This window comes from Streptomyces globisporus (assembly GCF_003501885.1).
Lineage (GTDB): Bacteria > Actinomycetota > Actinomycetes > Streptomycetales > Streptomycetaceae > Streptomyces > Streptomyces globisporus_D.
The window spans coordinates 1-56,687 of sequence record NZ_QWFA01000005.1 but is presented as its reverse complement, the minus strand read 5'-3'; the positions used below and the strand labels follow the sequence as shown (position 1 = coordinate 56,687).

Below are 56,687 nucleotides of genomic sequence, written 5' to 3'. Positions count from 1 at the left end.
CGCCGTGCGGCTACCGGCTGGACGCCGCCCAGTACACGGCGGTGAAGGACGAGCTGGCCCTGCACGGGGTCCGGGCCCGGCCGGAGCGAGATGGCGCATTCGTGCCGTTGCGACAGTCGGCTCGGAGCCTGATTCCCCTGCTCCTCGATCAGCGAGCGACATATCACCTCACAAACGGTCAAGCCGGAACCGCTTGTTGATCCTTCGAGATCCGGGGCAGGTGTGGTACTGCCTACGGAGAGCGTTTTTCAGACTCGGTGAAAGGTGCCATTTGTGTCCCAGGACGACCAGACAGCGGAGGGGCGGGAGGGGCTGGCGGTCACGGCGGACCTTCCCCCCGAACCGGTCAGTACCAGGACTCCCACCACCGACCGAGTGGTGTTCGGTGTCACGGCGGTCCTCACCCTCGCCTTCGTCGTGTGGGGGGCGACCGCGACCGATTCCCTGGAGAGCGTTTCCAGCACGCTGCTCGAAGGACTGATCCACAACGGCGGCTGGGCCTTCATGCTGGCCGCCTCCGGTTTCGTCGTCTTCGCGCTGTGGCTGGCCGTCAGCCGGTACGGAAAGATCTGCCTCGGCCAGGAGGGCGAGGAGCCGGAGTTCCGGACCGTCTCCTGGGTCGCCATGATGTTCAGTGCCGGTATGGGCATCGGGCTGATGTTCTACGGCGTGAGCGAACCGCTCGCCCACTTCCGTACCCCGCCGCCCGGCACCGACCCGGCGGACGCGGCCGACGCCATGGGGACGGCGATGGCCACGACCCTCTTCCACTGGACGCTGCACCCCTGGGCGATCTACGCGGTGGTCGGCCTCGCCATCGCCTACAGCGCGTACCGGATGCGCAGGCGGCAGACGATCAGCGCGGTCTTCGAGCCGCTGATCGGCAAGCGGCACGCCTACGGCGGCTTCGGCCGCTTCATCGACATCCTGGCCATCTTCGCCACCCTGTTCGGCTCGGCCGCCTCGCTGGGCCTCGGCGCGCTCCAGATCGGCAGCGGTTTCGAGGAACTGAACTGGATGGAGAAGACCGGCACCGGCCTGCTGGTCGCCATCATCGCCGTGCTGACCGTCTGCTTCGTCCTCTCGGCCGTCTCCGGTGTCGAGAAGGGCATCCAGTGGCTGTCCAACACCAACATGGTGCTGGCCCTGGTCCTGGTGGTCTTCGTCTTCATCGCCGGCCCCACGATCATCGTGCTCGACCTGCTGCCCACCTCCCTCGGCGCCTACCTCAGTGACCTCGGACAGCTCGTCGGGCGCACCGAGGCGTCCAGCGGCAAGGGCGTCGCGGACTGGCTCGGCAGCTGGACGGTCTTCTACTGGGCCTGGTGGATCTCCTGGACGCCCTTCGTCGGCATGTTCATCGCCCGCATCAGCCGCGGCCGTACGATCCGTCAGTTCGTCGGCGGCGTCATCCTGGTGCCCAGCACCGTCAGCCTGATCTGGTTCGCCGTCTTCGGCGGCTCGGCCATGAAGCTGGACGAGGCCGGCAAGCTCCAGGGCGCGGACACCCCCGAGGCGCAGCTGTTCGGCGTCCTCCAGGAGTTCCCGATCGCCACGGTCACCTGCATCCTCGTGATGATCCTGGTCGGCATCTTCTTCGTCTCCGGAGCCGACGCCGCCTCGATCGTCATGGGCACCCTCTCGCAGAAGGGCGTCCTCGAACCCGGCAAGTGGGTCGTCATCTTCTGGGGTGTCGTGACGGGCGCCGTGGCCGCGATCATGCTGCTCATCGGCGAGGGCAAGGAGAACGCCCTCCAAGGGCTCCAGAACCTCACCATCCTGGTGGCGGCGCCCTTCACCATCGTGATGATCGGCATGTGCGTGGCCCTGATGCGGGACCTGCGCAAGGACCCGCAGATCGTCCGCCAGGAGTTCGGCGTGGAAGCGGTCGAGTCCGCGGTGATCGAGGGCCACGCCAAGTACGACGGCGACTTCGAGATCCGGATCGGCCCCGGGACCACGCCGGTCACTGACGAGCGCCACATGCACGAGTCCGGCGGATCGGGTTCGACGACCACGTCGGTCTCGACGGAGAAGAGGCCCTCGGACCCGACGGAGTAGCGGCCCTCCGGCTGACCGCCGGCCGCGCGGCGCTGAGCAGCGTGACCGCGTGACGTACAGCCGCCCGGACCCCGCGACCGCACGCCGGTCGCGGGCTCCGGCGTGTGCGCGCCGAGCCCGGCCGGGCGGCCGGGGGCCGTGCACCGACCGGGGCGGTGCACCGGTGGGCGGGCCCGTGTCCGACCCTCCCCCGGGCAACGTCCGGCCGTGTCCGGGCTGGAGGGCCGGCCGTGTCCGCAACCCGACGGGTGGCCCCTGCGACGCGGGCCCCAGGGGCGTGCCTGTGCCCCCTTACCCCACCAGCGCCGCCGCCGCGCGTGCGCAGCCCCACGCCACCGTCACGCCCGCGCCGCCGTGTCCGTAGTTGTGCACCAGCAGGCCGCCGCCCGGCAGGGGCTCCGCCTCGATCCGGACCCCCGCGTCCCGCGCCGGGCGCAGCCCCACCCGGTGGCCGAGCACCCGGGCATCCGCGATCTCCGGGCGGACGCGCGCGCACCGCGCCACGATCTCCCGTGCCGTGTCCGGGTCGGGCTCCGTACGCGGGTCGTCCGCCTCCGCCGTACCGCCCAGCACCAGCCGTCCCGGCTGCGGGAAGAAGTACGTCGTCGCGGCCGACGCCGGGTCCGCCTCCGTGTACCACTCCTCGACGCCCGGGTTCTCCACCGCGACCAGCTGCCCCCGCACCGGCCGCACCCCGGCGTCGGGCACCAGCTCGCGCGCCCCGAGCCCCGTGCAGTTCACCACCACCGGACTCACCGCCGCCGCCTCGCCGAACCCCGTCACGGCCCGTCGCTCCACCGCACCGCCCGCCGCCACGAGCCGCCGCTCCAGCCAGCCCAGATGGACCGGCATGTCCAGCAGCGGCAGCGTCACCCGCAGTCCTTCGGGCACCTCCACGGCGTCCTTCAGCCCCGCCGCCCAGTCGCCCAGCGCCGCGAACCGCTCCCCGCCGTGCAGCCCCACCACCCGCCGTACGCCGGTCTCCTCCGGGTCGCCGGCCAGCTCCTCGTACACCGCCAGCGTCTCCAGCGACCAGTCGCCCACCCGCTCGGCCGGCTCGATCCGGTACGGCCACCACAGGGCTCCCGCCACCGCAGACGTGGTGGCCCCGGCCGGATCGCGCGACCAGACCCGCACCCGCAGCCCGCGCTTCGCCAGCGTCACGGCGGTGGTGAGCCCGACGACCCCGCCGCCCACCACGATCACATCCGCCACCACGGTCCTTCCCCTTCCCTCGGATTCCCTCGGCTCCGGCCCGCCGCTGCCCGGACGCTAACCGAAAGCGGAATCCCTGGGCCAGGGCAACCGGAATCCCCGGACCACGAGGGCGAGGGGCAGCCCGCGCGGCGCAGGCGCAGCGCCCCGCAGGTTCAACAAGTTGAGACAGGCGCGTTGACAGCGGTCGCCCCCGGCAGGATTCTGAGAGCGCTCTCACGCTCAGGTGATGTGCCCCCCGCGCTCCATCCACGCATCCGCCCGATGAGGAGAACGAGCATGCCCGCTTTACGGAGAAGTCTCGGCGCGCTGACCGCCGCCCTGGCCCTCGCCCTAGGGCTGACCACCGGCGTCGGCCAGGTGCCGGCCGAGGCGGCGGTGCCCGCCACCATCCCGCTGACCATCAAGAACGACTCGGGACGCGCCGACCAGATCTACGTCTACAACCTCGGAACGGAGCTCTCCACCGGCCGCCAGGGCTGGGCGGACGCGAACGGCACCTTCCGCCCCTGGCCGGCCGGAGGCAACCCGCCCACCCCGGCCCCCGACGCGTCGATCGCCGGACCGCGGAACGGGCAGTCGGTGACGATCCGGATGCCGAAGTTCTCCGGCCGCGTCTACTTCTCGTACGGTCAGAAGCTCGTCTTCAAGGTCACCACCGGCGGCCTCGTGCAGCCCGCCGTGCAGAACCCGAGCGACCCGAACAGGAACATCCTGTTCAACTGGACCGAGTACACGCTCAACGACGCGGGTCTGTGGATCAACAGCACCCAGGTCGACATGTTCTCCGCCCCCTACTCCGTCGGCGTCAAAGCGCCGGGCGGGGCCGTCAAGAGCACCGGCAAGCTCAAGCCGGGCGGCTACAACGCGGTGTTCAACAACCTCAGGAACCAGTCCGGCGGCTGGTCCGGCCTCATCCAGACCCGGTCCGACGGAACGGTGCTGCGCGCCCTGTCCCCGGGGCACGGCGTCGGGAACGGCAGTCTGCCGTCCGGGATCATGAACGACTACATCAACCGGGTCTGGAGCCGCTACAGCGGCTCCGTGCTGACGGTGACGCCGTTCGCGCACGAGCCGAACACCAAGTTCTACGGCCGGGTCTCCGGCAACGTCATGAACTTCACCAACGGCTCGGGCGCCGTCGTGACCTCGTTCCAGAAGCCGGACTCCGACAGCGTCTTCGGCTGCTACAAGCACCTGGACGCGCCCAACGACCTGGTGCGCGGACCGATCTCCCGCACCCTGTGCGCGGGCTTCAACCGCTCCACCCTGCTGAACGGTACGAACCACCCCGACAACAACGCGGCCAACTTCTACAAGGACGCCGTGACCAACCACTACTCCCGCCTCGTCCACGCGCAGATGGTCGACGGCAAGGCGTACGGCTTCGCCTTCGACGACGTGGGCGCCCACGAGTCGCTCGTCCACGACGGCAACCCCCAGGAGGCGCTGATCACGCTCGACGGCTTCAGCTGACCGGCTTGCTCTGAGGCCCGGCGGCACGCGCTCCCCAGCGCCCCGCCGGGCCTGTGCCATCGCCCGGCAAGGGCATCGCGCACCGGCGACTAGGATCGGCACCCTGATGACTGCCACCCTCGTCGCCAAGGACCTCGCCGCCGGACACGGCGACCGCACGCTCTTCGCCGGGCTCGACCTCGTCGTCGCCCCCGGTGACGTGATCGGTCTCGTCGGAGTCAACGGGGCGGGCAAGTCCTCCCTGCTCCGTCTGCTCGCCGGGCTCGACCGGCCGGAGGAGGGGGAGCTGCGGCTCTCCCCGCCCACCGCGACCGTCGGCCACCTCCCGCAGGAGCCCGAGCGTCGCGACGGCGAGACCGTGGCCGCCTTCCTGGCCCGCCGCACCGGCGTCGCCGACGCCCAGCGCACCATGGACGAGGCGACCGAGGCCCTGGTCGCGGGAGCCCCGGGCGCGGACGACGCGTACTCCGACGCCCTGGAGCGCTGGCTCGCCCTCGGCGGCGCGGACCTGGAGGAGCGGGCCGAGCAGGTCGCCGCCGAGCTGGGTCTGACCGTGGGCCTCGACCGGCCCATGACCGCGCTCTCCGGCGGACAGGCGGCCCGCGCCGGACTCGCGTCGCTCCTGCTCTCCCGCTACGACGTGTTCCTGCTCGACGAGCCCACCAACGACCTCGACCTGGACGGCCTGGAGCGTCTGGAGCGCTTCGTGTCCGGCCTGCGCGCGGGCACCGTCGTCATCAGCCACGACCGCGAGTTCCTGATGCGCACGGTCACCAAGGTGCTGGAGCTGGACCTCGCCCAGCAGCAGATCAACCTGTACGGCGGGGGCTACGCGGCCTACCTGGAGGAGCGCGAGACCGCCCGCCGGCACGCCCGCGAGGACTACGAGGAGTACGCCGACAAGAAGACCTCCCTCGAAGCCCGCGGCCACATGCAGCGCTCCTGGATGGACAAGGGTGTCAAGAACGCCCGCCGCAAGGCAACCGACGGCGACAAGCTCGGCCGCAACGCCCGCAGCGAGGCCAGCGAGAAGCAGGCCGCGAAGGCCCGCCAGACCCAGCGCATGATCGAACGCCTCGACGTGGTCGAGGAGCCCCGCAAGGAGTGGGAGCTGCGGATGGAGATCGCCTCCGCCCCGCGCTCCGGATCCGTCGTCGCCACCCTGCGAGAAGCCCGTGTCGTGCGCGGCGACTTCACCTTCGGCCCCGCCTCGCTCCAGATCGACTGGGCGGACCGGGTCGCCATCACCGGCGCGAACGGCGCGGGCAAGTCCACGCTGCTGGCCGCCCTGTTGGAGCGGCTGCCACTGGACTCCGGGAACGCCACGCTCGGTTCGGGGGTCGTGGTCGGCGAGGTGGACCAGGCTCGCAAGCTGTTCCTCGGGGCGCAGTCGCTGCTGGACGCGTTCTGCGCGGCCGTACCCGACACGGAACCGGCCGAAGTCCGCACCCTGCTCGCCAAGTTCGGCCTGCGTGCCGACCATGTGATGCGCCCGGCCACCAGCCTGTCCCCCGGAGAGCGCACCCGCGCCGCCCTCGCCCTGCTCCAGGGTCGGGGCGTGAACCTCCTGGTGCTCGACGAGCCGACGAACCACCTGGACCTGCCCGCCATCGAGCAGTTGGAGGCGGCCTTGGAGACGTACACGGGCACCCTGCTGCTGGTCACGCACGACCGCCGGATGCTGGAGGCGGTCCGCACCACGCGCCGCGTCGAAGTGGCGGACGGCCGGATCAAGGAAGTCTGAGCGGAATCAGGGAGCCGGTGTCAGGCTTGCCGGTTTGTCCCACCGCGCAGTGAGTTTCGGAGCAACGGCACAAGCGTACGAACGGTTTCGGCCCGACTGTCCTCCGGTACTCCACGACAGGCTGATGGCCCACGCGGGACACCCGGTTCACACCGCTCTGGAGAGGCAGTCGGTCGTCGAACGACGCTATGCGCTGAGCCCGAGCGACTACCTCGGCCACCTCTCCACGATCTCCGCCCATCTCGTGCCGGCCCCCGCGCAACGCGAAGAGCCGTTCGGGCGTATCGGACGGGTGCTGCCCGACGTGGTCGAGATGGAGGCCGACATCACGCTCCATCTCGCGCGCCGACGCCACGAGCCATAGGGCGCCGGCGCCCGGGCAGCCACGGCGGCCCTTGCCCAGGGCAAGGACCGCCGCGCGTACGGACACCGCGTCACCACACCCACGACCGGACCATGACCGGAGCGCGGCCCGTCCCAGCGCCGAGAGCCCTACCGATGGTCCCCGGGTGGGGAGAGCGACGGGCTCAGCGTCCCCGGCCGCCGCCCCGCTTCGGGTCGGCCAGGCCGGCCCGCCGCAGAGCGTCCGCCATCGCGCTGTTGGCCGGAGCCGGAGCGCTCTGGCCGCCCTGCCGCGACCCGCCGCCGCCACCGCGCCGGTCCCGGCCGCCGCCGCCCTGACGGCCCTGGCCGCCACCGGAGCCCTGCCCCTGGCGCTGCTTCGGCGGACGGCCGCCCCGCTCGCCGCGGCCCTGCTGCCCGCCGCCGGAGCCGCCGCCCGCGCCGGGCTCGTCGTCGAGGCGCAGCGTCAGCGAGATCCGCTTGCGCGGCACGTCGACGTCCATGACCTTGACCTTCACGATGTCCCCGGGCTTCACCACGTCGCGCGGGTCCTTCACGAACGTCTTCGACAGCGCCGACACATGGACCAGACCGTCCTGGTGGACGCCGACGTCGACGAACGCGCCGAACGCGGCCACGTTCGTCACGACGCCCTCCAGCACCATGCCCGGCTCCAGGTCGCCGAGCTTCTCGACGCCCTCCTTGAAGGTCGCCGTGCGGAACGCCGGACGCGGGTCGCGCCCCGGCTTCTCCAGCTCCTTGAGGATGTCCGTCACGGTCGGCAGCCCGAACATGTCGTCCACGAAGTCAGCCGCGCGCAGCGCCCGCAGGACGTCCGTGTTGCCGATCAGCGAGGCGACCTCGCCGCCCGCGCTCCTGCCCATCCGCCGCACCACCGGGTAGGCCTCGGGGTGCACACTGGAGCCGTCCAGCGGGTCGTCGCCGCCCCGGATCCGCAGGAAGCCCGCGCACTGTTCGTACGCCTTCGGGCCGAGGCGGGCCACGTCCTTGAGCGCCTTGCGGGACCGGAACGGGCCGTTGGCGTCCCGGTGCGCCACGATGTTCTCCGCCAGCCCCGAGCTGATCCCGGACACCCGTGAAAGCAGCGGCGCGGACGCGGTGTTGACGTCCACGCCGACGCCGTTCACACAGTCCTCGACGACCGCGTCCAGGGACCGCGAGAGCTTCACCTCGGACAGGTCGTGCTGGTACTGGCCGACGCCGATCGACTTCGGGTCGATCTTCACCAGCTCCGCCAGCGGGTCCTGGAGCCGCCGTGCGATGGAGACCGCGCCGCGCAACGACACGTCCATGTCGGGCAGTTCCTGCGAGGCGAACGCGGAGGCGGAGTACACCGAGGCGCCCGCCTCCGAGACCATCACCTTCGTGAGCTTCAACTCCGGGTGCTTGTCGATCAGTTCACCGGCGAGCTTGTCCGTCTCGCGGGACGCGGTGCCGTTGCCGATCGCGATCAGGTCGACCGCGTGCTCCTTCGCGAGATGCGCGAGCTTCGCCAGTGCCTGGTCCCACTTGTTGGCGGGCACGTGCGGGTGGATCACATCGGTGGCCACCACCTTGCCGGTGGCGTCGACGACCGCGACCTTCACCCCCGTACGGAAACCGGGGTCCAGGCCCAGCGTGGCCCGCGTCCCGGCCGGGGCGGCGAGCAGCAGATCACGCAGGTTCGAGGCGAAGACCCGGACCGCCTCGTCCTCCGCCGCCGTACGCAGCCGGAGCCGCAGATCGATGCCCAGGTGCACCTGGATCCGGGTCCGCCAGGCCCAACGCACGGTGTCGCCCAGCCACTTGTCGCCCGGGCGGCCCCGGTCGGCGATCCCGAAGCGGCGGGCGATCATGTTCTCGTACGCGGACGGGCCAGGCTTCTCGGCCGTCTCCGGCTCCTCCGGCTCCAGGACCAGGTCGAGCACGTTCTCCTTCTCGCCGCGCAGCATCGCGAGCACCCGGTGCGAGGGCAGCGCGGTGAACGGCTCCGCGAAGTCGAAGTAGTCGGCGAACTTCGCGCCCGCCTCCTCCTGGCCGTCGCGCACCTTCGCCGCCAGCCGGCCGCGCGTCCACATCCGCTCACGCAGCTCGCCGGTCAGGTCGGCGTCCTCGGAGAACCGCTCGGTGAGGATCGCGCGTGCACCCTCCAGAGCGGCAGCCGCGTCCGCCACACCCTTGTCGCCGTCCACGAACGCGGCGGCAGCGGCCGGCGGATCGACCGACGGGTCCCCGAGCAGGCCGTCCGCCAGCGGCTCCAGCCCCGCCTCCCGGGCGATCTGCGCCTTGGTGCGCCGCTTGGGCTTGAACGGCAGGTAGATGTCCTCCAGGCGCGCCTTGGTCTCGGCGGCCCGGATGCTCGCCTCCAACGCCGCGTCGAGCTTGCCCTGTTCGCGTACGGAGTCGAGGATCGCCGTACGCCGCTCCTCCAGCTCCCTCAGATAGCGCAGCCGTTCCTCCAGCGTGCGCAGCTGCGCATCGTCGAGGGATTCGGTCGCCTCCTTGCGGTAGCGCGCGATGAACGGCACGGTCGATCCGCCGTCGAGCAGCTCGACCGCCGCCCTGACCTGTCGCTCACGTACGCCGAGCTCCTCGGCGATCCTGCCTTCGATGGACGTCGTCACGGTTTTCCCGACTCGCCTTCTCGTACTGGCTGTGCTGGCCGTGCTCGGGTCGTGATGAGCACGTATCTGCTTGCCGGGGGGCATCCCCCGGGCATGCATTGTGCCGCGTGGCCGGGGGCCGTGTCGCGTGACCTCGGGCAACACGCCCGGGAGCCCCGGCGCGGTGCGCGGGGGCCCCGGGCGGTGCCGGGGTCCGTCCCGGGTCAGCCGCGGCCGGTCGCCGAGGCCGGGAACGCGCCCGCCGCGGCGGCGGTGAAGAGGAAGCCGCGGGCGAGTTCGGTGAGCCGCTCCACGCCTTCCGCGCCCAGGTGTTCGTACGGGGCGATGTCCATCCGGTCCGTCGCCTCCTCGACCTCGGCGCGCAGCGCGGTGCCGGCCTCGGTCAGCCCCAGTTCCTCGCCCGCCACCAGCAGCCCACGCTCCCGGAGCCGCTCGGACGCCGCCTCCCAGTCGGTGCGGCGCCAGCCCCGGGAGGACAGGATCCAGCGGATCGCCATGCCCTTGCCGGTGGCCGTGTGGCTGACGAGCGACTCCAGCGGGTCGAGGCCGGCCGCGAGCAGGGCGGCCAGATGGGCGTCGCCCCGGTGCTCGCGGAGCAGGGTTGCGGCGTGCCAGAACGCCAGGTGCGGCTCCTCGGGCACCGGCAGATCCGCGTGCGCGGCGTACAGCGGGCGGGCGTGCGGGGTGCAGGCCTCGGTGGCGCGCAGCGCGAGCCGGGCGGCCTCCGCCATCTTCTCGGAGGCGATGATCTCCTCGCCGAGCAGCCGCCGCAGCGTCGAGTCCGCCGCCCGCAGCCGGGCTTCGAGGACCACCTCGGGGGAGGCGGTCTCCCAGACGGCCGGCACATGGCGGGCCACCAGGACGGGGTTGAAGTTGTAGAAGGTGGCGCTGACGGTTCCCGCGCCCACGGCGCCGAACGCGGCGGCACGGGTGGCGAAGTAGGCGGCGGAGGGGTCCTCGATGCCGATCTTGGCCATCTCCGCACCCAGGTCGGGGGAGAAGAAGAGGCTGGAGTGCAGCGGGTTGACGGCGTTGTGGCAGCGGCGCTCCGCGCGGGCCGGGAGAGTACTCATGCCCGCACGTTACCGACTGGTCGGTACGGCGTGGAACCCCGGGGGAGGCCCATCGCCCTCCGAACTGAGCCGACAGCAGGCCCATGACCGGCCCATGGCAGTCCCACGGCGGACCGATGGCAGGAAAGGAGGGGTACTCGTCATTGCAGCCATCGCCGCCCGCCGCCCAGGATGGCAGACGTGAAGCAGCGAACCGTCCTCGTCGTTCTCTTCGACGGCGTCCAGGGCCTCGACGTGACCGGCCCGATGGAGGTCTTCGCGGGCGCCTCCCGGTCGCCCGGGGTCTCCTACGACCTGCGGACCGCCTCGCTCGACGGCGGCCCCGTCCGGTCGACCAGCGGGCTCGTCCTGATGCCCGACAGCAGCCTGGCCGACGCGCCCGCCCCGCACACCCTGCTGGTACCCGGCGGGCACGGCACCCGGGGCTCCCACCCCGAGCTGACCGGCTGGTTGCGCGAGCACGCGCCACGCGCGGAGCGGCTGGTCTCCGTGTGCACCGGGGCGCTGCTCCTGGCCGAGGCGGGCCTGCTGGACGGGCACCGGGTCACCACCCACTGGAACTACTGCGACCGGCTCGCCCGTGACCACCCGGCCGTCCGGGTCGACCCGGAGCCGATCTTCGTACGGGACGGGAGGCTGGCCACCTCGGCGGGCGTCACCGCGGGCATCGACCTGGCCCTCGCGCTCGTAGAGGAGGACCATGGGCGGGATCTCGCGCTGAGCATCGCCCGCCATCTCGTGGTCTTCCTTCGGCGGCCTGGCAACCAGGCCCAGTTCAGCGCCCAGCTCAGCGCCCAGACCGCCCGGCGCGAACCGCTGCGCGAGGTCCAGCACTGGATCACCCAGCACCCGGGCGCCGACCTCGGGGTCGACGCCCTCGCGGCCCGCGCCCGGCTCTCGCCCCGGCACTTCGCCCGCGCGTTCCGGGCGGAGACCGGGATGACCCCCGGGCGGTACGTCGAGCGGGTCCGCCTGGAGCACGCCCGCCGGCTGCTGGAGGACACCGCCGACGGTGTCGAGCAGGTCGCCCGCGCCAGCGGCTACGGCACCCCGGAGGCCATGCGCCGCGCCTTCGTGAAGACCCTCGCGACGGCACCGTCCGAATACCGCCGCCGCTTCCGTACACCCGCAGCCGGCACCTGAACGACCGCCGGCATCCAGTCCGTCCGACCGAACCGAGAGGCAGCTCCCGTGCAGATCGCCATCGTGCTCTTCGACCGCTTCACCGCCCTGGACGCGGTGGGCCCCTACGAGATCCTCAGCCGGGCGCCCGGCGCCGAGACCGTCTTCGTCGCCGAGCGGACCGGACCCGTCCGCAACGACACCGGGAGCCTCGGGCTCGTCGCGGAGAAGACGCTCGCCGAGGTGACCTCGCCCGACCTGGTGATCGTGCCGGGCGGCCCCGGCCAGAGCGACCAGATGGAGAACGAGTCCCTCCTCGGCTGGCTGCGCGCGGTCGACGCCACCACCACCTGGACCACCTCGGTCTGCACGGGCTCGCTCCTGCTGGCGGCGGCCGGACTCCTGAAGGGGCGGCGGGCCACCTCCCACTGGCTGGCGCTGGAGCTGCTGAAGGGATTCGGCGCCGAGCCCACGGGGGAGCGCGTCGTCCTCGACGGCAAGTACGTCACCGCCGCCGGGGTCTCCTCCGGCATCGACATGGGGCTGACCCTGCTCGGCCGGATCGCGGGTGACGACGCGGCGCGATCGGTTCAGCTGCTCACGGAGTACGACCCGCAGCCGCCCTACGACTGCGGCTCGCCGGAGAAGGCCCCGGCCGCCCTCGTCGAGGAGTGGCGGGCCAGGAGCCGCCACATCACCCGGTAAGGGCCTCAGCGCGCGGGCGCGGTGGTGTAGGTGAAGCGCGGGGCGCGCCGCTCCAGGAAGGCGGCGACGCCCTCCGCCGTGTCCGTACTGCCGCGCGCCTCGGCGGCCCAGTGGGCGTCCCGGTCCGTCCGGCCCGCGGCGAACTCCTTCGCCGAGGCCTGGGTCAGCTGCGACCGGGACGCCAGCACCTGGACGTACTCCTCGACCCGCTTGTCCAGGCCGCCCGGCGGCAGCACCTCGTCGACCAGGCCGGTGCGCAGCGCCCGTTCCGTGCCGATCAGCTCGCCGGAGAACAGCAGATGCTTTGCTGTGCCCGGGCCGACGAGGGCGACCAGACGCCGGGTCGAGGACGCCGGGTAGACGATGCCGAGCTTGGCCGGGGTGACCCCGAAGGAGGCTCCCTCCTCCGCGAACCGCAGATCGCAGGCGGCCGCGAGCTGACCGCCGCCGCCCACGCAGTAGCCGCGCACCGCTGCCAGCGTCGGCCGGGGGAACGCGGCGAGCGCCTCCTCGGCCTCCACCGCGAGGCCCTGGGCGGTGCCCGCGCTCTCCCGCAGCGTGGAGATGTCGGCTCCGGCGCAGAAGGTGTCCCCGGCCCCGGTCAGTACCAGCACCCGGACCTCCGGATCGGCCGCCAGCCGCTCCAGCAGCTCCGGCAGGATCCGCCACATCGCGGTGGTCATCGCGTTCCGCTTGGCGGGGTTGGCGATCACGACGGTGGCGACGCCGCGCTCGACGGACGTGATCAGGCGGGGTTCCGTACGGTCCATGCGCCGGATGCTATCCCTCCGGTTCGAACCTATGATCAAGAAGGGGTCGCGAGACGGGCACGCACCGTGTGAGGAGCTGTCGATGAACGAACCCACCGCCGAGAGCAGGAAGCTCAGCCGCGGTTTCGGCTGGCTGGCGCTGCTCGGCACGCTGCTGGTGATCGCGGGCATCATCGGGCTCATCTACACCGGTGTGGCCACCCTCACCTCGATGCTGCTCTTCGGCTGGCTGCTGCTCGTCGGCGGTCTGGTCGGGCTGCTGCACGCGATCGAGTCGCGCGGCACGAGCTACTTCTGGCTGGGCGTGGTGGTCGCGGCCCTCAACATCGCCGCGGGCGTCGTCGTCATCAAGCACCCCGAGGGCACGGCCGAGGCGCTGACCATGTTCGCCGCCCTGCTCTTCCTGACCGGCGGGGTCTTCCGGCTCGTCGGCAGCGTCGTGGTGCGCGGCCCGCAGATGGGGTGGACGCTGCTCCAGGGAGCCTTCGGCCTGTTGCTGGGCCTGCTGGTGCTGTTCGACTGGCCGGACAGCAGCCTGTACGTGCTCGGCTGCTTCTTCTCGCTGGCCCTCCTGTTCGACGGACTCGGCCTGATCGCCATCGGCATCGGCGGCCGACGTATCGTCAGTATGGTCTCGGAGCGGCTCGATGAGACGGTCCCGACGGCGGACGAGCCGATCACGGCACCAGAAGACGAGCAGAAGTAGTCACCCGGTCGCCAGCGGCCTACAGGTTTGGTCAAATAGCGCCGATACCTGGCTACTTCCGTTCAGTGGCACGGTCCGGACCAAGCCATTCCCACACTCTTTACTCGACGGTCAGTGCAGTGCGAGTGAGAGCTGGTGCCGGACGATGGAGAGCCTCGGGAGTGCCCCTGCCGAACCCGTGTCGTACGAGGGGGTGTGGCGCTTCACCGCCCCCGCCGTGGAGGCCTCCGTGCCCAGCGCCCGGCACGCCGTACGCGACCTTCTCGGCCGGCAGGGCGTGCCGATCGAGGACGACATCCTCCAGGGGCTTCTGCTGATCGTCTCGGAGCTGGTCACCAACGCGGTCAAGCACGCGGCCCTGCTCTCGCCCGAGCTGGCCGTCGAGGTGGCCATCGGCTCCGACTGGGTCAGAGTGTCGGTGGAGGACAACCACCCCTACCGCCCCACCGCCCTCGAGACGGACTACGCGCAGACCGGCGGCCGGGGCCTGCTGCTGGTCAAGGTGGTCACCGCGGAGGCGGGCGGCACCTGCGACGTCGAGCACACCGCGAGCGGCGGGAAGATCATCTGGGCGGCGCTGCCGTTGAAGACGCAGCTCTGACCGCCCCGTACACGACTGTCCGGCCGCCCCCGTACGCGACCGGGCGAGGGGTCACCAGCCCGCCGAGGGCCCCGTCAGCTCACGGATCGCCGGCCGCGCCGCGTCCAGCACCGTCATGAACCACGCCGAGAACGGCCCGTCGGCGTGCCGCTTCTCCAGCTCGGCCGCCGTCACGAAGGCGGTCTCGCCGACCTCCTCGGGGTCCGCCTTCAGCGCCTCCTGCGCCATTCCCACGAACAGATGGTTGAACTCCTGCTCCACCAGGCCCGACGCCGGGTCCGGGTGGTTGTAGCGCACGGTGCCCGCCTCGGCCAGCAGCGACGGCGAGATGCCCAGCTCCTCGTACGTACGCCGGGCGGCGGCCGCGAACGGGGACTCACCCGGGTAGGGGTGCCCGCAGCAGGTGTTCGACCAGACGCCGGGGGAGTGGTACTTGCCGAGTGCCCGGCGCTGGAGCAGCAGCCGCCCCTGCTCGTCGAAGAGGAACACGGAGAACGCGCGGTGCAGCTGCCCGGGGGCCTGGTGGGCCGCCAGCTTCTCCGCGGTGCCGATGGTGGTGCCGTTCTCGTCGACCAGTTCGAGCATGATCGCTTCTGCGGTGCCGTTCGACGAGCTGTGCGTCGCGGTGGCTGGTGTGGTCGGCATACCCATCCTTCGCTTTGGTCCCCGGCCTCGTGCGCCGGGCCCCTGGAGTCCGGTCAAGTCTGCCGTACAAAAGCCGCTTGTCCGCACTCCGGGGCCGGGCATGTCCGGCCTGCCACGCCCGGCGAACGCGGCGGGACGGACGGGCCGTCAGACGCCGAAGGCCGCCGGATAACGGATCAGGCCCGCTGGAACAGGAACCGAATCGTCCAGTGCCAGGGCCATCATCGCCTCGTCCGGAACCTCGAAACCTGGCCGGATCCCGTAGCGCGAGGCCGGTCCGAAACCGAAGCGCGGGTAGTACTCGGGATGACCCAGCACCAGCGCCAGCGCCTCACCGCGCACCCGGGCGGCGTCCAGCACCGCCCGCACGACGGCCTGCCCCGCACCCTGCCGCTGGTACGCGGGGACCGTGGCCACCGGGGCCAGGGCGAGCGCCGGGGCGTCGTCGACCCGGCAGCGGGTCAGCAGCGCGTACGCCGCGAGGGACCCGTCCGGGGCCTCGGCGACGTAACTCAGCTCCGGCAGCCACGCCTCGGGGTCGGCCCGCAGGGCGTCCACGAGGTCCGCCTCGTCCCGGGTGGGGAACGCGGCCGTGTTGACGCCGTGCACGGCCGCACGGTCCGCCGGGGTCTCCGGGCGGATGGTCCACCGGAGGTCGGTGTGGTCGGTCAACGGGGAAACCCTTGCGTGAGAGGGGGCCGGACCCGGTCCGGGGAGCACGGACCTGGCCCGGGACCCGGGGAGACGGTGAAGGAACCGGTGGATGCGGCACCCGCCGCCTCCTCGCTCAGTGGCAGAGGTGCGCCTCGTGCTCCGCGTGACCGCTCGGCTCCAGCTGGAAGGTGCAGTGTTCCACGTCGAAGTGGTCGCCCAGGCAGCCCTGCAGCTCGTGCAGCACCTTCTCGTGCCCTATCGAGTCGAGCATTTCCTGGCGCACCACCACATGGGCGGAGAGCACCGGCATCCCCGAGGTGATCGTCCAGGCGTGCAGGTCGTGGACGTCCAGCACCCCGGGCAGCGCCGTGATGTGGGCCCGTACCTCCGCCATGTCCACCCCCCTGGGCGCGGCCTCCAGCAGCACGTTCAGGGTCTCCCGCAGCAGCTTCACCGTCCGGGGGACGATCATCAGGCCGATCACCAGCGAGGCGATCGGGTCGGCGGCCTGCCAGCCGGTCGCCATGATGATCCCCGCCGAGACGATCACGGCGAGCGAGCCCAGAGTGTCGGCCATCACCTCCAGATAGGCGCCCCGTACGTTCAGGCTCTCCTTCTGCCCGCGCATCAGCAGCGAGAGGGAGACGACGTTGGCCACCAGGCCGACCGCGGCGAACGCGATGGCGAGCCCGCCCTTCGTCTCGGCCGGGGTGATGAACCGCTCCACCGCCTCGAAGATCAGATAGGCGCCGACGCCGAGCAGCAGCAGGCAGTTGGCGAGCGCGGCCAGGATCTCCGCGCGGGCGAAGCCGAAGGTGCGGTTCGGGGCGGCCGGGCGGTTGGCGAAGTGGATGGCGAGCAGCGCCATCCCGAGCCCCAGGGCGTCGGTGGCCATGTGGGCGGCGTCCGCGATCAGCGCGAGCGAGTCGGAGAGCACCCCGCCGACGATCTCCATGACCATCACGCTCAGGGTGATCGCCAGGGCGACCCGAAGCCTTCCCCGGTACGCGGCGGCCGCCGTTCCCGTCGGGGGCGGCCCGCCGTGCGTGTGCCCGTGATCGTGGCCAGCCCCCATGTGAAGCGCCTCCAGGTCCGTAGGACATGCCGGGGCGGAATCGCCCCGACGAGGCCCAGTGAACTACGGGTGGGGGGTATCGGGCAACACGGGACTGAACACCGTTGTCATCTGCTCTGACCTGCGGAAACGTTCCGCAGGTCAGAGCGTTGACACGATCAAGGGCGCCACCTGGAACCGATCACGGACGGGCCTCGGGGTGGTGGAGGCACCAGCCCTCCCAGGCCGACTCGACCATCTCACGCACACCCCGCCGTGCCGTCCAGCCCAGCTCCCCGGTGATCCGCGCGGCCGACGCCACCGCCTTCGGCGCGTCACCGGCCCGGCGCGGCTCGACCACCGGCTTCAGATCGCTTCCCGTCACCTCGCCGATCACGTCCGCCAGCTCGCGTACCGAGACGCCCTCGCCCCGGCCGACGTTCAGCGTCAGATCGCCCGCGCCCGTCTCGTCCAGCCGCCGCGCGACCACGAGGTGCGCCTCGGCCAGATCGGAGACGTGGATGTAGTCGCGGATGCAGGTGCCGTCCGGTGTCGGGTAGTCGTCGCCGAAGATCCGGGGGGCCTCGCCGTGCGTCAGCCGCTCGAACATCATCGGCACGATGTTGAAGACCCCGGTGTCCGCGAGCTCCGGCGCGGCCGCGCCCGCCACGTTGAAGTACCGCAGGCAGGCGGTCGAGAGTCCGTGCGCCTTGCCGGCGGCACGCACCAGCCACTCACCGGTGAGCTTCGTCTCGCCGTACGGGTTGATGGGGAGGCAGGGCGTCTCCTCCGTGATGAGGTCCACGTCCGGTACGCCGTAAACGGCCGCCGAGGACGAGAAGAGGAAGCGCCGCACCCCCGCTGCGACCACGGCCTCCAGCAGGACGGCCAGTCCCGCGACGTTCTCCCGGTAGTACAGCAGCGGCTTCTCCACGGACTCGCCGACCTGCTTCTTCGCCGCGAGATGCACCACACCGCTCACCGCGTGACCGGCCAGCACCCGGTCCAGAAGGGCCCGGTCGGAGGCGGAGCCCTCCACCAGCGTGACGGCGTCCGGCAGCCGCTCGGCGATGCCGCTGGAGCGGTCGTCGAGCACCACGACCCGCTCGCCCGCCGCGACCATGGCCCGCGCCACGTGTGCCCCGATGTAACCCGCCCCGCCTGTGATCAGCCATGTCATGACCGTCAGCCTAAGGGCCTCGCTCAGGGGGCCCGCCCCACGGGTTTGTGGGCCGGGCCCCCGATCGATGATGATGATCGCGAACGGCGCCCGACTGCGCAGGTCCACCCGAACAGCGCACAAACGGGTGGTGAACTCGGTCTTCCGTTCATCCGATAGCCTCAGCCGACACGCCGCCGGCCCGCCATGTGGCCGCGCCGCCGTGTGTCGTCCACGTCAGTGCCAAGGAGTGAGTTCGTCTGTCGACCGCCATCCTCACCGGTACGCCGGTACCCGGGTCGTCGCTCGCGGACGATCTGCGGTCCCTGGGCTTCGACGTGCAGACCGCCGCCGACGCCGGTGACGCCGCAACCCTCCTCGCCGCCGTCCCGGCCGGCCACCGGGTCGCCCTCGTCGATCCGCGTTTCGTCGGCCACGTCCACGCGCTGCGGCTCGGCCTGACCGACCCCCGCTTCGCCGCCGCCACCGTGCCCGGTGCGCTCACCGCCCAGCCCGAGGCGCGCGGCGCCCTGCTGCGCGCGCTCCGGCGCACCACGGCCGCCGTCGGCGCGGGCGCCCCCGTCGTCGCCCCGGACACCGACCCGGCGCCCGAGGACCGCACCGTCCCCGGCCGGATCGCCGTGGCACTGGAGGCCGAGGGCACCCCCGTCAAGCGCCCCGAGCTGGGATCGCTCACCGCCACCGTCCCCACCGACACCGGAGCGCGGGCGACGGCCGAGAGCGCCCGCGACGCGGTCGACGACGAGGCGGTCCGGCTGCGCAGCGCGGTGAAGGCCCACGACGGCTTCTTCACCACCTTCGCCATCAGCCCGTACTCCCGCTACATCGCCCGCTGGTGCGCTCGCCGGGGCCTCACCCCGAACCAGGTCACCACCGCGTCCCTGATCACCGCGCTCATCGCGGCGGGCGCGGCGGCCACCGGCACGCGCGGCGGCTACGTAGCCGCCGGCATCCTGCTCCTGGTCTCCTTCGTGCTGGACTGCACCGACGGGCAGCTCGCCCGCTACTCGCTGCAGTACTCCACGATGGGCGCCTGGCTGGACGCCACCTTCGACCGGGCCAAGGAGTACGCGTACTACGCGGGCCTCGCCATCGGCGCCGTACGCGGCGGTGACGACGTCTGGGGCCTGGCGCTCGGCGCGATGGTCCTCCAGGCCTGCCGCCATGTCGTGGACTTCTCGTTCAACGAGGCCAACCACGACGCGGTCGCCAACACCAGCCCCACCGCCGCTCTCTCCGACAAGCTCGACAGCGTCGGTTGGACGGTCTGGGCGCGCCGGATGATCGTGCTGCCGATCGGTGAGCGCTGGGCCATGATCGCGGTCCTCACCGCGCTCACCACCCCCCGCATCGTCTTCTACGCGCTGCTCGTCGGCTGCGCGCTCGCCGCCTGCTACACCACCGCGGGCCGTCTGCTGCGCTCGCTGACCCGCCGGGCCAGCCGCACCGACCGCGCCGCCCAGGCCTTGGCGGACCTGGCCGACTCCGGCCCGCTGGCCCAGGGTGTCGCGGCGGTCGCCCCGGGGCTCCGGGGCGCGTTCACGGCTCCGGCCGTCGCGCTGCTCGGCACCCTGGTCATGATCGGCGGGGCGCTCTTCCTCCCGTACGGCAGCTGGCTCACCGTCGCCGCCGCTGCGGTGTACGTGGTCCTCTCCGGCCTCGCCGTCGCCCGCCCGCTCAAGGGTGCGCTCGACTGGCTGGTGCCGCCGTTCTTCCGGGCGGCGGAGTACGTCACGATCCTGGTGCTCGCGGCCCGCAGCGACGCCCCGCACGCCGTCCCGGCGGCCTTCGGGCTCGTCTCGGCCGTCGCCTACCATCACTACGACACGGTGTACCGCATCCGCGGAGGCACCGGCGCGCCGCCCCAGTGGCTGGTGCGGACGATCGGTGGACACGAGGGCCGCACCGCGCTGGTGGCCGTCCTCGCCGCCGTACTCACCCATGCCGCAGGTTTCACCACGGCCCTGACCGCGCTCGCGGTCGCCGTGGCTCTGGTGGTGCTCGTGGAGTCCATCCGCTTCTGGGTGTCCTCCTCGGCGCCCGCCGTACACGACGAAGGAGAACTCGCATGATCGGCCTCGTACTGGCAGCCGGTGCAGGACGACGTCTGCGCCCCTACACGGACACGCTCCCCAAGGCGCTCGTCCCTGTCGACGGCGACAAGACGGTCCTCGACCTCACGCTGGCCAACTTCGCCGAGGTCGGACTCACCGAGGTCGCGATCGTCGTCGGCTACCGCAAGGAGGCCGTCTACGCCCGCAAGGCCGAGCTGGAGGCCACCTACGGCCTCAGCCTCACGCTGATCGACAACGACAAGGCCGAGGAATGGAACAACGCCTACTCCCTGTGGTGCGCCCGTGACGTCCTGGGGCGCGGCGTGATCCTCGCCAACGGCGACACCGTGCACCCGGTCTCCGTCGAGAAGACCCTCCTGGACGCCCGCGGCAAGGGCCAGAAGATCATCCTCGCCCTGGACACCGAGAAGGTGCTCGCCGACGAGGAGATGAAGGTCATCACCGAGGAGGGCAAGGGCGTACAGCGCATCACCAAGCTCATGGACCCGGCCACCGCCACCGGTGAGTACATCGGCGTCACCCTCATCGAGGCCGAGGCCGCCGAGGAGCTGGCGGACGCGCTGAAGACCACCTTCGAGCGCGACCCCGACCTCTACTACGAGGACGGCTACCAGGAGCTCGTGAACCGCGGCTTCACCGTCGACGTGGCCCCCATCGGCACCGTGACCTGGGTCGAGATCGACAACCACGACGACCTCAAGAAGGGCCGGGAGATCGCGTGCCAGTACTGACCCGGCTCATTCCGTCCCCGGTCGTCGTCGACATCCGACGCGGCGCCATGGACGATCTGGCGGGTCTCCTGGCCGATCAGCGGATCTCCTCCTCGGGCAAGCTCGCCATCGCGATCAGCGACGGCTCCGGGCGCGCCCTGAAGGAGAGGCTCGCCCCGGTCCTGCCCGGTGCCGACTGGTATCCGGTCGCCGACGGCACGATCGACTCCGCGGTGAAGCTCGCCGACGGCATCAAGGGCAACCGGTACGACGCCGTGGTGGGCCTCGGCGGCGGCAAGATCATCGACGTGGCGAAGTACGCCGCGGCGCGGGTCGGGCTGCCCATGGTCGCCGTCGCGACGAACCTCTCGCACGACGGCCTGTGCTCGCCGGTCGCCACGCTGGACAACGACAACGGGCGCGGCTCCTACGGGGTTCCCACTCCGATCGCCGTGGTCATCGACCTCGACGTGATCCGTGAGGCGCCCGCCCGCTACGTGCGCTCCGGCATCGGCGACGCGATCTCGAACATCTCCTGCGTCGCCGACTGGGAGCTGGCCCACGAGGTCAACGGCGAGGAGATCGACGGGCTCGCGGCCGCGATGGCCCGCCAGGCCGGCGAGGCCGTGCTGCGCCACCCGGGCGGCGTCGGCGACGACGCCTTCCTGAAGGTGCTGGCCGAAGGGCTCGTGCTGACGGGCATCTCGATGTCGGTCGCGGGCGACTCGCGTCCGGCGTCCGGCGCCTGCCACGAGATCAACCACGCCTTCGACCTGCTCTACCCCCAGCGCGCGGCCAGCCACGGCGAACAGGTCGGCCTCGGCGCCTGCTTCGCCATGCATCTGCGCGGTGCCCGCCAGGAGTCCCTCCTGATGGCATCGATACTGCGGCGCCACGGCCTGCCGGTCCTGCCGGAAGAGATCGGTTTCAGCGTCGACGAGTTCGTCAAGGCCGTCGACTACGCGCCGCAGACGCGTCCGGGACGCTTCACGGTCCTGGAGCACCTCAACCTGTCCACCGACCAGATCAGGGACGCGTACGCCGACTATGCGACGACCATCAGTAGCTGAACTCCGTCCGGTCGTGCACCCTCCGGGGGTGAAGGACCGGCGCAGCGGCGAGCACTGGGCCGGGCGCATGTACATGCGCGAGGTCTCGCTGCGCGTGGACCGCTACCTGGTCAACACCCGCGTCACGCCGAACCAGGTCACGTACGTCATGACGCTGGCCGGAGCCCTGGCCGCCCCGGCGCTGCTGGTGCCGGGCATCTGGGGCGCCGTGCTCGGCGTGGTGATGGTCCAGCTCTACCTGCTCTTCGACTGCGTGGACGGCGAGCTGGCCCGCTGGAAGAAGCAGTACTCGCTCAGCGGGGTCTACCTGGACCGGGTCGCCGCCTATCTGTGCGACGCGGCGGTGCTGGTGGGCCTCGGCCTGCGGGCCGCCGACATCTGGGGCGAGGGCCGGATCGACTGGCTCTGGGCGTTCCTCGGGACGCTCGCCGCGCTCGGCGCGATCCTGATCAAGGCCGAGACGGACCTGGTGGGCGTGGCTCGTCACCAGGGCGGGCTGCCGCCGGTGAAGGAAGCGGCCTCCGAGCCGCGCTCCTCCGGGATGGCGCTGGCCCGCAAGGCCGCCGCCGCGCTCAAGTTCCACCGGCTGATCCTCGGCATCGAGGCATCCCTGGTGATCCTCGTGGTGGCCGTCGTGGACGCGATCGCGGGCGACCTCTTCTACACCCGCCTGACCGTGGCGGTCATGGCCGGCATCGCGCTGCTGCAGACCCTGCTGCACCTGGTGTCCGTCCTGGCGTCCAGCAGGCTGAAGTGACCCTTCCCATGAAACTGGGCGCGGTGATCATCACCATGGGCAACCGCCCGGACGAGCTCCGCGCCCTCCTCGATTCGGTCACCGCCCAGCACGGTGACCGAATCGAGGTCGTGGTGGTCGGCAACGGCGCCCCGGTCCCCGACGTGCCCGCCGGGGTGCGCACGGTGGAGCTGCCCGAGAACCTGGGCATCCCCGGCGGCCGCAACGTCGGCATCGAGGCGTTCGGCCCCTGCGGGGCGGACGTGGACGCGCTGCTCTTCCTGGACGACGACGGGCTGCTCCCGAACCGGGACACCGCGGAGCTGTGCCGGCAGGCCTTCGAGGCGGACCCGCAGCTCGGGATCGTCACCTTCCGCATCGCCGACCCGGAGACCGGCGCCACCCAGCGGCGGCACGTGCCCCGGCTGCGGGCCGCGGACCCGATGCGCTCCTCGCGCGTCACGACGTTCCTCGGCGGCGCCAACGCCGTACGCACCAAGGTCATCGCCGAGGTCGGCCCGCTGCCCGAGGACTTCTTCTACGCCCACGAGGAGACGGACCTCGCCTGGCGGGCGCTGGACGCGGGCTGGATGATCGACTACCGGGCCGACATGGTCCTGAACCACCCCACCACCGCCCCGTCCCGGCACGCGGTCTACCACCGCATGGTCGCCCGCAACCGGGTCTGGCTCGCCCGCCGGAACCTGCCCGCCCCGCTGGTCCCCCTCTACACGGGGGTCTGGCTGCTGCTGACCCTGGTCAGGCGCCCGTCCCGGCCGGCGCTCAAGGCATGGTTCGGCGGATTCCGGGAAGGCTGGACGGCCCCTTGCGGAACCCGGCGCCCGATGAAGTGGCGTACGGTGTGGCGGCTGACGAGGCTGGGCCGACCTCCGGTCATCTGAGACGCTTTCCTCTGAGAGCATGAGGCGTATTTTCTTTCCGGAACCTGTCCGCCTGAGCCGCGCCCGCGACTGGCTGCGCGTGAAGACGAGAGTTTCAACTTGTGAGTGACACGACCCACGACGGTGGGGTAGCCCTCGGGACCCCGCCGTCCGCCGACGAGAGCCTCGACGCGGCCCAGCTGGCCGCCAAGTACGGCCTGACCGTGAGCGGCGCCCGGCCGGGGCTGTTCGCGTACATGCGACAGCTCTGGGGCCGACGCCACTTCATCCTGGCCTTCTCCCGGGCGAAACTGACCGCCCAGTACAGCCAGGCCAAACTGGGCCAGCTGTGGCAAGTGGTCACACCCCTGCTGAACGCCTGTGTCTATTACCTGATCTTCGGCCTGATCCTGGGGACCAGGGAGGGGATCCCCCACGACGTCTTCGTGCCGTTCCTGGTCACCGGCGTCTTCGTCTTCACCTTCACCCAGAGCTCGGTGATGGCGGGTGTCCGGTCGATCTCCGGCAACCTCGGCCTGGTCCGGGCTCTCCACTTCCCCCGGGCCTCGCTGCCCATCTCCTTCTCGCTCCAGCAGCTCCAGCAACTGCTCTTCTCGATGATCGTGCTGGTCGCGGTCGCCGTGATCTTCGGCAGCTACCCCTCGCTGTCGTGGCTCCTGGTGATCCCCGCCCTGCTTCTCCAGTTCGTCTTCAACACGGGCCTGGCCCTCGTCATGGCGCGGCTCGGCTCCAAGACCCCCGACCTCGCGCAGCTGATGCCGTTCATCATGCGCACCTGGATGTACGCCTCGGGCGTCATGTTCTCCATCCCGGTGATGCTGAAGGACAAGCCGCAGTGGATCGCGGACGTGCTCCAGTACAACCCGGCGGCGATCTACATGGACCTGGTCCGCTTCGCCATGATCGACGGGTACGGCTCCGAGAACCTGCCGGACCACGTCTGGGCCGTCGGCCTGGGCTGGGCGGTGCTGCTGGGGGTCGTGGGATTCGTGTACTTCTGGAAGGCGGAGGAGCGGTACGGCCGTGGCTGACGACAACGCGCAGGGGCGCATCCCCACGGTGATCGCCGACGACGTGCACATCGTGTACCGGGTCAACGGCGCGGGCGGCGGCCGGGGCAGCGCCACCGCCGCGCTGAGCCGCATGGTGCGGCGCGGCAAGGGCGAGCCGCGCGGCGTCCGCAAGGTGCACGCCGTGCGCGGTGTCTCCTTCACCGCCTACCGCGGCGAGGCCATCGGCCTCATCGGCACCAACGGCTCCGGAAAGTCGACGCTGCTGCGGGCCATCGCCGGTCTGCTGCCGACCGAATCCGGCCATGTGTACACCGACGGCCAGCCCTCGCTGCTCGGCGTGAACGCGGCCCTGATGAGCGACCTCACCGGCGAGCGCAACGTTGTGCTGGGCGGTCTGGCCATGGGGATGACCCAGGCCGAGATCCGCTCCCGCTACCAGGAGATCGTCGACTTCTCCGGCATCAACGAGAAGGGCGACTTCATCACACTGCCGATGCGGACGTACTCCTCCGGCATGGCGGCGCGGCTGCGCTTCTCCATCGCCGCGGCCAAGAACCACGACGTCCTCATGATCGACGAGGCGCTGGCCACCGGTGACCGCAAGTTCCGGATCCGCTCCGAGGAGCGGATCCGCGAGCTGCGCAAGGAGGCGGGCACGGTCTTCCTGGTCAGCCACAACAACAAGTCGATCAGGGACACCTGCGACCGTGCGCTCTGGCTGGAAAAGGGCGAGCTGCTGATGGACGGCCCCACCGAGGAAGTCCTCAAGGCGTACGAGCGCGAGACGGGCAAGTAGCCCGAGCCCCTTCCGTGGCCCCCCGCCGGACCGGTCCGGCGGGGGGCCGTGCGGTGCCCGTTGCCGGGCAGGCCCCCCGCAGTAGGGGCCCGGGGCCGATCTCCTCCCGGCGGATGACGTCAAGTCAGCCGTGCGCGGGGAAGGTTGACAGGTACCGCCGGGACGCGGTCGCGGGCGCTCCACCCCGCCGACCCCCTGTGAGCTGTACGACGTAAGCTGGAGCGGTGCTGATTCATGGCAAGTAGGGCGATACGCCGCTCCACCGACGCTCTGCCGCAGTGCACTCGGAAGGCTGGGCGGCGTGTCCGAAAAGGGTTGTTTTGGGTCAGCAGTGTAGAACGGGAGATGTGACGGCAATGACGGAAGATCTCCAGCTCCGACGTGGTTTCGCCGTCCCCGCGCCGGGTGGTCCGCAGTGACCTCGACCCCCGCGGCGCGCACCGGCGACGCCACCCTCGGCAAGGCCGCGGACGAGAACTTCCCCGTGGCGCCCTTCTTCCTGCCCCGCGCCTGGCGCGGCGACCTGATGGCGGTCTACGGATTCGCCCGGCTCGTCGACGACATCGGCGACGGCGACCTCGTCCCCGGCGGCGCGGACGCCCGCCACCTCGGCCTGGAGCCGGAGCAGAGCGAGGACCGCCTCGCCATGCTCGACGCCCTGGAGACCGACCTACGCCGGGTCTTCGCCGCCACCGGCGAGGAGCCGCACCACCCCCTGCTGCGCAACCTGCGCCCCACCGCGCGGCGCCGCGCGCTCACCCCCGACCCCTTCCTCGGTCTGATCGAGGCGAACCGCCAGGACCAGAAGGTACGCCGCTACGGCACCTACGCCGAGCTCGCCGCCTACTGCGAGCTCTCCGCGAACCCCGTCGGCCGCCTGGTCCTCGCCCTCACCGGCACCACCAGCCCCGAACGCGTCCGCCGCTCCGACGCGGTCTGCACCGCACTCCAGATCGTCGAGCACCTCCAGGACGTCGCCGAGGACCTGGAACGCGACCGGATCTATCTGCCCGCCGAGGACATGGAGCGCTTCCGGGTCACCGAATCCGACCTGGCCGCGCCCTCCGCCGGAGCCTCCGTCCGCGCCCTGATCGCGTACGAGGCGCAGCGCGCGAGCGACCTGTTGGACGAGGGCCCCCCGCTGGTGGGCAGCGTCGACGGCAGGCTGAAACTGCTCCTCGCCGGATTCGTCGGGGGCGGCCGCAGCGCGCTCACGGCGATCTCGGCCGCCGGGTTCGACGTCCTGCCCGGACCGCCCAAGGCCACCAAGCCCAGCCTGCTGCGTGAAGTGGGAACCGTCTTGCGAAGAGCGCGTGGAGAGAGGTGAGCCGGACCGTGGAGGGACAGACGACGTACATGTCGCCGCCGGTGCAGGCCGCATACAGTTACTGCGAAGCCGTCACCGGACAGCAGGCCCGTAACTTCGCCTACGGCATCAGGCTGCTGCCGTACGAGAAGCGGCAGGCCATGTCGGCGCTGTACGCCTTCTCCCGTCGGGTCGACGACATCGGCGACGGGGAGCTGGACGCGGGGACCAAGCGGACCCGGCTGGAGAGCACCCGCGAGCTGCTCGACCGGGTCCGGCACGGCAAGGTCGAGGAGGACGACACCGACCCGGTGGCCGTCGCGCTCGCCGACGCCGCCCGCCGCTTCCCGCTCCCGCTCGGCGGCCTCGACGAGCTCATCGACGGCGTCCTGATGGACGTACGCGGGGCGACCTACGAGACCTGGGACGACCTCAAGGCCTACTGCCGGTGCGTCGCCGGAGCCATCGGACGCCTCAGCCTCGGCGTCTTCGGCACCGCTCCGGGCGCCCGCGGGGCCGAGTGCGCCGCGGAGTACGCCGACACCCTCGGCCTCGCCCTCCAGCTCACCAACATCCTGCGCGACGTCCGCGAGGACGCGGGCAACGGGCGCACCTACCTGCCCGCGGACGACCTGGCCAAATTCGGCTGCTCGGCAGGGTTCCACCGGGCCACCCCGCCCCCCGGGTCCGACTTCGCCGGTCTCATCCACTTCGAGGTCCGCCGCGCCCGCGCCCTGTTCGCCGAGGGCTACCGGCTGCTGCCGATGCTCGACCGCCGCAGCGGCGCCTGCGTCGCCGCGATGGCCGGGATCTACCGCCGCCTTCTCGACCGGATCGAGCGCGACCCCGAGGCCGTCCTGCGCGGCCGGGTCTCCCTGCCCGGCCACGAGAAGGCCTACGTTGCGGTGCGTGGCCTGTCCGGCCTCGACGCCCGCCACATCTCGCGACTCACCGCCAGGGGGCGAGCCTGATGCGGCTGTGCGGCTCCGGCCCCGGGGCAACCCTCCGGTGGCCCGACGCGTCACCGACTGCGACGATCTGCAGGGTCAGGACCCGGCAGACAGCCACGACCCGGCGGGAGGGGCAGGCATGAGCGACGAGAGCGAGCGCCCCGTCGGCGTCGTCGTCGGCGGTGGCCTCGCCGGGGTGACGGCGGCCCTCCGCCTCGCCGATGCCGGACTCGACGTGACCCTCCTGGAAGGCCGGCCCCGCCTGGGCGGCCTCGCCTTCTCCTTCCAGCGCGGCGACCTCACCGTCGACAACGGCCAGCACGTCTACCTGCGCTGCTGCACCGGCTACCGCTGGTTCCTCGACCGCATCGACGCCGCGCACCTGGCCCCGCTCCAGGACCGTCTGGACGTGCCCGTGCTGGACGTCGGCCGGGCCGCCGGGCCGCGCCTGGGACGGATCCGCCGCACCGCCCTGCCCGTACCGCTGCACCTGGCAGGGGGCCTCGCCGCCTATCCGCACCTCTCGCTCGCCGAGAAGGCCGCCGTGGGACGGGCCGCCCTGGCGCTCGGCCGGCTCGACCCCGCCGACCCCGAGCTGGACCGGATCGACTTCGCCGGCTGGCTGCGCCGGCACGGCCAGTCCGAGCGCGCCATCGAGGCGCTCTGGGACCTCGTCGGCGTCGCCACCCTGAACGCCACCGCCCCGGACGCCTCCATGGCGCTCGCGGCGAAGGTCTTCAAGACCGGCCTGCTCTCCGACCCCGGCGCCGCCGACATCGGCTGGGCGACCGTCCCCCTCGGCGACCTGCACGACACCCTCGCCCGCAAGGCCCTGGACACCGCGGGCGTCCGCACCGAACTGCGCGCCAAGGTCGGCTCCCTCACCCGCACCGAGGACGGCCGCTGGAGTGTCGAGAGGGCGGGGGAGCGGATCACCGCCGACACCGTCGTGCTGGCCGTGCCGCAGACCGAGACCCACGACCTGCTGCCCCCGGGCGCGCTGGACGAGCCGGAGCTGCTGCTCGACATCGACAACGCGCCGATCCTCAACGTGCACGTCATCTACGACCGCAAGGTGCTCCGCAGGCCGTTCTTCGCCGCGATCGGCTCCCCGGTCCAGTGGGTCTTCGACCGCACCCACTCCTCGGGCCTCAAGGGCCCCGGGCAGTATCTGGCGGTCTCGCAGTCGGCCGCACAGGCCGAGATCGACCTTCCCGTCGCCGAACTGCGCTCCCGCTACCTGCCCGAGCTGGAGCGGCTGCTGCCCGCCGCCCGCGGCGCGGGCATCCGCGACTTCTTCGTCACCCGGGAGCGCACCGCCACCTTCGCGCCCGCCCCGGGCGTCGGGCGGCTGCGCCCCGGCCCCCGCACCCGGCTGCCCGGCCTCCAGCTGGCCGGGGCCTGGACCGACACCGGCTGGCCCGCGACGATGGAGGGTGCCGTGCGCAGCGGCGGCGCCGCCGCCGACGCGGCCCTCCATGACCTCGGCCGCCCCCCAGGACATCCGCTGCAGGAGGCGGCATGAGCAGTACCACCGGAACAAGAGGAGAGTCTGTGACCCCGGCGAATCCGGCTTACGACACCGTGGCTGACACCGCGGACGTCACCGCGCTTCTGGAGCGCGGACGAGCCCTGTCAGCGCCGGTCCTGCGGGCTGCCGTGGACCGGCTCGCGCCGCCCATGGACACCGTCGCCGCGTACCACTTCGGCTGGATCGACGCCGAGGGCAGGCCCTCGGACGGCGACGGCGGCAAGGCCGTACGCCCCGCGCTCGCCCTGCTGTCCGCCGAGGCGGCGGGCGCCCCGGCCGAGGCCGGTATCCCCGGCGCCGTGGCCGTCGAACTCGTGCACAACTTCTCGCTGCTGCATGACGACCTGATGGACGGCGACGAACAGCGCCGCCACCGCGACACCGTATGGAAGGTGCACGGCCCCGCCCAGGCGATCCTGGTCGGCGACGCGCTCTTCGCCCTCGCCTACGACCTGCTGCTGGAGCTCGGCACGGTCGAGGCGGGCCGCGCGGCCCGCCGACTGACCACCGCCTCCCGCAAGCTCATCGACGGGCAGGCCCAGGACATCTCCTACGAGCACCGCGAGCGGGTCACCGTCGAGGAATGCCTGGAGATGGAGGGAAACAAGACCGGCGCCCTGCTGGCCTGCGCCGTCTCCATCGGCGCGGTGCTCGGCGGCGCCGACGACCGCACCGCCGACACCCTGGAGGCGTACGGCTACCACCTCGGCCTCGCCTTCCAGGCCGTCGACGACCTGCTCGGCATCTGGGGCGACCCGGAGTCCACCGGCAAGCAGACCTGGAGCGACCTGCGCCAGCGCAAGAAGTCCCTGCCGGTCGTCGCCGCGCTCGCCGCGGGCGGCGAGGCCTCCGAGCGCCTGGGCGAACTGCTCGCCGCCGACGCCAAGAGCAACGACTTCGACAGCTTCTCCGAAGAGGAGTTCGCCGCCCGCGCGGCGCTCATCGAGGAGGCGGGCGGCCGCGAGTGGACCGCCCAGGAGGCCCGCCGTCAGCACGCGATCGCCATCGAGGCGCTGCACGCCGTCGACATGCCCCACCGGGTGCGGGAGCAGCTCACCGAGCTCGCCGACTTCGTGGTGGTACGAAAGAGATGATCACTTTCTCCATATGACTCGCAGTCGCCGGCCGGCGCCCTCACCAGGGCGCCGGCCGACGGAGACCCCAGCACAGCAGAGAACCGACTGCACGTAAGGGGAAGCTCATGACAGCGACGACCGACGGATCGACCGGGGCCGCGAACATCACCGGGTCCCCCGCCGACGATCCGACCGACACGAGAACCGCCGCCGAGGATGTCACCGACGTCGCGCGGCAGGCCGCGGAACGCTCCGTGAAGCACCTCCTCGGCAGACAGGACGAGCAGGGCTGGTGGAAGGGCGACCTCGCCACCAACGTCACGATGGACGCCGAGGACCTGCTCCTGCGTCAGTTCCTCGGTATCCAGGACCCCGGGACCACCCGGGCCGCGGCCCTTTTCATCCGCGGCGAACAGCTCGGTGACGGCACCTGGAACACCTTCTACGGCGGACCCGGCGACCTCTCCGCCACGATCGAGGCGTACGTCGCCCTGCGGCTGGCCGGGGACCGACCCGACGAGCCGCACATGGCCCGCGCCTCCGGCTGGATCCGGGACCAGGGCGGCATCGCCGCCGCCCGCGTCTTCACCCGCATCTGGCTGGCTCTGTTCGGCTGGTGGAAGTGGGACGACCTCCCCGAACTCCCGCCCGAGCTGATGTTCTTCCCCAAGTGGGTCCCGCTCAACATCTACGACTTCGGCTGCTGGGCCCGGCAGACCATCGTGCCGCTCACCATCGTCTCCGCGAAGCGCCCCGTACGCCCCGCGCCCTTCGCCCTGGACGAGCTGCACACCGACCCGGACCACCCCAACCCGCCCAGGAAGCTTGCCCCGCCCACCAGTTGGGACGGACTCTTCCAGCGCCTCGACAAAGGGCTGCACCTCTACCACAAGGTCGCCCCGCGCCCGCTGCGCCGTATCGCGATGAACGTGGCCGCCCGCTGGATCATCGAACGCCAGGAGAACGACGGCTGCTGGGGCGGGATCCAGCCGCCGGCCGTCTACTCGGTCATCGCTCTGCACCTCCTCGGCTACGATCTCGACCACCCGGTGATGAAGGCCGGCCTGGCCTCCCTCGACCGGTTCGCCGTCCACCGCGAGGACGGCGCCCGCATGATCGAGGCCTGCCAGTCGCCCGTCTGGGACACCTGCCTGGCCACCATCGCGCTGGCCGACGCCGGGCTCAGACCCGACCACCCCGCCCTGGTGAAGGCGGCCGACTGGATGCTCGCCGAGGAGATCACCAGACCCGGCGACTGGTCGGTCCGCAAACCCGAACTGCCCCCGGGCGGCTGGGCGTTCGAGTTCCACAACGACAACTACCCGGACATCGACGACACCGCCGAAGTCGTCCTGGCGCTGCGCCGGGTGCGCCACCCCGACCCCGCCCGGCTGGAGTCCGCCATCGCCCGCGGGGTCCGCTGGAACCTCGGAATGCAGTCCCGCAACGGAGCCTGGGGAGCGTTCGACGCCGACAACACCAGCCCCTTCCCCAACCGGCTGCCCTTCTGCGACTTCGGCGAGGTCATCGACCCCCCGTCGGCCGACGTCACCGGCCATGTCGTGGAGATGCTCGCCGTCGAGGGGCTCGCCAACCACCCCCGTACCCGCGAGGGCATCGAGTGGCTGCTCGCCGAACAGGAGGCGTGCGGCGCCTGGTTCGGCCGCTGGGGCGTCAACTACGTCTACGGCACCGGGTCCGTGGTGCCCGCCCTGATCACCGCCGGACTGCCCGCGGGACACCCCGCGATCCGCCGCGCCGTCGACTGGCTGGAGTCCGTCCAGAACGACGACGGCGGCTGGGGCGAGGACCTGCGCTCCTACCAGGAGGAGAAGTGGATCGGGCACGGTGAGTCCACCGCCTCCCAGACCGCCTGGGCGCTGCTCGCCCTCCTCGCCGCGGGACGCCGGGACACCGCCTCCGTCACCCGGGGCGTCACCTGGCTGACCGAGGCGCAGCAGGCCGACGGCTCCTGGGACGAGCCGTATTTCACCGGCACCGGATTCCCCTGGGACTTCTCGATCAACTACCACCTCTACCGCCAGGTCTTCCCCCTCACCGCACTCGGGCGCTATGTGTACGGCGACCCGTTCGCGGACCGCCCGGACGCCGCCGAGGAGGCCTGATGAGCGGTCCGCGGGGGCCCGGGAGCCCCGTGACGCCGCTGCTGGTCGCCTGCGCCCTCGGCATCGAGCAGGTGGCCCTGCGCAGCGGCAGGGGCGCCCCGGGCCCGGTCCGGGTGCTGCGCACCGGAATGGGCCCCCGGGCGGCGGAGGCGGCCGTGGCGCGCCTCCTCGGCCCCGGAGGGCTCCCCGACGCCGCCGTGATCGCCTCCGGCTTCTGCGCCGGACTCGCCCCGGGGATGCACCCCGGGGACCTCGTCGTCGCCGAGGAGACCCGGGACGCGGACGGCACCACCCCCTGCACGGGCACCGGCGTCCTGGTCGCCGCCCTCACCCGCGCCCTCCCCGGCCGCAGGGTCCACACCGGCCCGCTGACCGGCTCCGACCACGTCGTACGGGGGCCCGAGCGGGCCGCGCTGCGGGCGAGCGGGGCCATCGCGGTCGACATGGAGTCCGCCGCGACACTGCGTACCGCCCTGTGTCACGGACCGCGCCCGGTTGCGGCCGTCCGGGTGGTCGTGGACGCTCCTGAGCATGAGCTCGTCCGTATCGGCACGGTCCGCGGTGGAATATCGGCGTTCCGCGTACTTCGTGCCGTCCTTCCGGCTTTCTATGAATGGCACCGATCTTTACTGCTCCCCAGGAGGTGAGCTAGATGGCCATGCCGCTCCGCCAGACCATCAAGGTTGCGACGTATCTCTTCGAACAGAAGCTCCGCAAGCGTGAGAAGTTCCCGCTGATCGTCGAGCTGGAGCCGTTGTTCGCCTGCAACCTCGCCTGCGAGGGATGCGGCAAGATCCAGCACCCGGCCGGTGTCCTGAAGCAGCGCATGCCGGTCGCCCAGGCGGTGGGCGCGGTGCTCGAATCCGGGGCCCCCATGGTGTCCATCGCCGGTGGTGAGCCGCTGATGCATCCGCAGATCGACGAGATCGTGCGCCAGCTCGTCGCCCGGAAGAAGTACGTCTTCCTCTGCACCAACGCGATGCTGATGCGGAAGAAGCTCGACAAGTTCACCCCGTCCCCGTACTTCGCCTTCGCCGTGCACATCGACGGGCTGCGCGAGCGGCACGACGAGTCGGTCGCCAAGGAAGGCGTCTTCGACGAGGCCGTCGCCGCGATGAAGGAGGCCAAGCGGCGCGGCTTCCGCGTCACCACCAACTCCACCTTCTTCAACACCGACACCCCGCAGACCATCATCGAGGTCCTCAACTACCTCAACGACGACCTGCACGTCGACGAAATGATGATCTCGCCCGCCTACGCCTACGAGAAGGCCCCCGACCAGGAGCACTTCCTCGGCGTCGAGCAGACCCGCGAACTGTTCAAGAAGGCCTTCGCGGGCGGCAACCGGGCCCGCTGGCGGCTCAACCACTCGCCGCTCTTCCTGGACTTCCTGGAGGGCAAGGCGGACTTCCCGTGCACCGCCTGGGCGATCCCGAACTACTCGCTCTTCGGCTGGCAGCGCCCCTGCTACCTGATGAGCGACGGCTACGTACCGACGTACCGTCAGCTCATCGAGGAGACCGACTGGGAGAAGTACGGCCGGGGCAAGGACCCGCGCTGCGCCAACTGCATGGCGCACTGCGGCTACGAGCCCACCGCCGTGCTCGCCACCATGGGATCGCTCAAGGAGTCCCTGCGCGCGGCACGGGAGAGCGTGGGCGGCAACCGGTGACGGACGGCGGGCCGGGCGGCTTCGACCTGGGACGGCTCCTGGCCGAGCGCGGGGCCGAACGGTACGAGCTGCATGCGCGGCACCTCAACCACCAGTTGCCGCGCATGCTGCACACCATCGGCTTCGACAAGGTCTACGAGCGGGCCGAGGGCGCGTACTTCTGGGACGCGGAGGGCAACGACTACCTCGACATGCTCGCCGGGTTCGGCGTCATGGGGATCGGCCGGCACCACCCGGTCGTCCGCAAGGCCCTCCATGACGTGCTCGACGCCCAGCTCGCCGACCTGACCCGCTTCGACTGCCAGCCGCTGCCCGGACTGCTGGCCGAGAAGCTGCTGACCCACAGCCCGCACCTGGACCGCGTCTTCTTCGGCAACAGCGGCACGGAAGCGGTCGAGACGGCGCTCAAGTTCGCCCGGTACGCCACGGGGAAGCCCAGGGTCCTCTACTGCGACCATGCCTTCCACGGCCTCACCACGGGATCCCTCTCGGTCAACGGGGAGAGCGGCTTCCGTGACGGCTTCGCCCCGCTGCTCCCCGACACGGCCGTCCCGCTCGGCGACCTCGACGCGCTGCGCCGCGAGCTGAAGCGGGGCGACGTCGCGGCCCTGGTCGTCGAGCCGATCCAGGGCAAGGGCGTCCACGCCGCGCCGCCCGGCTATCTGCGCGAGGCCCAGGAGCTGCTGCACCGGCACAAGGCGCTCCTGATCGCCGACGAGGTCCAGACGGGTCTCGGCCGCACCGGGGACTTCTACGCCTACCAGCACGAGGAGGGGGTGGAGCCCGATCTGGTCTGCGTGGCCAAGGCCCTCTCCGGCGGCTATGTGCCGGTCGGTGCGACCATCGGCAAGGACTGGATCTTCCGCAAGGTCTACTCCTCGATGGACCGGGTCCTCGTCCACTCCGCGAGCTTCGGTTCCAACGCCCAGGCGATGGCGGCCGGGCTCGCCGTCCTGACGGTGATGGAGGACGAGGAGACCGTTGCGAACGCCCGGCGGACCGGTGATCTGCTGCGCGAGCGGCTGGCCGCCCTGGTGGGCCGCTACGAACTGCTGCACGAGGTGCGCGGCCGCGGGCTGATGATCGGCATCGAGTTCGGCAGGCCCACCTCGCTGAAGCTCCGCAGCCGCTGGACCATGCTCCAGGCGGCCCGCAGGGGCCTCTTCGCCCAGATGGTCGTGGTGCCGCTGCTCCAGAAGCACCGCATCCTCACCCAGGTCTCCGGCGACCACCTGGAAGTGATCAAGCTGATCCCGCCGCTGGTCATCGGGGACGCGGAGGTGGACCGGTTCGTGGAGGCGTTCACCTCCGTCATGGAGGACGCGCACAGCGGCGGCGGGCTGATGTGGGACTTCGGCCGGACGCTGGTCAAGCAGGCTGTGGCCAACCGCTGACCCCGGGCTTTGCCTCTGAGGCAAGTTATTTGCCTCAGAGGAAAAGTCCTGGCCCAATAGAGGCATGAACCCTCCGGACGAAGGGGCGCCGGACGAGCTCCCCGGCGTCGCACCCCGACTGCGCGATCTGCGCCGTGCCCGCGGCCTCACCCTGGAGACCGCGGCCCAGCGGGCCGGGCTCTCCCCGGCCCATCTCTCCCGGCTGGAGACCGGCAGGCGGCAGCCCTCGCTGCCCATGCTGCTGGGACTCGCCCGCATCTACGGTACGACGGTCTCCGAGTTGCTCGGCGAGCAGCCGCCCGAACGGGACGCGATCATCCGCGGCGGCGGCTTCGAGGGGACGGAGGCCGACGGCTGGATGTACCGGCAGGCGGGCGGCTCCGGCCGCGCGATGCAGGCGCTGCGGGTGCGCGTCCCGTACGGCGCCCAGGGCGACCTGGTCCGGGTCCACCCCGGTGAGGAGTGGCTGTACGTCCTGGAGGGCCGGCTGCGGGTCGGGCTCGGCGACACCGTCCACGACCTCGAACCCGGCGACAGCGCCCACTTCGACTCGCTCACCCCGCACCGGATCGCGGCCGTCGACCGCTGCGGCGCGGAGCTGCTCTTCGTCCACTCCCTGCTGCAGAGTCCCGCCGCCGAGCTCTGTCTGGGCAGCGGACTGCACCCGCGCTGACCGGCCGTTCCCGCCGGCCCCACCCTTCACTCCACCGGCCGCGAGGCCGACAGAGAGGACCGTCATGTCCGATTCCGAGCACTACGACCCGCTGGGCCCCGGACGCCGGCCGAACGAGGACCCGCAGGAGAAGCGGATGCCGCGGGGCGTCATCATCCGGCTCTTCGCCTATCTGGTGGCGGGCCATGTCGTCGCGGCCTTCCTCTACCTGCTCTTCGTGGTGGCCGGGAGCAAGTGACGCGCCGCCCGGGGGCGAACGGTTGCCGGAGGGGTCAGCCCTCGTCGAGCAGCCGCTCCCGCAGACGCTCCCGGGTCTCGGGGGAGATCTTCAGCCCCTCGGACAGATAGCGGTCCGTCGTTCCCCAGTTCTCCTCGATGGCCGCGAAGGCCGCCGCGAGATAGGCGGGCCGCGCCCCGAACAGCGGGTCCAGCAGCTCCAGCACCTCGGGCGACATGCCGGCCCCGGAGGGATCGGAACGCTTCACCTTGTACCGGCGGTGGAGGTCGTTGGACTTGAGGTAGTCCTCCTCGATCGCCTCCGGCAGGACGCCGACCGCGAGCAGGGCGACCGCGATCGAGAGTCCGGCCCGGTCCTTTCCCGCCGCGCAGTGCATCAGCGCCGGGATGCTGTCCTCGGCCAGGGCGTGCAGGACCCGGCTGTGCTCGGCGGTGCGGTCCTCGATCGTCGCGCGGTACATCCGGATCATGCGGTCGACGCCCTTGCCGCCCGAGAGGACCGAACGCAGCTGCTCGATGTTCCCGCTGCCCACCAGCCGCCAGAACTCCGCGCCGTCGGCCGGGTCCGAGAGCGGAATGCTGACATTGCGGACACCGGTCAGCTCGATGTCGAACCCGTCGAGCCGGTGGTCGGCGGAGTGGCGGAAGTCGAAGATCGTGTGCAGCCCCAGTCCGCCGAGGAAGGCCGCGTCCTCGGCGGTGGCGTGCGCCAGGTGGCCGCTGCGGTAGAGCCGACCGAAGGCGGTGCGCCGCCCGTCCGTCGTGGGGAGCCCGCCCACATCGCGGAAGTTACGGACTCCGGTCAGCACGGTCTCTGTCGGCGGGACCTGCGGCACCTGCTGTGTCACGGGGGCTCCTGGGATCTCGGGCGTCGGCGCGGCTCTCCGGCGAGGGCGCTCCCGTGACGATACGACATCGGATCGACGGAAAATCATCACGGTTGCCTCCCCGGCGACGGGTGCCGGGGAGGCCGGGCTGACCCGGCGTCAGCCGTGCCGCTCGCGGCATGTCCGTATTGGTGCATTTCGCAGAACATGCCCCGCTAATGGGGGAGATGAGATTCAGGAGGTGAGCGGGATCATATCCGTGACGGTCCGTGGTGACCGCGCCGTCGGGCATTCCCGTTACCCGTACGGAAATCCAAGATCCGTGATCCACGGAGTGTGACGGGAAATCCGGAGCGATATCGAATCGATGATTCCGCGGCGCAACCGATGGCTTGTTCCGCCCGTCCTGACCGGTTTACGGTCACCGTCAATCCGGACGGATCGCCTAATCCTGCCGCCGCCCGGAATTCGCACCCACCCACTCACGTGTGGCAGGAGCGGGGGAACCAGGTAAGCCGCCGATCCGGAGTGATCCGGACCGGCTAGGGGTGAAGTCGCCGCAACGCGACCGGGCATCTCCAGCCCGAACCCGACAGCTCACCTCGCAGGCGCCGGAGAGGAACTTCCCCATGCCCGCAAAGGGTAAGCACCGTCGTCCGAAGTCCGGCCCGATCTCCCGCGGCGTCCTTGCGGCAGGGACCGGCGGCGCCGCACTCGCCCTCCCGCTCATCGGCGCCACCGCCGCGAACGCCGCGGACCAGGCCGCCAAGCCGGCCGCCGCCTCGGTCGCCGCGCACACCGCTCCGGCCGCCGCCCCCGCCGCGTCGAAGGCCGCCCCCAAGACGTACGCCGTGGTCGCCGGCGACTACCTGTCGAAGATCGCCGCCGAGCACCAGCTGAAGGGCGGGTGGGAGAAGCTCTACCAGGACAACCGCTCCACCGTCGGCGACAACCCCAGCCTGATCCACCCGGGCATGAAGCTGACCCTCGGCGCCAAGGGCTCTGCCCCGGCCGAGAAGTCCGCCGCTCCCAAGGCCGCCCCGAAGAAGGCCGAACCGGCCCCGAAGGCCGCGCCGAAGGAAGAGGCCCCGAAGGGCGACAGCATCTCCGCCGACGACTCCGAGGGCTCCGGCACCTCGGCGCAGACCGGCTCCTCCGAGGCCACCGGCTCCGGCTGGTCCGCCCCGCTGGCCAACGCCAACGTCACCACCCAGTACCGCGCTTCCGGCGCCAGCTGGTCCAGCGGCTACCACACCGGCTCGGACTTCCAGGCCGCCTCCGGCACCCCCGTCCTCGCCATCGGCCCGGGCACCGTCGTCTCGGCCGGCAACAGCGGCTCGTACGGCAACGAGGTCGTCATCAAGCACGAGGACGGCATGTACTCCCAGTACGCCCACCAGTCCTCGCTGAACGTCTCGGTCGGCCAGACCGTCACCGGCGGCCAGCAGATCGGCCTCTCCGGCTCCACCGGCAACTCCACCGGCCCGCACCTGCACTTCGAGGTCCGCACCGGCCCGAGCTACGGTTCGGACGTCGACCCGATCGCCTACCTGCGTCAGCACGGCGTCTCCCTCTGACCGAGCGGCGGCGAGAAGTGTCCGAGGGGCGGTGCGCGGCGACGCACCGCCCCTCGCTTTATTCCGGGTTTACCGAAAACTGACCGGGTGGTCTATCTCACCACCCGTCAACCCCGTATTACGGTCGCGTAGGTCACATCGGACGATGCAGGATAAGTCCTTGTGGCAGACGATTCGAGAAACAACCAGCAGCACACCATCGGGTCGTACGCGGCGATCGGCGACAGTTTCACCGAGGGCGTCGGCGACCCCGGTCCCGACGGGACCTTCGTCGGGTGGGCGGACCGCTTCGCGGTGCTCCTCGCCGACCGGCTCCCGGCCCCCGACCCGGCCGGCCCCGAGGGCGCCCCGTACGAGGACTCCCCGCACGGGGACTTCCGCTACGCCAATCTCGCCGTACGAGGACGTCTCCTCGACCAGATCGTCGAGGAACAGGTCCCGCGCGCCAAGGAACTGGCCCCCGACCTGGTCAGCTTCTGCGCAGGCGGCAACGACATCATCCGGCCGGGCGCCGACCCCGACGATCTCGCCGAGCGCTTCGAGCGGGCCGTCGCCGATCTGAGCAACGCCGTCGGCACGGTCATGGTCACCACCGGCTTCGACACCCGGGGCGTTCCGGTGCTGCGCCACATGCGCGGCAAGATCGCCACGTACAACGTCCATCTGCGGGCCATCGCCGACCGCTACCAGTGCCCCGTGCTGGACCTGTGGTCGCTGCGCTCCGTCCAGGACCGCCGTGCGTGGGACGCCGACCGGCTGCACCTGTCGCCCGAGGGCCACACCCGCGTCGCGCTCCGCGCCGCCCAGGTCCTCGGCCACGAGGTGCCCGCCGATCCCGACCAGCCCTGGCCGCCGCAGGCCCAGCGCAGCCCCTTCGACGAGCGGCGTGACAACATCCAGTGGGCCCGCGAATACCTGGTGCCCTGGATCGGCCGACGGCTGCGCGGCGAGTCCTCCGGCGACCACGTCGAGGCCAAGCGCCCGGACCTGCTGCCGCTGTAGCAGGCCCCTCAGGGGACCGGCTCAGGGCTCCAGCAGGGGAAGCGCGCGCCGGGACGGGTTCGGAACGACGAGCCCGTCCGGCGGCGTGCCCGTGCCGTAGGCGGCCGGTATCCGCTCCAGGACACCGCCGGCGAACACGTCGTACAGCGGCAGCGACTCCAGATGCACATAGCCGATGTGGCAGTCGCACACGGCGAGCGGACACGCCCGCGGGCCGAGCGCCCGGCGGTAGCTGCCGTCGTAGAGATTGCCCAGCTCCGCCTTGACGAAGTGACAGCGCCGCACCGTGCCGTCCCCGTCCACCGAGATCACCGACTCGCCCGTCCGGCAGGGCAGTCCGGCCGAGCGGTGCGGATCACGGCTGTAGGGGAACAGCGGATCCAGCTCCGTCCAGCGCGCCGCCTCCTCGTCGGTGTACGTGTGCCCCTCGGCGGCGTTCACCCAGAGATAGACCGCGTCCGGCAACTCCGCCCGCAGTCGCCGCGCCTCGTCGAGATGCTCGTCGAACCCCACCACCCCGACGCTGTAGCGGATGCCCTGCGCGGACAGTGCCTGGCATTTGCTCAGAAAGCGGTCATACGGGGTCTGTCCCGGGTGGTACGTGCACCAGAGCGCGATCCGCTCCGGATCGGCGTCCGCCAGCCAGTCGGTGCGTCCGCTCAGGTTCGTCTGGATCGCGACCCGCTCGATGTGCGGCAGCCGCGACAGCTCGGTCAGCGCCCGCCGGTACCAGGAGCGCACCAGCCCCTCGCCCCACGGCGTGAACAGCACCGACAGCCGGTCGCCCGTCTGCGCCGACGCCCAGCCGGTGAACCGCTCCAGAGCCTCCCGGTCCGCCGTGAGCTGCGCGCGGCCGTCCCGCCGCTTGGCGAACGGGCAGTAGGGGCAGTCGTAGTCGCAGGAGGCGAGCGGTCCCCGGTAGAGAATCGTCAGGTCCATGTCCGGCTCACTTCCGCTCGTACGCGGCCATCGCCGCCCGCACCCCGGGGGAGAACAGCGCGGGACCCAGCGCGTCGGAGTGGGCGAGGCCCGACGGGGACAGCCTGAGCAGACCGTCCGGCGCCGACGTGTCCAGCCAGCCCCGTCGCGCGAACCCCGCCAGCTCGGCCGGGAAGTCCGCGCCCGGATCCGTGCCGAACCGGGCCCGGTACTCCGCCACCGGCAGCCCCGCCGCCTGGAGCAGCGACTGCATCAGATGCCGCCGACGCGCCTCGTCCGCGTCGACGTACCGGCCGACCTCGGCCCGGGAGAAGTCCTCGGTGGTGGTGAAACGGTCGATGATCGACCGGATCTCCCGCATGTCCACCGCGTAGTCGAAGGAGTAGTGGAGGGCGGAGGTGTACGAACGGGCCCCGCAGCCCAGGCCGATCATGCCGTCGGTCTGGCAGGCGTAGTCCTCCGGGCCCTCCTGTTCACGCGGGGCGTCGGACCGCCGGAACATCCGCATCGACACCTGCTCGTAGCCGTGCGCCAGCAGATGGTCCCGCCCCACCGCGTACAGCCGCAGCCGCTGCTCGTCCCAGGCGGCGTCCTCCAGGGCCTGCGCCTTGGGGCCGGTCACGGCCGGACCGAGGCGGTGCAGGCCGGTGAGCGGGCGCACGTACAGCGGATAGAGATACAGCTCCTCCGGCCGCCAGGCCAGCGCCGCGTCCAGCGAGGCGAGCCAGCTGCGCTCGGTCTGCCCGTCGATGCCGTAGATCAGGTCGATGTTCAGCACGGGGATCCGGGCGTCACGGATCCGGCCGAGCGCCGCTTCCACATCGGCGCGGCGCTGCGGACGGACGGCGGCCCGGGCCTCCTCGTCCACGAAGCTCTGCACACCGATGCTGATCCTCGTCGTGCCCCGGTCGGCCAGCACCGACAGCCGGTCGGCGGTTGCGGTGGACGGTGAGGTCTCCACGGACAGCGGGACCGCGCTCAGCTCGGCACCCATCCGCTTCTCGGCCATGTCGCAGAGCCGCTCCAGCTCCCCGGCGGTGAGGAACGTCGGCGTCCCGCCGCCGAACGCCGCCGCCGCGAACCGCACCGGCTCCTCGTCGCCCAGCGCCTCCCGCACTGCCAGGGCCTGCCGGTCCAGCGCGTCCAGATAGCGCGTCGTCAGCTCCTCGGGCGCGCCGATCCGGGTGAAGAGATTGCAGAAACCGCAGCGGACCTCGCAGAACGGTATGTGGAGATAGAGGGAGAGCGCGTCCTTCGGCTCCGCCGCCCAGAGCGACCGCAGGGCGGGGCGGTCCTCCAGCGGCCGGTAGGCCGTCTTGTGCGGATAGGCGTAGACGTAACTCTCGTACGGCCGGACGGCGGGCGGTGCGGGGGTGCCGGCGGTGATCGTCATCGGGCGGCCTCCGGCTCCGGGCTTGCGGATGGTTCGAGGAAGAAGTGGGCGTACGGGACGGTCCAGACGGCCGGGTGGCCGAGCCGGTGACCGGTGTAGCCGTCGTCGCCGTAGGCGGTGCCGTGGTCCGAGCAGACGATGGCGAAGCACCGGCGGCGGCTGCTCGCGGCGGCGAAGAGCCGGCCGATGTGCCGGTCCACGTACTCCAGGGCCGCCGCGTGCGTGGTCCGGGAGTCGCCGGCCTCGCGGGTCGCGCCGGGCAGATGGAACCAGTTCGGCTGGTGCAGGGCGGACACATTGACGAAGAGGAACAGCCGCTGTTCCCGGGGGAGCGCCGCGACGACCTCCTCCGCCCGCGCCACCTGCTCCTCGAACGAGGTGGGCGAGGCGACGCCGAAGCCGGGCTCCCAGTGGCTCTCCTGAAACATTCCGGGCAGCACCGAACCGAGCGGCCCCTGACGGTTGAAGAAGCCGACCCCGCCGATGCACACCGTGCGATAGCCCTCGGCGGCCAGCCCCGACACCAGATCCGGGGTGTCGAACACGAACGTGCCGTCGGCCGTCGTCTCACTGCCCGCGAACCGCGCCGCGAACAGCCGCGGGTGCGGCCCGGGGGAGGCGGGCGTCGGCAGGAATCCGGCGAACATCGCCTGGTGCGAGGCGTAGGTGAAGCTGCCCGGGGCGTGCCGCTCCTCCCAGCCGCCGCCGGGCAGATGCGGGGCCAGGTTGGGGATGCGCCCGGCGGCCGCCAGCTCGACGGCGACATCGTGGCGCAGGGTGTCCAGGGTGACCAGCAGCAGATCGTGGCTGCCCACGACCTCGCCCATGTCGGGCCGGCCGGATTCAGGGGGCGAGGCGGGGTCAGGAAGCGGTGACGGCACGGTGGTTCCTTGCTCGGTCCAGTACGGCGGCGACCTGCGCCGCATAGGTGTCCAGGCCCTCGGCACCGCTGCCCGGCAGACCGGTCAGTCCGGGCAACAGATCGCCGAAGGCGTTGACCTCGCCGACGGCGAAGCGCCGCCAGCCGGCCGTGGGCAGAAGGTCGACGCCCACACAGGGCGTCCCGGGGAAGCAGGCCGCCGCCCGCTCGCACATCGCCAGCGCCTCACGCCAGCAGCCGCCCGCCGCCGCCACGGCGGCCCGGACCTCGTCGAGGTCACCGCGCGCGCCGCCGAGATGCAGATTGGTCATGGGGCTCGTGCTCGTCCGCACCACGGCGTGCGTCGCCCGGCCGCCGACCACCACGATCCGCAGGTCCGCGGCCCGGCCCCGCTGGGACGCCTTCGGGAGCCAGCGCTCGATGTGCAGCCCGTCCGGGGCCAGCGCGTCCACGACCGCGCCGACCTCCCGCTCCGAGGTGTAGCGCCTGACGCGCAGCGAATTGAACAGCCGCCCCGACGCGTCCCGTTCCACCGAGGTGCTCGCCCGGACCCTGCCGGGACCCGCCGTCTCCACCGCCAGCACCCCGGAGGCGGAGGAGCCGTGCGCGAGCTTCACGAACGCCCGGGGCATCCGGTGCTCACGCAGCAACTCCCGTACGTCGGACCAGCCGCGAACCGGGGCCCCCGCCGGCCCGGAGGTCGGCGAAGCGGGCACGGGGACCCCCGCCCGGCCGAGCAGCCCGTGGCACAGCCGCTTGTCGAAGAGCACGGCGATATCAGCGGGGGAGCCCAGCACCTCGGCACCCGCTGCGGACACCGCACCCGCCACCGCCTCCACCGCCGAGGTGAAGTGGGCATACCACCGGGCCGAGCCCTCCACCCGGGTCGGGTCGTCGACCCCGCGGAGCAGCCGATCCACCTCGGCGTCCTCACCGGGCGAATCGATCCGCACGCTCTCGCCGGGAGCGAACGCCGCCTCGCCGCGCAGCACCTGGAGCCAGGGCACGACCCGGGTTGCGGGCAGACCGGCGGACCGGACGGCCTCCTCGAAGAAGGCGACCCGCCGGTTGTCCGGGTTGCCGACGACCGCGAAGCGCGGCTCCGGGCCGCCCCCGGCGCTACTCGCTGACCGCGACATAGCGTTCCGGTTCGTCGTCCTCGTCGTCCGGATCGGCGTAGTCGTCCTCGGCCTCGCCGGCCTCGACGGCGGCGGGTGCGCAGGCGGTCCTGATGCGGTCCAGCACCGGCTCGGTGAGGTAGTGGTGGCGCAGGTCGAGCGTGGACAGATGGTTCAGGGGCTGACCGTTGAGCAGCGCCTCACCGCCGGTGTCGCTCAGCGTGCCCATCGACAGCGCCAGGGTCTCCAGCTGGGCGACGACGGGAGCGGATCCCACGGCGGCGGCGATCTCGTCCTGGATCTCGCTGTTCTGCAACCCCAGGTGGCGCAGCCGGGGGAACACACCGCCCGACAGGAGCGGCCGAATGTCCTCGACCGTGGCGTCGCCCCCGTACCACGTACTGCCGAACCACAGGTTCAGCCGCTCCAGCGCGGGCAGTTCGCTCGCGACGACCGCCCGCACCAGCGCGCCGGGCAGACCACCGGACTCGAAGCGCAGCGACTTCAGCGCCGCATGGCGCAGCGGCCGCAGCGCGAGTCCCTCCTGGCCGCAGCCGCGCACACCGAACTCCTCCAGCGACGGCAGCGCTTCGAGCACCGGAGTGATGTCGCACATCTTCAGCCAGGACACCTCACACTCCTCGCCCACCACATCGGCGAGGAAGAGCGCACGCAGGGCCGGGAATCGGTCGGCGTGGGCGACGATCAGCTCCACCACCGGCTCGAACGGCGTGTACTCGTCGTTCCACCAGGAGCCGATGACGAGGGCTCGGACCCGGGTCGTGTCCACCGACTCCAGGAACTGCTCCCACAGAGCGGCGAAGCCCGCGTTCTCGCCGTAGTCGCACACCAGCCGCCAGGCCACCGAGTCGGCGGCGGGCAGGGCGCCGGACGACGGCTCCGGGGTGTGGACCGGCAGTCCGTGAAAGCGCTCCAGATGCTCAATCCCGAGATACGTCATGGCGTTTACTCCGACACCGCGGTGTAGCGGCCCTCGACGCCCCGGTCGCCCCATGGTTCGCACTTCTCCGAGAGGTCGACCCGGACTCCGTGCGGCTCCAGGGCGGAGCGGACCCGCTCCTCCATGGCGTCGCTGAGGAAGTGGTGGTGGAGATCGAGGACTTCCAGGTGGGTCAGCGGCTGGCCTTCCAGCAGGGCGGCCGCCCCCTCGTCGCCCAGGGTCCCGTTCGACAGGTCGAGCACCCGCAGCCGGGCGACGACCGGAGCCGAGGCGATGGCACCGGCGATCTCGTTCTGGATCTCGCTGTTGCGCACGCCCAGGTGGTGCAGCCGGGGGAAACGGGTCCCGGAGAGCAGCGGAGCGAGGTCGGCGACGTCGGTGTTGCCCTCGTAGGCGGAGACCCCGAGCCAGAGGTCCAGCCGCTCCAGCGCGGGCAGTTCGCTGTCCAGCACCCCGCGCACCACCTCGACCGGCAGCCCGCCCGCCTGGATCGTCAGCGACCGCAGCCGCTCGTGCTTCGTCGGCGGGAACACCAGATCCGTACCGCCGCGCACCCCGAGCTCCGTCAGCGCGGGGAAGGCGGCCAGCAGTGCCGTCACGTCCGACTGCTCGATCCAGGTGATCTCGGCCTCCTCCGCCTCCAGATCACCGACGAACACCGCCTCCAGCGAGGTCAGCCGGTCGGCGGCGGCGATCACCAGGCTGATCGGGACCGACGACTTCTCCTCGTACGCCTCGCCCCACTGACCGATGATCAGGGCCCGGACCCCGGCCGGATCGACGGTGTCCAGGAAGTCGGCGAACTCCTCCTCCCAGGGCCGGTCCCGGTCTTCGTCGCCGCCGTACGGATCGACGGAGACGCGCCAGGCCGCGGCATCCGCGGCGGGCCGGGAGCCGCCGTCGGTCGTGTGCTGGAAGTCGACGGCCGGAAGGCCGCCGAACTCGTGCAGATGCTGCGCACCGTACATGGCCCTGAGCTCCTGATCCTGGGGACGGCTGTTGACCGCAAGGTCTATCAAGCCGCACTGACATCACCGCGACCGGGGCCCGTCCACGGCCGTCGAAGCGGGCCGTTGTCAGACCCTGCCCGTAGCGTTTTTCGCAGGGTCGGCACAGCGGGTGCCGCGACGAGGGGAGACGTCTGTGTACCGGCAGGGCGATGTACTGATCATGGAGCTGGACGAGTCGGCGGTGCCCGCCCCCTTCCTGGAGGCTCCGGGCGAACTGCGCGACGGGCGGGGGCGGCTGGTGCTCGCGCTGGGGGAGGTCACCGGACACGCGCACGCCGTGCAGGGCCCCGGCCGGCTGATCCGGGAAGCGGGACAGTTCGGCCCGATGCTGCTTCATCTCCCCGAGGGCGGCCGGGTGGTGCACGAGGAGCACGCGGTGATCCCGCTGCCCAAGGGCTGGTTCCGCGTCGTGCGCCAGCGGGAGTACGCCCCGGGCGCGGTCCGCATCGTGGCGGACTGACCGTTCCGCCGTGCCGGAGCACGCACGGACAGCCGGAGCGCACTGAGCGAGCACAGCCTTCCAGAACAGATCGAGCACAGCAGGGGACGGGGACAACCGATGCAGAACGTGAATTCCTGGCGGAGCGTGGCGGCGGCGACCGGCCGGGCGGACCGGGCGGCGGCCGAGGCCGGGGTGCGGCGCGCCTACCGCACCGCCGGGCTGGCCGAGCCGGACCGGATCATCTGGGCCGCATCGCCCCGGGCCGCCGTCGAGGCGGTGGAGAAGCTGACCGACGCCGGACGGTCGGTGCGCGAGGAGGTCCGCACCCGCCCCTGGGCGGACGAGCGCCGCCGGATGTACGACGAGCTGGGCCCGGCGGGCTGGTCGGCGCTCTGGTCCGCCACCGGAGCCCAGCTGTGGGAGACCACGGCCGCACTCGCCGAGCGGATACGGACCGGGGTCGTCGCCGACCTGGCGCCCCGGCCCCAGGACGAGGGGGCCGTCCGGCTGGTGCTCCTGGACGCGGTGCTCGGCCAGCACGACGCCGCATGGCTCGCCGCCTTCGACGGGCACGGCGACCGGCTCGCGGGCCTCGCCGAGGTGGCCCGCAACGCCGGCTGGTGGTGGCCCTACGAGAACGCCGTGGTCATCACCGAGCGGCCCGACGTCCTCCACCGCGACGAGGCGGGCCGGCTCGACCACGGGGAGGGGCCGGCACTCGCGTACGGGGACGGGTTCGCCCTGCACGCCTGGCGCGGCATGCCCGTGCCCGCCGCGTTCCTCGACGAGCTGTCCTCCCTCACCCCCGAGCGGATCCGCGCCGAGGAGAACGCGGAGCTGCGCCGGGTGATGCTGGAGTACTACGGCTACGACCGGTATCTCACCGAGTCGGGCGCCGAGCCCGTCCACCGCGACGAGACGGGCATCCTCTGGCGCATCGCCCTCGACGGCGACGAGGACGTGGCGATGGTCGAGGTGGTCAACTCCACCCCCGAGCCGGACGGCACCTACCGCACCTACTGGCTGCGCGTCCCGCCCACCACGCGAACCGCGAAGGACGGGGTGGCCTGGACGTTCGGGCTGGAGGGGGCGGCCTACGCACCGGTGCGCCAGACCTGACCCGGAGGCCGGTCAGCCTCGGCCGGGGGTCGGGCGCGATGAAGGGGCAGAGGAAGGGGCCGGGCGGTTACCCGTCGGCCGGGGCGCCCGCGACCGGCGCACCGGTCAGATCGGCGAGGTCGATGCCCAGCTCACGGGCGAGCGCCTCGTCGGTCCACCGCAGCATCGTGGTCCGGGAGAGCGGACCCGCGTACGAGGTCGTCTGCACCGCCATCCCGTCCAGCAGGGCGGTCAGCCGCCAGGCCGCCGACCGGGGATCGTCGCACCGGAACTCTCCGGCGCCGGCGCCCTCCTCGATGACCTGGGCCAGCTCCGTCTTCCACCGCTGGTCGAGGTCGCCCGCGACCTCACGCAGGGCGGGGTCGCGCAGCGAGGCGGCCCAGCCCTCGATCCACAGCCGCCACCCCTTGGCCGTTCCCGTCGGCGCGTACCACCGCACCGCCGCCCGCAGCCGGCGTACGGCGGTGGTGCGGCGGGCCAGCAGCTTGCGGAGGTGGGCGAGATCGGCCTCGGCCGCGTACGCGAACGCCGCCGCGACCAGCTTCTCCTTGGTCGAGAAGTGGTAGAGGACGAGCGCGTTGCTCACGCCCAGCACCGAGGCCACATCGGCGATCCGCACGGACGAGACCCCGCGGACCTCGATCTGCTCGACCGCGGCGCGCAGCAGCTCCTCACGGCGCTCCGCCACGTTCAACCGGACTCTTGCCACCGGGACACCCTAACGAATGGGCCAGGTCAGCGGCGGCACGGACGATGGCCGGTGACCGGCGGCGACCTGGGAAACGGACGTTCACCAGGAGGACGTAACGGGGGCTCACGGATGTGACAGGACGGGGAGGGGGACCGGAATCCTCCGGCCGGCCCGGACGTTGCATTCTGCATGACGCGAATCGAACCGGACCGGGAAGCGCTGCTCCGCCTCCTCGGTGAGCAGGACGGCGGTGTTCTGGTCACCCTGAAGCAGGACGGACGCCCCCAGCTGTCCAACGTCAATCACGCCTTCTACCCCGAGGAGCAGGTGGTCCGCGTCTCGGTCACCGAGGGCCGGGCCAAGACCCGTAACCTTCGGCGCGACCCCCGGGCGAGCTACCACGTCACGAGCGACGACCGCTGGGCGTGGACCGTCGCCGACGGAACCGCCGAGCTGACCCCGCCCGCCGAGGCCCCCGACGACGCCACCGTGGAGGCCCTGATCACGCTCTACCGGGACGTGCGGGGCGAGCACCCCGACTGGGACGACTACCGGCGGGCCATGGTCGAGGACCGCAGGGTGCTGCTCACCCTGCACATCGACCACGTCTACGGGCAGCCGCGTGGCTGACACCCCCGTCGGCCGGATCGGCTGCCCCGTTCAGCATCTTCTGGTCGCCCTGTCGTACAGGCCGACCATAATGAAACGACACCGACTCCCTCAGGAGATGTTGTGACCGGCGCTGACTACCTGCTTCCGCTCCGCACGAAATTGCGCTCGATGCGCACCGAGTCCTTCGGGGCCGATCCGGCCGGAGCGCGGATGGAGCGCATCCGCCGCTCGCCCCATTTCGTCGACGGTGCGTTCCAGAACCCGGTGGGGGCCAGGATCAGGCCCTCCGGTTCCACCGTCGAATTCGCCAAGACCTATTTCCGGAAGGAGCAGCGGGCGCTGAGGACGCCGAACGGCTCCGTGCCCGTCCACCCCACCACGCTCGCCGATCTGGCCGTACCGCCCGTCAGCGGGCTCCGGCTGACCTGGATGGGCCATTCCAGCGTGCTGGCGGAGATCGACGGCCGACGCATCCTGTTCGACCCGGTCTGGGGCGAGCGCTGTTCCCCGTTCCCGTTCGCCGGACCCAAACGGCTGCACCCCACTCCGCTGTCGCTGGCCGCGCTCGGACCCGTCGACGTCGTCGTGATCTCCCACGACCACTACGACCACCTCGACCTGCCGACGATCCGCGCCCTGGCCGGCACCGACACGGTCTTCGCCGTGCCGCTCGGTGTCGGAGCCCATCTGGAGCGCTGGGGCGTGCCCGCCGCCCGAATGCACGAGCTCAACTGGAACGAGACCGCGACGGTCGCCGGCATCAGCCTCACCGCCACCCCCGCACGCCACTTCTGCGGTCGCGGGCTGCGCAACGGGCAGCACACCCTCTGGGCGTCCTGGGTCGTCGCGGGCCCGGAGCACCGGATCTACCACAGCGGGGACACCGGCTATTTCCCCGGCTTCCGAGACATCGGCGCCGAGCACGGCCCCTTCGACGCCACCATGATCCAGATCGGCGCGTACTCGGAGTACTGGCCGGACATCCACATGACCCCCGCCGAAGGCATGCGCGCCCACCTGGACCTCCAGGGCGGCCGCCCGCACGGCGTGCTGCTCCCCATCCACTGGGGCACGTTCAACCTGGCGCCGCACGCCTGGGCGGAGCCGGGCGAGTGGACGAAGGACGCCGGTGAGGAGGCGGACCAGCCGGTGGCATTCCCCCGCCCGGGCGAGCCGTTCGAGCCGGCCGGGATCCTCCCCGTGGAGCCCTGGTGGCGGGCCCTGTCGCCCGTGCTCGCCCGCCCGTGGCGCCTCTCCGGGGAGCAGCCCGGCTCCGGCCGCGGTCCCGCACCGGCGGCTCGGGGCGACCTCGACCTCGCGGGGGAGCGCTGAGGGCGCGCAGGACGTGAGGCCTGGGGGCCGCCGCCGGTGCGACCGGCGGCGGCCCCCAGGCTCTGGGCGACTCAGCCGAGCCTGGACACCGCGTAAACCTCGATCGCGTCCCGCTGGTACTCCGCAAGCCCCGGGGCGATGGCCTCGTACGCGGCGCGCCAGTCCTCGTTCTCCACGCAGGATCGCCCGGCCGCCCGGTACTCGTCGGCGGACACGGCGTGCAGGGACGTGAGCGCCCGGTACTGAGCGTCGATCTCGGCCTGCACGGGCTCCGCGTCCGCCGGGGCGCCTTCGGCCATGTGCTCGGCCAGCCGGATCATCAGCGCCGTGCGCTCGCGCTGTCCGGCCTCGATCTCGGCCGGGGTCATGGCGGCAGCCCTGCGGCCCGCCTCCTCGGCGAGCGCCGGGAAGTCGCGCAGGTTGCCCTCGTACTGAGAGGGCTGGATGCCCTCGAACAGGTTCTCCGGTCGGTTGATGGCGGTCATGGGCGTGCCGTCCTTTCTGGACTGTTCCAGCTCGGCGATCGTGCGGGAGACGGTCCCGGCCAGTGCATCCAGCCGGTCCCGCTCGGCGAGCAGCCGTCGGAGGTGGCCCCGCAGGGCCTCCACCGTGTCGATCTGGTCGGCGAGGACTCTGCCGATCTCCGGCAGCCCGACACCCAGTTCCCGCAGCACGAGGATCTGCTGCAGCAGCAGAAGCTGGTGCTCCTCGTAGTAGCGGTGGCCGTTGGAGCCGATCCGGGCCGGCGGCAGCAGACCGATCTCGTCGTAGTGCCGCAGTGTCCGGGCGGTCACCCCCGACATGCGGGCGACCTCGGAGATCGGCCAGTCCATCGCCATTCCTTCACTCCCCTCACGAGCACTCCCTCACGAGCGCCTCACCGGGCCGGTCTCTCCGGCCCTGGTCAGGACCGTAGAAGCTGCCGCAGCGGCAACTTCAAGCCCGGATCCGCTCCGGACCGACGCCGGTCGGGCTCAGCACCCGCCCTCCTCGACGGCGATGGAGAGGCTGACCTCGACACTCGTCATTCGCGGCTCGGGTTCCGGCGGCGACACGCTCAGGCAGAACGTGGTGTCGACGTCCTCCGCCGTGACCTCGAACAGGTCGACGGCGGGATCCGCGTCCTTGTCGTAGGGGTCGTCCGCGTTTTCGACGTGCAGGCCGCCGGCAGAGGGGCCCTTGCCGCTCTTCTCCAGGGCGTCGCGGATCATGCCGTCGTAATCGCCGGTCCATGCGCCCAGCGTTTGCGGCGATGCCTCCAGGTCCCGGACGGCCACGTTCACGGCGTCGCGCAACTCGCCCTCGCTCCAGGAACTACTCGCGTGCAGGGAGTACATGAAAATGGCGGCGAACAGCAAGGATCCGATGATGAGGCCCGCCCCGACCGGATTTCTCGGGTTGTAGACATAGCGACTTGTTCCCCAGTTCGAGCGGATGAATATCGGCTCGTCGTCATGGTCCTTGCTCATGCCCGGGAGCCTAGTTGCCGCCCAAAGCGCAACGATCGCTGCCCCGTACGCGTCTCACCGAGCATGAACGATCTTCCTGAGAACCCTGACGCCTCCGTCGACTCCGACGACTCCGAGGACGCGGAGGTGCGGCCCGGGCCCCTCTGGCGGCATGCGGTGTGGGTCGTAGCCGTCACCGCCGCCGGTGTGGTGCTGGGATGGGTGGGCGCGCTCTTCCGCATCGGACCGGAGGAGTTCGGCCTGCCGCCCGCCGCTCCGGGAGCGCTCTGGCCCTATCTGCTCGCCTGGACCGCGATCGGTCTGGCCCTGGCCGCAGTCCTGCGCTTCGTGGCCGCCAAGGTGCCCGTCTACGAACCGGAGACGGCCGCCATCGGCATCGTCCTGATCGGTACGCGGCTGTCCCTCGGCTGGCGGCCGGAGCCTCTCGAAGTCGCCGGTCTCGCGGCCGCCGGACTGCTGCTCGTGGCCCTCTGGTGTGCCGTCGCCCTGCGTGGGGCGGCCGTCGTGCGGCGGACCGAGGAGGTCTCCCGCGCCCAGGGAGCCGCCTAGGACACGCCGACGCCGGGGACCGGGGCCTGGCCCGGGGTGCCGGGCACACTGGGGCAGCCCCGCATCCGCGTACGAGAAGGAGCCTCCCGTGGCACTCACCCGTGAAGAGCGCGAACAGTTCCTCGCCGAACCCCATGTCGCCGCACTGGCCGTCGCGTCGGGGAACGGTGACCGGGCCCCGCTCAGCGTGCCGATCTGGTACGAGTACGAAGCGGGCGGCGACGTCCGGATCCTCACCGGCCGCACCTCGCGCAAGGCCGAACTGATCGCGGCCGCAGGCCGGTTCACGCTCCTCGTCGACCGGCTGGAGCCGACCATCCGGTACGTCTCGGTCGAGGGGCCCGTCGTCGACACCCGCCCCGCGACGCGCGCCGACCTGGAGCACGTGTCGGCACGCTACCTCCCGGCCGAGAAGGTCGCCGGTTACGTGGACTTCGCCTGGGAGAATCACGGCGAGCAGGTCGTCATCACCCTGCGCCCCGAACGCTGGGTCAGCTCGGACCTCGGCCAGGTCTGATCCCCGGCCGCGCCGCGGGGTCGGGAAACAAGTCGTGCCGCCCCGGGGCGCGTTGGTAGGAAGGGGCGATGGACACCACCGATGCACTGGATCCCCGGGACCACGGGGACCGCTGGGATCCCCCGGGCCGCCCGGATCTCCTGGACCCCGTGGGCCGTCTGATCGCCGAGCGTGCCTGCGAGCGGCTGATCGTCGAGTTCGTCCGTCGGCTCGATCTGGGCGAACCCGGCGATGTGGCCGAGCTGTTCACACCGGACGGGGTGTGGGGGTGGGCCGAGGGGGACCGGCGGATCGCGGGCCGGGACGCCCTGCGCGCCTACTTCGCCGGCCGTCCGGCCGACCGGCTCTCGCGCCGCCTGTGCACCAACATCCTGGTGACCCTGACGTCCGCCTCGACCGCGACCGCGAGCACGTACTTCACGACGTTCCGTGTGGACGGCCATACCGGCGGCATGCTGCCGCCGCGCCTCCCCGTGCAGGTCGGGCGCTACGAGGACACCTTCCGCAAGGTCGAGGGACGGTGGCTCCTCGCCGTGCGGGAGCTCTTCCTCGACTTCGCCGGGCCGACCGAACGGCTGACCCCGGCGGACGCCCGTACCGGGGACTGACGCCAGGCCCTCCCCAGGAAGGACTCACGCCCGGTGCCCGGCAGGCGGACCTGCCGGGCACCGGGCGTCGTACGGAAAGGCGTACCGGGGGCGTCAGACCGCCGGGGCCGGGTAGGTCGGGTACTCCACGCCGGAGACGTGCTGGACGACCCGGATGACCTGGCACGAGTAGCCGAACTCGTTGTCGTACCAGAGGTAGAGGATCGCGTTGTCGCCGTCGACCTTGGTCGCGCCCGCGTCGACGATCGAGGCGTGGCGCGAGCCGATGAAGTCGCTGGAGACCGCGTCGGGTGCGCTGATGAAGTCGATCTGGCGCTTGAGCGGCGAGGCCAGCGACACGTTGCGGAGGTAGTCGAGGACCTCCTCGCGGGTGGTCTCGCGCTCCAGCCGCAGGCTGAGGATGGCGATCGAGACGTCCGGCACCGGGACGCGGATCGAGCTGCCGGTGATCGGCGCCTTCAGCTCGGGCAGCGCCTTGGCCACGGCCGACGCGGCCCCGGTCTCGGTGATGACCATGTTGAGCGCCGCCGAACGGCCACGACGGTCGGAACCGTGGTAGTTGTCCAGCAGGTTCTGGTCGTTGGTGTACGAGTGGACGGTCTCCACGTGCCCGCGCAGAACGCCGTACTCGTCCGCCATCGCCTTCAGCGGCGGGACGATCGCGTTGGTCGTGCAGGAGGCGCAGGACAGGATCTGCTCGTCCGGCTTGACCGTGTCGTGGTTCACGCCGTGCACGATGTTCGGGACGTCGCCCTTGCCCGGCGCGGTGAGCACGACCTTGGCGATGCCGGGCTGGAGGTGCTTGGAGAGGCCCTCGCGGTCCCGCCACCGGCCGGTGTTGTCGATCAGGATGGCGTCCTTGATGCCGTACGCCGTGTAGTCGACCGTCGTCGGGTCGTCCGAGTAGATCATCTGGATCTCGTTGCCATTGGCGACGATCTTGTTGTTCGCCTCGTCGACGGTGATCGTGCCCTGGAACTGGCCGTGGATCGAGTCGCGCCGCAGCAGCGAGGCACGCTTGACGATGTCCTGCCCCGAGCCCTTGCGGACGACGATGGCCCGCAGGCGCAGGCCGTTGCCCGAGCCGGCCTTCTCGATCAGCAGGCGGGCGATGAGCCGGCCGATGCGGCCGAAGCCGTAGAGCACCACGTCACGCGAGGCGCGGCGCTCGATCTTGTTCTCGCCGGTCGCCCCGGCGACGGCCTCCGCGGTGAACTCCTCGACGGAGAGTCCGCGCTCGTCGGCCCGGTAGGTGGCGGCCAGCATGCCTATGTCGATCTGGGACGGGCCGAGATCGAGCGTCGTCAGAGCCTTGAGGAAGGGCATCGTCTCGGTGACCGAGAGCTCCTCGCCCGCGATCTGCCGGGCGAAGCGGTGGGTCTTGAGGATGCTGACCACCGACTTGTTCACCAGGGAGCGGCTGTGCAGCAGGACGTTCACGTCCTGCTCGCGGTGCAGCTTCCCGATGATCGGGATCATCGACTCCGCGATCTCCTCGCGGTGCATCCAGTTGGTGAACGAGTCGTCATTGACAGTCACAAGTTTATCTTTCGAGCTAGGCGGCGCTCATATGGTAACCGGCCGCCTTCCCGTCCCTTCGGGGGGTGCCCTACCTGCGGGTAAACCTCGGGCCAAGGCTGCGCATTCGGGCGCGCGTGCGAGGTCTCATACCAGAGTGGGACGGATGGCGGGCAAGTTCGACAACTGCCCGTCGCGCATACGTCATTGACGACTACCGTGTGTGCTCGGTGATCAACGGTGGGCTCATGACGTTCGGGCCTGCCCGACCGATGACCCGCGCCTGACCGACCACCGTAGGGGCCACCGCATGGACGCCGGCACGACCGCCGATCCCCGGTGCCCCCTGTATCGAGGACGCTGATGTCTCAACTTCGCGCACCCGACGCGCGACCGGACCGCCGTGAGGGCGGGCGGCACGGCCGCCCCGGCACGCGCGGCCACTCGGCCCCGAGCAGGCCGCGCGCCGCAGGGCCTTCCCCCGACGCCCGCGTCCGCCCCCAGCTGCTGCGGACCGCGCTGCTCCCGGCCGTCGCCGCGGTGCTCAGCGGCGCCGCGGCCGTCATCTTCACCGTCCGCGCCGGAGGCGTCGGCTCCTCGCCCAGCCTCTGGGCGGCGCTCGGCGGATCGGGCGCCCTGGCGGTCGCCGCCGTCGCGGCCGCCTACCTCGGCGCCAACCGCGTGGCGGGCCAGGTGCTCGACCGGGCCCTCGCGCTCCGGCGCGCCAGCGCCCAGGGCCAGGCCGAGCTGCAACGCGTGGTGGAACAGCTCCGCAGCGGGGAACCCGTCGCCGCGCGGCGGCCCTCGCCACCCCCCACGCCCGGGGCGGACGCCTTCGACCTGCTCGGACAGGAGATGGCCCGGGCCCAGGAAGCCGCCGTCGCCGCCGTCGTCCAGGCCTCCCAGCTCTTCAGCAGCGCCGGCAACGAGCAGAAGGTCGAGGTCTTCGTCAACCTCGCGCGACGGCTGCAATCCCTCGTCCACCGGGAGATCCAGATCCTCGACGAGCTGGAGCACGAGGTCGAGGACCCCGACCTCCTCAAGGGCCTCTTCCAGGTCGACCACCTCGCCACCCGGATCCGCCGCCACGCGGAGAACCTCGCCGTCCTCGGCGGAGCCGTCTCCCGGCGCCAGTGGAGCAACCCCGTCACCATGACCGAGGTGCTCCGCTCGGCCATCGCCGAGGTCGAGCAGTACCCCCGGGTCAAGTTGGTCCCGCCGATGGACGGCACCCTGCGCGGCCACGCCGTCGCCGACGTCATCCACCTGCTGGCCGAGCTGGTCGAGAACGCCACGGTGTTCTCCGCCCCCCACACCCAGGTGCTGCTGCGCGTCCAGCAGGTCACCGCAGGGCTCGCCCTGGAGGTGGAGGACCGTGGCCTCGGGATGCCGGACCACGAGCAGAAGCGGATGAACGCCCTGCTCTCCGACCCCGACCAGGTCAACGTCGCCCATCTGCTCCAGGACGGCCGGATCGGCCTGTTCGTCGTCTCGGCCCTCGCCCGCCGCCACGGCATCGCCGTCCGCCTCCAGAGCAACATCTACGGCGGTACGCAAGCGGTGCTGGTCCTTCCGCAGTCGCTGCTCGGCGCCGATCCCGACGCGCCGCCGTCCGCCGACGCCGTGCCCGTACCGCCCCCCGGCGCCGTGCACCGGCCGCCCGTCGAGGCCGGGAGCCCCGCCGCTCCACCACAGAACGGCACCACCCGCGCCGCGGCCCGGGCCCCGGCGTCCAGGGACCAGGCATCCGCGGCCCCATCGTCGCCCCAGGCATCCACGGGCGTCGCGTCCCAGGCGCCCGGCCCCACGCCGAACGGACGCGTATCCGGCCCCGCGCCGCACGGACGTCCCGGGCCGCCCGCGGGCGAGCCCCGGCCGTCCGTG

The 56,687-nt window shown here is 71.7% G+C and carries 54 protein-coding genes, 1 pseudogene and 1 riboswitch (1 of these 56 running past the window's edge); of the genes and pseudogenes, 36 read left to right on the top strand and 19 right to left on the bottom strand.

The window, feature by feature from the left end:
- Positions 1-200 carry the final stretch of a M14 family metallopeptidase gene (locus D3105_RS02000; protein ID WP_118899371.1) on the top strand. 1,186 nt of this gene lie to the left of the window's left edge, so the window shows 200 of its 1,386 coding nt (coding positions 1,187-1,386); its start codon lies beyond the left edge, outside the window; the stop codon is at positions 198-200.
- Between the two features lie 73 nt (positions 201-273).
- Complete coding sequence (locus D3105_RS01995; protein ID WP_118899368.1) at positions 274-2,061, top strand: BCCT family transporter; 1,788 nt, start codon at positions 274-276, stop codon at positions 2,059-2,061.
- Positions 2,062-2,352: 291 nt separating this feature from the next.
- Here D3105_RS01995 and D3105_RS01990 read toward each other — a convergent pair whose 3' ends face one another.
- Entirely contained in the window at positions 2,353-3,276 is a 924-nt protein-coding gene (locus tag D3105_RS01990; protein WP_118899366.1) for an FAD-dependent oxidoreductase, read from the bottom strand.
- 279 nt (positions 3,277-3,555) lie between these two features.
- Here D3105_RS01990 and D3105_RS01985 point away from each other — a divergent pair, with 279 nt between their 5' ends.
- The 3 genes from D3105_RS01985 (at position 3,556) to D3105_RS01975 (ending at position 6,860) form a co-directional block, all read left to right on the top strand.
- On the top strand, positions 3,556-4,752 hold the full coding sequence (locus tag D3105_RS01985) for a glycoside hydrolase family 64 protein (RefSeq protein WP_118899364.1): 1,197 nt from the start codon (positions 3,556-3,558) through the stop codon (positions 4,750-4,752).
- Positions 4,753-4,858: 106 nt separating this feature from the next.
- On the top strand, positions 4,859-6,496 hold the full coding sequence (locus D3105_RS01980; protein WP_118899362.1) for an ABC-F family ATP-binding cassette domain-containing protein: 1,638 nt from the start codon (positions 4,859-4,861) through the stop codon (positions 6,494-6,496).
- 124 nt (positions 6,497-6,620) lie between these two features.
- Positions 6,621-6,860: a hypothetical protein gene (locus tag D3105_RS01975; protein ID WP_240646769.1), complete on the top strand. Its 240-nt coding sequence runs from the start codon at positions 6,621-6,623 to the stop codon at positions 6,858-6,860.
- Positions 6,861-7,023: 163 nt separating this feature from the next.
- Here D3105_RS01975 and D3105_RS01970 read toward each other — a convergent pair whose 3' ends face one another.
- Both D3105_RS01970 and D3105_RS01965 read right to left on the bottom strand, forming a co-directional pair.
- Entirely contained in the window at positions 7,024-9,462 is a 2,439-nt protein-coding gene (locus D3105_RS01970) for a Tex family protein (protein ID WP_118899358.1), read from the bottom strand.
- A 203-nt stretch (positions 9,463-9,665) separates the two neighbouring features.
- Positions 9,666-10,535, bottom strand: coding sequence for an SCO6745 family protein (locus D3105_RS01965; protein WP_118899355.1), 870 nt, complete (start codon positions 10,533-10,535; stop codon positions 9,666-9,668).
- A gap of 180 nt (positions 10,536-10,715) precedes the next feature.
- Here D3105_RS01965 and D3105_RS01960 point away from each other — a divergent pair, with 180 nt between their 5' ends.
- Positions 10,716-11,678, top strand: a complete 963-nt coding sequence (locus D3105_RS01960; protein ID WP_425315720.1) for a GlxA family transcriptional regulator — start codon at positions 10,716-10,718, stop codon at positions 11,676-11,678.
- 48 nt (positions 11,679-11,726) lie between these two features.
- A complete protein-coding gene (locus tag D3105_RS01955; RefSeq protein WP_118899351.1) occupies positions 11,727-12,362 on the top strand; it encodes a DJ-1/PfpI family protein in 636 nt (211 codons plus the stop codon).
- Positions 12,363-12,367: 5 nt separating this feature from the next.
- Here the strand turns inward: D3105_RS01955 and D3105_RS01950 are convergent, their stop codons facing one another.
- Positions 12,368-13,132, bottom strand: a complete 765-nt coding sequence (locus tag D3105_RS01950) for an enoyl-CoA hydratase/isomerase family protein (protein ID WP_118899349.1) — start codon at positions 13,130-13,132, stop codon at positions 12,368-12,370.
- An 82-nt stretch (positions 13,133-13,214) separates the two neighbouring features.
- Between D3105_RS01950 and D3105_RS01945 the strand changes: the two genes are divergently transcribed.
- On the top strand, positions 13,215-13,838 hold the full coding sequence (locus tag D3105_RS01945; protein WP_118899347.1) for an HdeD family acid-resistance protein: 624 nt from the start codon (positions 13,215-13,217) through the stop codon (positions 13,836-13,838).
- Between the two features lie 145 nt (positions 13,839-13,983).
- Positions 13,984-14,439, top strand: coding sequence for an ATP-binding protein (locus D3105_RS01940; RefSeq protein WP_118899345.1), 456 nt, complete (start codon positions 13,984-13,986; stop codon positions 14,437-14,439).
- A gap of 51 nt (positions 14,440-14,490) precedes the next feature.
- On the opposite strand, the gene idi is transcribed toward D3105_RS01940, so the two are convergent.
- The 4 genes and pseudogenes from idi to galE form a co-directional block, all read right to left on the bottom strand.
- Positions 14,491-15,084, bottom strand: a complete 594-nt coding sequence (gene idi, locus D3105_RS01935; protein ID WP_118899343.1) for an isopentenyl-diphosphate Delta-isomerase — start codon at positions 15,082-15,084, stop codon at positions 14,491-14,493.
- A gap of 147 nt (positions 15,085-15,231) precedes the next feature.
- A pseudogene (locus D3105_RS01930) lies at positions 15,232-15,741 on the bottom strand (GNAT family N-acetyltransferase); the annotation flags it as partial.
- Between the two features lie 130 nt (positions 15,742-15,871).
- Positions 15,872-16,813, bottom strand: a complete 942-nt coding sequence (locus tag D3105_RS01925; RefSeq protein ID WP_118899339.1) for a cation diffusion facilitator family transporter — start codon at positions 16,811-16,813, stop codon at positions 15,872-15,874.
- A gap of 181 nt (positions 16,814-16,994) precedes the next feature.
- On the bottom strand, positions 16,995-17,972 hold the full coding sequence (gene galE / locus D3105_RS01920; protein WP_118899337.1) for a UDP-glucose 4-epimerase GalE: 978 nt from the start codon (positions 17,970-17,972) through the stop codon (positions 16,995-16,997).
- Between the two features lie 317 nt (positions 17,973-18,289).
- On the opposite strand from galE, the gene D3105_RS01915 reads away from it, so the two are divergent.
- The 17 genes from D3105_RS01915 (at position 18,290) to D3105_RS34420 (ending at position 36,240) form a co-directional block, all read left to right on the top strand.
- Positions 18,290-20,044: a DUF5941 domain-containing protein gene (locus D3105_RS01915; protein WP_118899335.1), complete on the top strand. Its 1,755-nt coding sequence runs from the start codon at positions 18,290-18,292 to the stop codon at positions 20,042-20,044.
- Positions 20,041-20,778, top strand: coding sequence for a sugar phosphate nucleotidyltransferase (locus tag D3105_RS01910; RefSeq protein WP_118899333.1), 738 nt, complete (start codon positions 20,041-20,043; stop codon positions 20,776-20,778). The genes D3105_RS01915 and D3105_RS01910 overlap by 4 nt, the downstream gene beginning before the upstream one ends.
- Positions 20,766-21,827 carry an iron-containing alcohol dehydrogenase family protein gene (locus D3105_RS01905; protein WP_097877271.1) on the top strand — a complete coding sequence of 354 codons (1,062 nt, stop codon included), beginning with the start codon at positions 20,766-20,768 and terminating at the stop codon, positions 21,825-21,827. The genes D3105_RS01910 and D3105_RS01905 overlap by 13 nt, the downstream gene beginning before the upstream one ends.
- Positions 21,805-22,584, top strand: a complete 780-nt coding sequence (locus D3105_RS01900; RefSeq protein ID WP_078652016.1) for a CDP-alcohol phosphatidyltransferase family protein — start codon at positions 21,805-21,807, stop codon at positions 22,582-22,584. The genes D3105_RS01905 and D3105_RS01900 overlap by 23 nt, the downstream gene beginning before the upstream one ends.
- An 8-nt stretch (positions 22,585-22,592) precedes the next feature.
- A complete protein-coding gene (locus D3105_RS01895) occupies positions 22,593-23,465 on the top strand; it encodes a glycosyltransferase family 2 protein (RefSeq protein WP_206272618.1) in 873 nt (290 codons plus the stop codon).
- A 101-nt stretch (positions 23,466-23,566) separates the two neighbouring features.
- Positions 23,567-24,496, top strand: a complete 930-nt coding sequence (locus tag D3105_RS01890) for an ABC transporter permease (protein ID WP_118899328.1) — start codon at positions 23,567-23,569, stop codon at positions 24,494-24,496.
- The gene (locus D3105_RS01885) at positions 24,489-25,274 is read left to right on the top strand and encodes an ABC transporter ATP-binding protein (RefSeq protein ID WP_030711508.1); all 786 of its coding nucleotides are present in this window, start codon (positions 24,489-24,491) and stop codon (positions 25,272-25,274) included. The genes D3105_RS01890 and D3105_RS01885 overlap by 8 nt, the downstream gene beginning before the upstream one ends.
- Positions 25,275-25,689: 415 nt before the next feature.
- The gene (hpnC, locus tag D3105_RS01880) at positions 25,690-26,601 is read left to right on the top strand and encodes a squalene synthase HpnC (RefSeq protein WP_118899326.1); all 912 of its coding nucleotides are present in this window, start codon (positions 25,690-25,692) and stop codon (positions 26,599-26,601) included.
- A gap of 29 nt (positions 26,602-26,630) precedes the next feature.
- Entirely contained in the window at positions 26,631-27,551 is a 921-nt protein-coding gene (gene hpnD / locus D3105_RS01875) for a presqualene diphosphate synthase HpnD (protein ID WP_206272615.1), read from the top strand.
- Positions 27,552-27,669: 118 nt separating this feature from the next.
- Positions 27,670-29,055 (top strand): hydroxysqualene dehydroxylase HpnE, encoded by a 1,386-nt coding sequence (hpnE, locus tag D3105_RS01870; RefSeq protein WP_118899324.1) that lies wholly within the window; start codon positions 27,670-27,672, stop codon positions 29,053-29,055.
- Positions 29,052-30,155: a polyprenyl synthetase family protein gene (locus tag D3105_RS01865; RefSeq protein WP_206272613.1), complete on the top strand. Its 1,104-nt coding sequence runs from the start codon at positions 29,052-29,054 to the stop codon at positions 30,153-30,155. The genes hpnE and D3105_RS01865 overlap by 4 nt, the downstream gene beginning before the upstream one ends.
- Before the next feature lie 107 nt (positions 30,156-30,262).
- Positions 30,263-32,263 carry a squalene--hopene cyclase gene (gene shc, locus D3105_RS01860; protein ID WP_118899320.1) on the top strand — a complete coding sequence of 667 codons (2,001 nt, stop codon included), beginning with the start codon at positions 30,263-30,265 and terminating at the stop codon, positions 32,261-32,263.
- Positions 32,263-32,910 (top strand): 1-hydroxy-2-methyl-2-butenyl 4-diphosphate reductase, encoded by a 648-nt coding sequence (locus tag D3105_RS01855; RefSeq protein WP_118899317.1) that lies wholly within the window; start codon positions 32,263-32,265, stop codon positions 32,908-32,910. Before shc ends, D3105_RS01855 begins: the two co-directional genes overlap by 1 nt.
- Positions 32,911-32,915: 5 nt before the next feature.
- Positions 32,916-33,935: an adenosyl-hopene transferase HpnH gene (gene hpnH / locus D3105_RS01850; protein WP_118899315.1), complete on the top strand. Its 1,020-nt coding sequence runs from the start codon at positions 32,916-32,918 to the stop codon at positions 33,933-33,935.
- Positions 33,932-35,329 (top strand): aspartate aminotransferase family protein, encoded by a 1,398-nt coding sequence (locus D3105_RS01845; protein WP_118899313.1) that lies wholly within the window; start codon positions 33,932-33,934, stop codon positions 35,327-35,329. Before hpnH ends, D3105_RS01845 begins: the two co-directional genes overlap by 4 nt.
- Before the next feature lie 64 nt (positions 35,330-35,393).
- Positions 35,394-36,002: a helix-turn-helix domain-containing protein gene (locus D3105_RS01840; RefSeq protein WP_118899311.1), complete on the top strand. Its 609-nt coding sequence runs from the start codon at positions 35,394-35,396 to the stop codon at positions 36,000-36,002.
- Between the two features lie 64 nt (positions 36,003-36,066).
- Positions 36,067-36,240, top strand: a complete 174-nt coding sequence (locus tag D3105_RS34420; protein ID WP_165890947.1) for a DUF6126 family protein — start codon at positions 36,067-36,069, stop codon at positions 36,238-36,240.
- 34 nt (positions 36,241-36,274) lie between these two features.
- On the opposite strand, the gene D3105_RS01835 is transcribed toward D3105_RS34420, so the two are convergent.
- Positions 36,275-37,087, bottom strand: a complete 813-nt coding sequence (locus tag D3105_RS01835; RefSeq protein ID WP_118899309.1) for a tyrosine-protein phosphatase — start codon at positions 37,085-37,087, stop codon at positions 36,275-36,277.
- 444 nt (positions 37,088-37,531) lie between these two features.
- Positions 37,532-37,692, top strand: a riboswitch (cyclic di-AMP (ydaO/yuaA leader).
- A gap of 3 nt (positions 37,693-37,695) precedes the next feature.
- Here D3105_RS01835 and D3105_RS01830 point away from each other — a divergent pair.
- Positions 37,696-38,643 (top strand): M23 family metallopeptidase, encoded by a 948-nt coding sequence (locus D3105_RS01830; RefSeq protein WP_118899306.1) that lies wholly within the window; start codon positions 37,696-37,698, stop codon positions 38,641-38,643.
- Positions 38,644-38,805: 162 nt separating this feature from the next.
- Positions 38,806-39,645, top strand: coding sequence for an SGNH/GDSL hydrolase family protein (locus D3105_RS01825; RefSeq protein WP_118899303.1), 840 nt, complete (start codon positions 38,806-38,808; stop codon positions 39,643-39,645).
- A 21-nt stretch (positions 39,646-39,666) separates the two neighbouring features.
- Here the strand turns inward: D3105_RS01825 and D3105_RS01820 are convergent, their stop codons facing one another.
- The 6 genes from D3105_RS01820 to D3105_RS01795 are packed head-to-tail and all read right to left on the bottom strand — an operon-like array spanning position 39,667 to position 45,904.
- Positions 39,667-40,584, bottom strand: a complete 918-nt coding sequence (locus D3105_RS01820; protein ID WP_118899301.1) for an STM4011 family radical SAM protein — start codon at positions 40,582-40,584, stop codon at positions 39,667-39,669.
- 7 nt (positions 40,585-40,591) lie between these two features.
- The gene (locus D3105_RS01815) at positions 40,592-41,977 is read right to left on the bottom strand and encodes an STM4012 family radical SAM protein (RefSeq protein WP_118899299.1); all 1,386 of its coding nucleotides are present in this window, start codon (positions 41,975-41,977) and stop codon (positions 40,592-40,594) included.
- Complete coding sequence (locus D3105_RS01810) at positions 41,974-42,804, bottom strand: STM4013/SEN3800 family hydrolase (protein ID WP_118899297.1); 831 nt, start codon at positions 42,802-42,804, stop codon at positions 41,974-41,976. Before D3105_RS01810 ends, D3105_RS01815 begins: the two co-directional genes overlap by 4 nt.
- Positions 42,805-42,838: 34 nt before the next feature.
- Positions 42,839-43,996 carry an STM4014 family protein gene (locus D3105_RS01805; protein WP_118899294.1) on the bottom strand — a complete coding sequence of 386 codons (1,158 nt, stop codon included), beginning with the start codon at positions 43,994-43,996 and terminating at the stop codon, positions 42,839-42,841.
- The gene (locus D3105_RS01800; RefSeq protein WP_118899292.1) at positions 43,977-44,936 is read right to left on the bottom strand and encodes an STM4015 family protein; all 960 of its coding nucleotides are present in this window, start codon (positions 44,934-44,936) and stop codon (positions 43,977-43,979) included. The genes D3105_RS01805 and D3105_RS01800 overlap by 20 nt, the downstream gene beginning before the upstream one ends.
- Positions 44,937-44,941: 5 nt before the next feature.
- The gene (locus D3105_RS01795) at positions 44,942-45,904 is read right to left on the bottom strand and encodes an STM4015 family protein (RefSeq protein ID WP_118899290.1); all 963 of its coding nucleotides are present in this window, start codon (positions 45,902-45,904) and stop codon (positions 44,942-44,944) included.
- 175 nt (positions 45,905-46,079) lie between these two features.
- Between D3105_RS01795 and D3105_RS01790 the strand changes: the two genes are divergently transcribed.
- Positions 46,080-46,406, top strand: coding sequence for a hypothetical protein (locus D3105_RS01790; RefSeq protein ID WP_010057996.1), 327 nt, complete (start codon positions 46,080-46,082; stop codon positions 46,404-46,406).
- Between the two features lie 99 nt (positions 46,407-46,505).
- Positions 46,506-47,507: a DUF6745 domain-containing protein gene (locus D3105_RS01785; RefSeq protein ID WP_118899288.1), complete on the top strand. Its 1,002-nt coding sequence runs from the start codon at positions 46,506-46,508 to the stop codon at positions 47,505-47,507.
- Positions 47,508-47,574: 67 nt separating this feature from the next.
- Here the strand turns inward: D3105_RS01785 and D3105_RS01780 are convergent, their stop codons facing one another.
- Entirely contained in the window at positions 47,575-48,216 is a 642-nt protein-coding gene (locus tag D3105_RS01780) for a TetR/AcrR family transcriptional regulator (protein WP_118899285.1), read from the bottom strand.
- Positions 48,217-48,387: 171 nt separating this feature from the next.
- Between D3105_RS01780 and D3105_RS01775 the strand changes: the two genes are divergently transcribed.
- Positions 48,388-48,828 (top strand): PPOX class F420-dependent oxidoreductase, encoded by a 441-nt coding sequence (locus D3105_RS01775; protein ID WP_118899283.1) that lies wholly within the window; start codon positions 48,388-48,390, stop codon positions 48,826-48,828.
- Positions 48,829-48,930: 102 nt separating this feature from the next.
- A complete protein-coding gene (locus D3105_RS01770; protein WP_118899281.1) occupies positions 48,931-50,142 on the top strand; it encodes an MBL fold metallo-hydrolase in 1,212 nt (403 codons plus the stop codon).
- Positions 50,143-50,213: 71 nt separating this feature from the next.
- On the opposite strand, the gene D3105_RS01765 is transcribed toward D3105_RS01770, so the two are convergent.
- Both D3105_RS01765 and D3105_RS01760 read right to left on the bottom strand, forming a co-directional pair.
- The gene (locus D3105_RS01765; protein WP_118899278.1) at positions 50,214-50,975 is read right to left on the bottom strand and encodes a MerR family transcriptional regulator; all 762 of its coding nucleotides are present in this window, start codon (positions 50,973-50,975) and stop codon (positions 50,214-50,216) included.
- 141 nt (positions 50,976-51,116) lie between these two features.
- Positions 51,117-51,611, bottom strand: a complete 495-nt coding sequence (locus D3105_RS01760; protein ID WP_006128958.1) for a hypothetical protein — start codon at positions 51,609-51,611, stop codon at positions 51,117-51,119.
- A 63-nt stretch (positions 51,612-51,674) separates the two neighbouring features.
- Here D3105_RS01760 and D3105_RS01755 point away from each other — a divergent pair, with 63 nt between their 5' ends.
- The 3 genes from D3105_RS01755 to D3105_RS01745 all read left to right on the top strand — a co-directional run bounded on the left by D3105_RS01755 (position 51,675) and on the right by D3105_RS01745 (position 53,285).
- Positions 51,675-52,160 (top strand): hypothetical protein, encoded by a 486-nt coding sequence (locus tag D3105_RS01755; RefSeq protein ID WP_118899276.1) that lies wholly within the window; start codon positions 51,675-51,677, stop codon positions 52,158-52,160.
- Between the two features lie 88 nt (positions 52,161-52,248).
- Positions 52,249-52,677 (top strand): pyridoxamine 5'-phosphate oxidase family protein, encoded by a 429-nt coding sequence (locus D3105_RS01750; RefSeq protein ID WP_006128959.1) that lies wholly within the window; start codon positions 52,249-52,251, stop codon positions 52,675-52,677.
- 68 nt (positions 52,678-52,745) lie between these two features.
- Positions 52,746-53,285 (top strand): nuclear transport factor 2 family protein, encoded by a 540-nt coding sequence (locus D3105_RS01745; protein WP_118899274.1) that lies wholly within the window; start codon positions 52,746-52,748, stop codon positions 53,283-53,285.
- Positions 53,286-53,378: 93 nt separating this feature from the next.
- Here D3105_RS01745 and D3105_RS01740 read toward each other — a convergent pair whose 3' ends face one another.
- The gene (locus D3105_RS01740; protein ID WP_118899272.1) at positions 53,379-54,824 is read right to left on the bottom strand and encodes a glyceraldehyde-3-phosphate dehydrogenase; all 1,446 of its coding nucleotides are present in this window, start codon (positions 54,822-54,824) and stop codon (positions 53,379-53,381) included.
- Positions 54,825-55,166: 342 nt separating this feature from the next.
- Here D3105_RS01740 and D3105_RS01735 point away from each other — a divergent pair.
- Positions 55,167-56,687 (top strand): sensor histidine kinase (locus tag D3105_RS01735; protein ID WP_240646768.1); only part of this gene is annotated, 1,521 nt, incomplete at its 3' end.

Excerpts from the sequence above, each read along its gene's own strand:
- D3105_RS01985 (WP_118899364.1), top strand. The coding sequence starts at position 3,556 with ATGCCCGCTTTACGGAGAAGTCTCGGCGCGCTGACCGCCGCCCTGGCC.
- D3105_RS01980 (WP_118899362.1), top strand. The coding sequence starts at position 4,859 with ATGACTGCCACCCTCGTCGCCAAGGACCTCGCCGCCGGACACGGCGAC.
- D3105_RS01975 (WP_240646769.1), top strand. The coding sequence starts at position 6,621 with ATGGCCCACGCGGGACACCCGGTTCACACCGCTCTGGAGAGGCAGTCG.
- D3105_RS01965 (WP_118899355.1), bottom strand. The coding sequence starts at position 10,535 with ATGAGTACTCTCCCGGCCCGCGCGGAGCGCCGCTGCCACAACGCCGTC.
- D3105_RS01950 (WP_118899349.1), bottom strand. The coding sequence starts at position 13,132 with ATGGACCGTACGGAACCCCGCCTGATCACGTCCGTCGAGCGCGGCGTC.
- D3105_RS01945 (WP_118899347.1), top strand. The coding sequence starts at position 13,215 with ATGAACGAACCCACCGCCGAGAGCAGGAAGCTCAGCCGCGGTTTCGGC.
- D3105_RS01940 (WP_118899345.1), top strand. The coding sequence starts at position 13,984 with ATGGAGAGCCTCGGGAGTGCCCCTGCCGAACCCGTGTCGTACGAGGGG.
- idi (WP_118899343.1), bottom strand. The coding sequence starts at position 15,084 with ATGCCGACCACACCAGCCACCGCGACGCACAGCTCGTCGAACGGCACC.
- D3105_RS01925 (WP_118899339.1), bottom strand. The coding sequence starts at position 16,813 with ATGGGGGCTGGCCACGATCACGGGCACACGCACGGCGGGCCGCCCCCG.
- galE (WP_118899337.1), bottom strand. The coding sequence starts at position 17,972 with ATGACATGGCTGATCACAGGCGGGGCGGGTTACATCGGGGCACACGTG.
- D3105_RS01910 (WP_118899333.1), top strand. The coding sequence starts at position 20,041 with ATGATCGGCCTCGTACTGGCAGCCGGTGCAGGACGACGTCTGCGCCCC.
- D3105_RS01900 (WP_078652016.1), top strand. The coding sequence starts at position 21,805 with ATGCGACGACCATCAGTAGCTGAACTCCGTCCGGTCGTGCACCCTCCG.
- D3105_RS01895 (WP_206272618.1), top strand. The coding sequence starts at position 22,593 with ATGAAACTGGGCGCGGTGATCATCACCATGGGCAACCGCCCGGACGAG.
- hpnD (WP_206272615.1), top strand. The coding sequence starts at position 26,631 with ATGTCGCCGCCGGTGCAGGCCGCATACAGTTACTGCGAAGCCGTCACC.
- hpnE (WP_118899324.1), top strand. The coding sequence starts at position 27,670 with ATGAGCGACGAGAGCGAGCGCCCCGTCGGCGTCGTCGTCGGCGGTGGC.
- D3105_RS01865 (WP_206272613.1), top strand. The coding sequence starts at position 29,052 with ATGAGCAGTACCACCGGAACAAGAGGAGAGTCTGTGACCCCGGCGAAT.
- shc (WP_118899320.1), top strand. The coding sequence starts at position 30,263 with ATGACAGCGACGACCGACGGATCGACCGGGGCCGCGAACATCACCGGG.
- D3105_RS01855 (WP_118899317.1), top strand. The coding sequence starts at position 32,263 with ATGAGCGGTCCGCGGGGGCCCGGGAGCCCCGTGACGCCGCTGCTGGTC.
- hpnH (WP_118899315.1), top strand. The coding sequence starts at position 32,916 with ATGGCCATGCCGCTCCGCCAGACCATCAAGGTTGCGACGTATCTCTTC.
- D3105_RS01840 (WP_118899311.1), top strand. The coding sequence starts at position 35,394 with ATGAACCCTCCGGACGAAGGGGCGCCGGACGAGCTCCCCGGCGTCGCA.
- D3105_RS34420 (WP_165890947.1), top strand. The coding sequence starts at position 36,067 with ATGTCCGATTCCGAGCACTACGACCCGCTGGGCCCCGGACGCCGGCCG.
- D3105_RS01830 (WP_118899306.1), top strand. The coding sequence starts at position 37,696 with ATGCCCGCAAAGGGTAAGCACCGTCGTCCGAAGTCCGGCCCGATCTCC.
- D3105_RS01820 (WP_118899301.1), bottom strand. The coding sequence starts at position 40,584 with ATGGACCTGACGATTCTCTACCGGGGACCGCTCGCCTCCTGCGACTAC.
- D3105_RS01815 (WP_118899299.1), bottom strand. The coding sequence starts at position 41,977 with ATGACGATCACCGCCGGCACCCCCGCACCGCCCGCCGTCCGGCCGTAC.
- D3105_RS01810 (WP_118899297.1), bottom strand. The coding sequence starts at position 42,804 with ATGGGCGAGGTCGTGGGCAGCCACGATCTGCTGCTGGTCACCCTGGAC.
- D3105_RS01805 (WP_118899294.1), bottom strand. The coding sequence starts at position 43,996 with ATGTCGCGGTCAGCGAGTAGCGCCGGGGGCGGCCCGGAGCCGCGCTTC.
- D3105_RS01800 (WP_118899292.1), bottom strand. The coding sequence starts at position 44,936 with ATGACGTATCTCGGGATTGAGCATCTGGAGCGCTTTCACGGACTGCCG.
- D3105_RS01795 (WP_118899290.1), bottom strand. The coding sequence starts at position 45,904 with ATGTACGGTGCGCAGCATCTGCACGAGTTCGGCGGCCTTCCGGCCGTC.
- D3105_RS01785 (WP_118899288.1), top strand. The coding sequence starts at position 46,506 with ATGCAGAACGTGAATTCCTGGCGGAGCGTGGCGGCGGCGACCGGCCGG.
- D3105_RS01775 (WP_118899283.1), top strand. The coding sequence starts at position 48,388 with ATGACGCGAATCGAACCGGACCGGGAAGCGCTGCTCCGCCTCCTCGGT.
- D3105_RS01765 (WP_118899278.1), bottom strand. The coding sequence starts at position 50,975 with ATGGACTGGCCGATCTCCGAGGTCGCCCGCATGTCGGGGGTGACCGCC.
- D3105_RS01760 (WP_006128958.1), bottom strand. The coding sequence starts at position 51,611 with ATGAGCAAGGACCATGACGACGAGCCGATATTCATCCGCTCGAACTGG.
- D3105_RS01755 (WP_118899276.1), top strand. The coding sequence starts at position 51,675 with ATGAACGATCTTCCTGAGAACCCTGACGCCTCCGTCGACTCCGACGAC.
- D3105_RS01745 (WP_118899274.1), top strand. The coding sequence starts at position 52,746 with ATGGACACCACCGATGCACTGGATCCCCGGGACCACGGGGACCGCTGG.